Here is a 57,671-nt window from a genome sequence, read left to right as displayed (position 1 = left end):
CAGCAGGCTGTCGCGGCACATAAATTCAACGTGCTGGCAAGCCAGCCTGCCGACTTCGACCGTACTAAAGGTCTGAACGTGATGCAGAACCTGCTGACCGCGCATCCGGACGTGAAGGCTGTCTTCGCTCAGAACGACGAAATGGCGCTGGGCGCGCTGCGTGCGCTGCAAACCGCCGGTAAATCCGACGTCATGGTCGTAGGCTTCGACGGTACGCCGGATGGCGAAAAAGCGGTGAATGACGGCAAACTGGCGGCGACTATCGCCCAGTTGCCGGATCAGATCGGTGCAAAAGGCGTGGAAACCGCCGACAAAGTGCTGAAAGGCGAAAAGGTACAGGCAAAATATCCTGTTGACCTGAAGCTGGTAATTAAGCAGTAATAACGCGAATGCGATTCAGGCTCTCACAGCCTGAGGGACTACATCTATAAAAGAAAAGCAGGGCAAGCGCCACCGGGATACCGGTGGCGCATCTTACCGGACACTCTGAAAATGAAAACCGCAGGCAAACTCGTCGTCCTTGGCAGCATCAATGCCGATCACATTCTCAATCTTGAATCTTTCCCGACGCCAGGCGAAACCGTCACCGGTAGCCATTATCAGGTCGCATTTGGCGGCAAAGGCGCGAACCAGGCGGTTGCTGCCGGGCGCAGCGGCGCGGATATCGCGTTTATTGCCTGCACCGGCGATGACGATATCGGTGAGCGTATCCGTAAACAGTTGCAGGTTGACCGCATTGATATCGCGCCCGTGAGCGCTGTAGCCGGTGAGTCGACCGGCGTAGCGCTGATCTTCGTGAACGGCGAAGGCGAGAATGTGATTGGCATTCACGCGGGCGCTAACGCCGCACTATCTACTGGGCTGGTCGAGGCACAGCGTGAACGCATTGCCGAGGCAGATGCGCTGCTGATGCAGCTTGAATCCCCGCTGGATAGCGTATTGCTGGCGGCTCAGATTGCCCATCAGAATCAAACCACCGTGGTATTGAACCCGGCCCCCGCTCGCGAGCTGCCGGATATACTGCTGTCGCTGGTGGATATCATTACCCCAAATGAGACCGAAGCTGAGAAGCTGACCGGTGTTCGGGTGGAAAACGATGACGACGCCGCGAAAGCTGCACAGGTACTGCACGCGAAAGGCATCGACACGGTGATTATTACTCTTGGCAGTCGCGGCGTATGGGCCAGCGTTAAGGGCGAAGGGCGTCGCGTACCGGGTTTTAAAGTGCAGGCTATCGACACCATCGCCGCGGGCGATACCTTTAACGGCGCGCTGATGACTGCGTTGCTGGAGAATACGCCGTTGGCCGACGCGCTGCGCTTTGCGCACGCCGCCGCCGCTATTGCCGTGACACGCAAAGGCGCGCAGCCCTCTGTGCCCTGGCGTGAAGAGATCGACGAATTTTTACGTCAGCAGGGGTAATGCTTGGCCACGATGAAGGATGTTGCTCGCCTGGCGGGCGTTTCCACCTCCACGGTATCTCATGTCATCAACAAAGACCGGTTTGTCAGCGATGCAATAACCGAGAAGGTTGATGCGGCCATCAAAGCGCTGAACTACGCCCCGTCAGCGCTGGCGCGTAGTCTCAAGCTGAATCAGACTCACACCATCGGTATGCTGATTACCGCCAGTACCAACCCCTTTTATTCAGAGCTGGTGCGCGGCGTGGAGCGCAGCTGTTTCGAGCGTGGTTACAGTCTGGTGCTATGCAATACCGAAGGCGACGAACAGCGGATGAACCGCAACCTGGAAACGCTGATGCAGAAGCGTGTCGACGGGCTGCTGCTGCTGTGCACCGAAACGCACCAGCCGTCGCTGGAAATTATGCAGCGCTATCCGTCTATTCCCTCCGTGATGATGGACTGGGCGCCATTCGACGGCGACAGCGACCTGATTCAGGATAACTCGCTGTTGGGCGGCGATATGGCGACTCGCTATTTGATCGAGCGTGGCTATACGCGCATTGCCTGTATTTCCGGTCCGCTGGATAAAACCCCGGCGCGGCTGCGTCTCGAGGGCTATCGGGAAGCCATGCATAATGCGCAGTTGCCGATCCCGGACGGCTATGAAATTACCAGCAACTTTGAGTTTGGCGGCGGATTAGATGCCATGCAGAAATTGCTGGCGCATCCTGAACGTCCGGATGCCGTTTTCGTTGGTAACGATGCGATGGCGGTAGGGGTTTATCAGGCGTTGTATCAGGCCGGGCTACGTATTCCGCAGGATATGGCGGTGATTGGCTATGATGATATCGAACTGGCTCGCTATATGACGCCGCCGCTCACGACCATTCACCAACCAAAAGATGAACTGGGCGAGCTGGCGATTGATGTGTTGATTCACCGTATTGCGCAGCCCGGGCAAAAACAGCAGCGAATGCAGCTGACGCCCGAGCTGGTGGTGCGAGGGTCCGTCTAAGGTTAGTGCTTTTCTTTTATCAGATTGCGGCCATCTTTCGGCCGCAGCAGCATAAACATCAGCGCTGACACCGCCGTTATCACCCCCATGGTGATAAAGGTGTAGTGGAACTGCTCAATCGTCGAGCCGACAATACTTTGATATGAGCGCAGCACCGCGGCGCTGATCGCCACCCCCAGGCTAATCGACAATTGCTGTGTGACGGCTAGTAGGCTGTTGCCGCCGCTGGCGTTATCGTCGGAGAGATCGGCAAGCGTAATGGTGTTCATCGAAGTGAACTGCGTCGACATGGCCATCCCCAACACGAACAGCGGCAGAATCAGCATCCACACCGGCATTGACGGCGATTGTAATGAGAACTGCGCGATCATTAAGCCGATAAACAGCGTGACGCCGACCAGCGTTTTCCGATAGCCCAACCGGCGTAGCACTTGGGTGACGGTTGATTTTGCCACGATAGAGCCGATTGCCGTGGGCGCCATCATGATGCCCGCAATCAGCGCCGGATAGCCAAAGCCAACCTGCAGCATTAGCGGCATCAGGAACGGCACGCAGCCGGTGCCCAGGCGTGTCGCCAGGTTACCGGCAATACCGACTGAGAATGTCCGCGTTCTGAATAAGCCCAGAGAGATCAGCGGTGTTGGATGCTTGCGCGCGTGGCGGATATAGGCCAGCAGCAAAATAATACTGAACAGCACCACCATCAGAGCGACCCAACCTGACACAATCTGCTCGCCGAGCAGCTCCATGCCGATGGAGAACAGCACCAGGCTTAACCCAAACAGCAGGAATCCTGAGAGATCGAAGCGTCGCCGCGGCGTCGTGAAGTTCGGCATGTATTTTCGTGCGTACAGCATGCCAATAACGCCGATCGGTATGTTGATGAGGAAAATCCAGTGCCAGGTAGCCCAGGTGACAAAAACGCCACCCAGCACCGGGCCCAGAATAGGTCCTATCAGCCCCGGCATAGTGACAAAATTAAGCACCGGTAGCAGTTCGCTACGCGGGTAGGCGCGCAGCAGTGCCAGACGGGCGACGGGCATCATCATGGCGCCGCCAATCCCCTGAATAATACGGAAGATCACCAGTTCGCCGAGCGAAGTCGAAAGCGCGCACGCCAATGACCCAAGGGTAAACAGGCTGACCGCCAGCATAAAGATGCGTCGGGTACCGAAGCGGTCAGCAAGCCAGCCGCTTACCGGGATCAGCATAGCCACCGTAAGGGTGTAGCTGATAATGGCTGATTGCATCGCCAGCGGCGACCGGTTGAGGCTGTGCGCGATAGCGGGCAGCGCTGTATTCAGAATGGTGGCGTCTAGCGCCTGCATAAAGAAGGCCATCGCGGCTATCCACGGTAGCCCGGCCATACTCCGCGCTTTCTTCTCAGTCATTCGCTGTCCTTTATACTGCGGCCAGAATATGTGGCGCGTTTAATAAAGCCTGGCAGGCCTGGTATGCCCGTGGGCCATCGCCTTCTTGTATCGCATCAACAATCGCCTGGTGGCTCGCCAGTTCAATCACCTCATCTTCGGTAATCGAGGTGAAATAGATGTGGTACACCGAGTGGAACAGTTTGGCGAATGATGTCAGAAACGGGTTAGCACTCATTTCATAGATGTGTTCATGCCAGGAGGTGTCGATATCGATCCAACGCTCGCGGTCGAATGTTTTCTCCAGCGTCGCCATCTCTTCCATTAAGGTATTGAGCTGGGCTTTCTGCTCGGCGGTACCGAGCGTGGCGGCCAGCATGCAGGCCTGCGGTTCCAGACTGCGACGCAATACCAGGAAGTGTTTCATGACGGCCTGGAAGTTATCTGTCGTTAGCCACCAGGAGATCAGCTCGGTATCGAGGAAGTTCCAGTGGGCCTGAGGCATCACACGGGTACCAATACGCGGGCGAGGAAGCAGCATCCCTTTCGCTGACAGCGTTTTTACCGCTTCGCGAACGGCGGTTCGGCTCACACCGAAAATTTCACCCAGCTCCATTTCGCCGGGGAGGATGCTTTCCGGGGGATACTCACCGGTTAATATCTTCTGGGCTATTTTCTCAGCCAGGACCCAGGAGATGTTCTTTTGAGCGGCTAGTTGCTGTGCGCTTAGAGACATAAATGCCATTCCTATTATTTATCTTTCTTTAGTATGCCATTTGACGTGCTGAATCGGTGTTAAAAACAGCAGTTTGGGCATTTTACGGCGTATTCATAAGCAATTTGATGAAAAAAATAGCGAGCGATAAAATAATTCAAATTTCCCCTTGTCAGGCAGAATAAACTCCCTATAATGCGCTCCCACTGACACGGAACAACGGCAAACAAGCCGCCGGGTCAGCGAGGTTCTCCTGAGAACTTCGGCAGAGAAAAGCGAAATTAAACGCTTGACTCTGAAAGAGGAAAGCGTAATATACGCCACCTCGCGACAGAGCGCTAAAGCGCGTCGCAACTGCTCTTTAACAATTTATCAGACAATCTGTGTGGGCACTCGAAGATACGGATTCTTAACGTCGCAAGACGAAAAATGAATACCAAGTCTCTGAGTGAACACGTAATTCATTACGAAGTTTAATTCACGAGCATCAAACTTAAATTGAAGAGTTTGATCATGGCTCAGATTGAACGCTGGCGGCAGGCCTAACACATGCAAGTCGAACGGTAGCACAGAGAGCTTGCTCTTGGGTGACGAGTGGCGGACGGGTGAGTAATGTCTGGGAAACTGCCCGATGGAGGGGGATAACTACTGGAAACGGTAGCTAATACCGCATAACGTCGCAAGACCAAAGTGGGGGACCTTCGGGCCTCACACCATCGGATGTGCCCAGATGGGATTAGCTAGTAGGTGGGGTAACGGCTCACCTAGGCGACGATCCCTAGCTGGTCTGAGAGGATGACCAGCCACACTGGAACTGAGACACGGTCCAGACTCCTACGGGAGGCAGCAGTGGGGAATATTGCACAATGGGCGCAAGCCTGATGCAGCCATGCCGCGTGTATGAAGAAGGCCTTCGGGTTGTAAAGTACTTTCAGCGAGGAGGAAGGCGTTGTGGTTAATAACCGCAGCGATTGACGTTACTCGCAGAAGAAGCACCGGCTAACTCCGTGCCAGCAGCCGCGGTAATACGGAGGGTGCAAGCGTTAATCGGAATTACTGGGCGTAAAGCGCACGCAGGCGGTTTGTTAAGTCAGATGTGAAATCCCCGGGCTCAACCTGGGAACTGCATTTGAAACTGGCAAGCTTGAGTCTCGTAGAGGGGGGTAGAATTCCAGGTGTAGCGGTGAAATGCGTAGAGATCTGGAGGAATACCGGTGGCGAAGGCGGCCCCCTGGACGAAGACTGACGCTCAGGTGCGAAAGCGTGGGGAGCAAACAGGATTAGATACCCTGGTAGTCCACGCCGTAAACGATGTCTATTTGGAGGTTGTGCCCTTGAGGCGTGGCTTCCGGAGCTAACGCGTTAAATAGACCGCCTGGGGAGTACGGCCGCAAGGTTAAAACTCAAATGAATTGACGGGGGCCCGCACAAGCGGTGGAGCATGTGGTTTAATTCGATGCAACGCGAAGAACCTTACCTACTCTTGACATCCAGAGAACTTAGCAGAGATGCTTTGGTGCCTTCGGGAACTCTGAGACAGGTGCTGCATGGCTGTCGTCAGCTCGTGTTGTGAAATGTTGGGTTAAGTCCCGCAACGAGCGCAACCCTTATCCTTTGTTGCCAGCGGTTCGGCCGGGAACTCAAAGGAGACTGCCAGTGATAAACTGGAGGAAGGTGGGGATGACGTCAAGTCATCATGGCCCTTACGAGTAGGGCTACACACGTGCTACAATGGCATATACAAAGAGAAGCGACCTCGCGAGAGCAAGCGGACCTCATAAAGTATGTCGTAGTCCGGATTGGAGTCTGCAACTCGACTCCATGAAGTCGGAATCGCTAGTAATCGTAGATCAGAATGCTACGGTGAATACGTTCCCGGGCCTTGTACACACCGCCCGTCACACCATGGGAGTGGGTTGCAAAAGAAGTAGGTAGCTTAACCTTCGGGAGGGCGCTTACCACTTTGTGATTCATGACTGGGGTGAAGTCGTAACAAGGTAACCGTAGGGGAACCTGCGGTTGGATCACCTCCTTACCTTAAAGAAGCGTTCTTTGAAGTGCTCACACAAATTGTCTGGTAAATGATGAACTTCTGAATGTACTTTCGAGTGCATTAAGAAGTTTTGCTCTTTAAAAATCTGGATCAAGCTGAAAATTGAAACGACACACTGTGTCTGTTCTCCGTAATAAGAACAGATAAATGGTGTGTTCGAGTCTCTCAAATTTTCGCAAGTCGATGATGAATCGAAAGAAACATCTTCGGGTTGTGAGGTTAAGCGACTAAGCGTACACGGTGGATGCCCTGGCAGTCAGAGGCGATGAAGGACGTGCTAATCTGCGATAAGCGTCGGTAAGGTGATATGAACCGTTATAACCGGCGATTTCCGAATGGGGAAACCCAGTGTGATTCGTCACACTATCGTTAACTGAATACATAGGTTAACGAAGCGAACCGGGGGAACTGAAACATCTAAGTACCCCGAGGAAAAGAAATCAACCGAGATTCCCCCAGTAGCGGCGAGCGAACGGGGAGCAGCCCAGAGTCTGAATCAGCTTGTGTGTTAGTGGAACGGTCTGGAAAGTCCGACGGTACAGGGTGATAGTCCCGTACACCAAAATGCACAGGTTGTGAACTCGAAGAGTAGGGCGGGACACGTGGTATCCTGTCTGAATATGGGGGGACCATCCTCCAAGGCTAAATACTCCTGACTGACCGATAGTGAACCAGTACCGTGAGGGAAAGGCGAAAAGAACCCCGGCGAGGGGAGTGAAAAAGAACCTGAAACCGTGTACGTACAAGCAGTGGGAGCACCCTTTGGGGTGTGACTGCGTACCTTTTGTATAATGGGTCAGCGACTTATATTCTGTAGCAAGGTTAACCGTATAGGGGAGCCGAAGGGAAACCGAGTCTTAACTGGGCGTTAAGTTGCAGGGTATAGACCCGAAACCCGGTGATCTAGCCATGGGCAGGTTGAAGGTTGGGTAACACTAACTGGAGGACCGAACCGACTAATGTTGAAAAATTAGCGGATGACTTGTGGCTGGGGGTGAAAGGCCAATCAAACCGGGAGATAGCTGGTTCTCCCCGAAAGCTATTTAGGTAGCGCCTCGTGAACTCATCTTCGGGGGTAGAGCACTGTTTCGGCTAGGGGGTCATCCCGACTTACCAACCCGATGCAAACTGCGAATACCGAAGAATGTTATCACGGGAGACACACGGCGGGTGCTAACGTCCGTCGTGAAGAGGGAAACAACCCAGACCGCCAGCTAAGGTCCCAAAGTCACAGTTAAGTGGGAAACGATGTGGGAAGGCTCAGACAGCCAGGATGTTGGCTTAGAAGCAGCCATCATTTAAAGAAAGCGTAATAGCTCACTGGTCGAGTCGGCCTGCGCGGAAGATGTAACGGGGCTAAACTGTGCACCGAAGCTGCGGCAGCGACACTATGTGTTGTTGGGTAGGGGAGCGTTCTGTAAGCCTGCGAAGGTGTCTCGTGAGGGATGCTGGAGGTATCAGAAGTGCGAATGCTGACATAAGTAACGATAATGCGGGTGAAAAACCCGCACGCCGGAAGACCAAGGGTTCCTGTCCAACGTTAATCGGGGCAGGGTGAGTCGACCCCTAAGGCGAGGCCGAAAGGCGTAGTCGATGGGAAACAGGTTAATATTCCTGTACTTGGTGTTACTGCGAAGGGGGGACGGAGAAGGCTATGTTAGCCGGGCGACGGTTGTCCCGGTTTAAGCATGTAGGCGGAGCGTTTAGGTAAATCCGGACGCTTACTAACGCTGAGGTGTGATGACGAGGCACTACGGTGCTGAAGTAACAAATGCCCTGCTTCCAGGAAAAGCCTCTAAGCATCAGGTAACATCAAATCGTACCCCAAACCGACACAGGTGGTCAGGTAGAGAATACCAAGGCGCTTGAGAGAACTCGGGTGAAGGAACTAGGCAAAATGGTGCCGTAACTTCGGGAGAAGGCACGCTGATATGTAGGTGAAGTGGTTTACCCATGGAGCTGAAATCAGTCGAAGATACCAGCTGGCTGCAACTGTTTATTAAAAACACAGCACTGTGCAAACACGAAAGTGGACGTATACGGTGTGACGCCTGCCCGGTGCCGGAAGGTTAATTGATGGGGTTAGCGGCAACGCGAAGCTCTTGATCGAAGCCCCGGTAAACGGCGGCCGTAACTATAACGGTCCTAAGGTAGCGAAATTCCTTGTCGGGTAAGTTCCGACCTGCACGAATGGCGTAATGATGGCCAGGCTGTCTCCACCCGAGACTCAGTGAAATTGAACTCGCTGTGAAGATGCAGTGTACCCGCGGCAAGACGGAAAGACCCCGTGAACCTTTACTATAGCTTGACACTGAACACTGGTCCTTGATGTGTAGGATAGGTGGGAGGCTTTGAAGCGCGGACGCCAGTTCGTGTGGAGCCATCCTTGAAATACCACCCTTTAATGGCTGGTGTTCTAACGTAGACCCGTGATCCGGGTTGCGGACAGTGTCTGGTGGGTAGTTTGACTGGGGCGGTCTCCTCCTAAAGAGTAACGGAGGAGCACGAAGGTTAGCTAATCCTGGTCGGACATCAGGAGGTTAGTGCAAAGGCATAAGCTAGCTTGACTGCGAGAGTGACGGCTCGAGCAGGTGCGAAAGCAGGTCTTAGTGATCCGGTGGTTCTGAATGGAAGGGCCATCGCTCAACGGATAAAAGGTACTCCGGGGATAACAGGCTGATACCGCCCAAGAGTTCATATCGACGGCGGTGTTTGGCACCTCGATGTCGGCTCATCACATCCTGGGGCTGAAGTAGGTCCCAAGGGTATGGCTGTTCGCCATTTAAAGTGGTACGCGAGCTGGGTTTAGAACGTCGTGAGACAGTTCGGTCCCTATCTGCCGTGGGCGCTGGAGAATTGAGGGGGGCTGCTCCTAGTACGAGAGGACCGGAGTGGACGCATCACTGGTGTTCGGGTTGTCATGCCAATGGCATTGCCCGGTAGCTAAATGCGGAAAAGATAAGTGCTGAAAGCATCTAAGCACGAAACTTGCCCCGAGATGAGTTCTCCCTGACTCCTTGAGAGTCCTGAAGGAACGTTGAAGACGACGACGTTGATAGGCTGGGTGTGTAAGCGTAGCGATACGTTGAGCTAACCAGTACTAATGAACCGTGAGGCTTAACCTTACAACGCCGAAGATGTTTTGGCGAAGAGACAGATTTTCAGCCTGATACAGATAACATCAGAACGCACAAAGCGGTCTGAAAACAGAATTTGCCTGGCGGCTGTAGCGCGGTGGTCCCACCTGACCCCATGCCGAACTCAGAAGTGAAACGCCGTAGCGCCGATGGTAGTGTGGGGTCTCCCCATGCGAGAGTAGGGAACTGCCAGGCATCAAATAAGTGAAGAAGCCCATCCTGACGGATGGGCTTTTTTGCGTCTGTGCGAATGAAAATGCAGTGAAATCCCGGGCTACAGCTGCTCTGGTCGCCCGGATGAGGCGTGTTACGCCGACTCCGGGGAAGCGCATAACCTCATCCATGCCACAATAAACGCCACTATTCCGTCAGTATCGTTCAAATCCAGCACCGGAATGCTAATATCCAGCGCGATATCGCTGGCTACTGCGACCGTATGCTCATCAATAACCAACTCATTCACACTGTGCCCGGCGGCCTCGCGAAACAGCACGATCTTTGCCACGGCATCATGCTTAAAGCCTTCAACCAGCACCAGATCCAGTTTTGATGCATCCATCCGGCTCACCAGCCACGCCAGATCCAACTCATTTTCCTCCGGCGTCTCAGTCATCAATGCCCAACGTTGCTGGCTGGCGACCAGCGTCTGCGCTGCACCGGCTTTGCGCAGTTCATAGCTGTCCTTACCGGGTTTATCGACATCCATATCATGATGGGTGTGCTTTATCAGCCCGGGACGAATACCACGCTCGCAAAGCGCCGGGATCAACTTTTTCAGTAGCGTCGTTTTTCCCGTGCCGCTCCAGGCAGCAACAGCGAGTAATGGAATCATGGTTTATCCTCGTTACGCAGCAAATCTTCAGGCGTATTGATATTGCGAAATGCGCTAATCATGTCGCTAAAATCTACCGAATGACCGCCAGCCTGACGCATAAATACCATGACTCGTCTTTCACCTCTCGCGAGATAATCAGCAATGTGTGGTGCCAGGCTTCGGTGGGCCAGAGCAATAGCCGGGTGATCTCGATCGCCATCGTGAACCCAAACTACGGCGGCCTGCTGGCGTTCCGCCGCTAACCGTGCGACGAGATTGTCGGGAATAAACGGGGTATCGCATGGACAAAACAGAAACCATTCATCGTCTGTCTGCTGCATCACTGAAAGCATACCGGCCAGCGGCCCAGGAAAGTCTGATAATGTATCGGCCATGACCGGAAGCCCACTAGTCCGATAGATTTCCAGATTGCGATTCGCGCTGATAACGATGCGATTAACCTGCGGATACAGGCGATCGGCCACGTGTCGCCACAGCGGCTTACCACCAAGCCTCATTAATCCTTTATCCTGCCCACCCATTCTGGAGGCTTTACCGCCCGCCAGCACCACGCCGGTTACCTGGCTCTCTGCATTCACTGCTATCGCCTCTTTTATTGTGGGGTTTACCCTGCTAACGTGTCTCTATCAAGCGTAAGGAGCACGACCATGAAATGTAAACGTCTGAATGAAGTTATTGAACTCCTCCAGCCAGCCTGGCAGAAAGAGCCGGAGCTGAATTTAATGCAATTTTTGCAGAAACTGGCAAAAGAGTCAGGCTATGACGGTGAATTGGCCGATTTAACGGACGATATTCTGATCTACCATCTCAAAATGCGCGATTCCGCGAAAGACGCGGTTATTCCGGGCATTCAGAAAGATTATGAAGAGGACTTCAAAACCGCACTGCTGCGCGCGCGCGGCGTAATTAAAGAGTAAAAGGTTGTAAGCAGTACCGCTCAAGTCCTCGTGAAATGATATCCTGAATCATTCGTATCGTTATCGGATGTCAGGATGAACGACAAGGCTTTCACTTTCCAGACTCTCCACCCGGATACCATTATCGATGCCCTGTTTGCGCAGGGTATCCGGGTTGATTCTGGTCTCACCCCACTAAACAGCTACGAGAACCGGGTTTACCAGTTTCAGGACGAGGACCGTCGCCGCATGGTGGTGAAGTTTTATCGCCCGGAGCGCTGGTCGGCCGCGCAGATTCTTGAAGAGCACCAGTTCGCTCTGGAACTGGTCGAGGATGAGGTACCGGTTGCGGCTCCGATCATCTTTAATGACCAGACGCTACTGACCCATGACGGTTTTTACTTTGCCGTCTTCCCGAGCATGGGAGGCCGCCAGTTTGAATCAGATAACCTGGATCAAATGGAGTGGGTAGGACGCTATCTGGGGCGACTGCATCAAACCGGGCGCAAATCTCGCTTTACCGCGCGCCCATCGATTGGCGTCAAAGAGTATCTGATTGAACCTCGTGAGGTATTTGAGCACTCGGCGCTGATCCCGGCGGGTTTAAAAGCCCAATTCCTGAAGGCTACCGATGACCTGATTGACGCGGTGATGGGCCTGTGGCACGGGCGTTTTGATGCTCTACGCCTGCATGGCGATTGCCACGCCGGGAATATCCTCTGGCGCGATGGTCCGCTATTTGTCGATCTCGATGATGCGCGTAACGGCCCCGCGGTTCAGGACCTCTGGATGCTGCTTAACGGTTCCCTCGCCGAAAGACGTATGCAGCTGGAAACCATCGTAGAGGCCTATGAAGAGTTCAGCAGCTTTAATTCAGACGAATTGCCGCTGATCGAGCCTTTACGTGCAATGCGGTTGGTTTATTATCTTGCCTGGATAATCAGGCGCTGGGATGATCCCGCATTTCCGAAAAATTTTCCCTGGTTAACCGGGGAAGATTTCTGGCATCGGCAGATCGCAACTTTTGTGGAGCAGGTAAAGGTTCTTCAGGAACCACCGCTTCAGTTAACGCCCATGTATTAATTCGACACAGTCAGGAGAGAGTGAGTTATGAAAAAGGTTTGGCTTGCGCTGGCAGGTATGATTCTGGCATTCAGCGCATCTGCTGCTCAGATTACCGACGGCAAACAGTACGTTACCATCGATAAGCCGGTTGCAGGTGAGCCGCAGGTGCTGGAGTTCTTCTCCTTCTACTGCCCGCATTGCTACCAGTTTGAGGAAGTTCTGCACGTTTCTGACAACGTGAAGAAAAAGCTGCCGGAAGGCACCAAAATGACCAAATACCACGTTGAGTTCCTGGGCCCATTGGGCAAAGACCTGACGCAAGCGTGGGCGGTGGCGATGGCGCTGGGCGTTGAAGATCAGATCACCGCGCCGATGTTTGAAGCCGTACAGAAAAACCAGACAGTGCAGACCGTTGCGGATATCCGTAAAGTCTTCACCGACGCGGGCGTGAAGGGCGAAGATTATGATGCCGCCTGGAACAGCTTCGTCGTGAAATCACTGGTTGCACAGCAGGAAAAAGCCGCATCCGATCTGCAGCTGCAGGGCGTACCGGCGATGTTTGTTAACGGGAAATATCAGCTGAACCCGCAGGGTATGGACACCAGCAATATGGATGTCTTCGTTGCCCAGTATGCTGACACCGTGAAGCAGCTGGTTGAGAAGAAATAAAAATAAAAACGCCGGTCACTGACCGGCGTTTTTGTATTCTGCTTTCGTTGCGTCAATCTGCTTATCTTTCTCTTCCCATAGCGCATTCAGCCACAGCTGGAAACGACGCTTAAAGTTCTTATCGCCCACGTAGTCGCCGTGCAGCTCAGGGTCAATCGGCCGGAGATTCACACGCACCACAATTCGCGTCAGCTTGCCGCTCAGCATATCGTAGAACGGCGTCTCGTCGTTTTCCGGATAGCACAACGTCACATCCAGCAGCTTATCGAATTGAGAACCTAAAACGTTCAGCGCCATCGCGATACCTGCCGCTTTAGGCGGTAGCAGATTGTTATACGGTGATCGTGTTTGTCGACGTTTTTCCTGCGTGAAGCGTGACCCCTCAACAAAGTTCACGATGGTCGTTGGGTGCGCGCGGAATTTCTCGCAGGAACGGCGGGTAGTTTCAACATCTCTGCCGCGGCGTTCCGGGTGACGAATCAGGTAGCTGCGGGAGTAACGGCGCATAAACGGCATATCCAGAGCCCAGCAGGCCAGGCCCATAAAGGGAACCCAGGCCAGCTGCTGCTTGAGGAAATACTTGTTCATCGGGATATGCTTGCGGAAAATGACGCACAGCACCACGATATCGGCCCAGCTGTGGTGGTTGCAGATAAGCAGGTACCAGTTCTTTTTGCTGAGTGTCTCCAGCCCCTGAATATCCCACTTGAGTCGCGGATTGAGATGCAACAGCGCGGCCAGCCCTTCGCACCAGCAGTACATCATAAAGTTGCAGAATACTGAGACTGAACGCCAGATGAACGGGATAGGCAAAATGAGCTTAATAAGTCCGGCGAGAATAATCGGCACGGAACATAAAATCGTTACTAAAATGGTGAGTACGATGCTTACAGGCAGCGTTATTGCAGCGAGAAATCTCGACATAGTGTTTTTATTCAGATAGTTAGTTATTTAACGCGCACATATAAACGAGCACAAGGCACTGATTTTACCAGAAAACGCGCCAAATGATGGGTCTTACCAGATTAGAAAAATAGTCAATATGTCTATCCACACAGTGTGAATTATCACCAGATCGACTATTCTGGCTGCGATCGTGTTTTAATTGATTGAAAAATATAGATTATTTTATATTTAACCGAGGGTTACATATCCTTTGTTATAAGTAAAATAAAATTATTCACAAAGTTATCCACAATTTATTTTGCGTGCGATCGTGAAGATCGAGAAATCTTTTCGCCTTATTTGGGGGAAAAATTCATGTTTTCATGCCGTCTGTGGCATCCTTTACCCATAATCTGATAAACAGGCACGGAAATTATGGTTCAGATCCCAGAAAACCCTCTTATCCTCGTTGATGGATCCTCTTATCTCTACCGGGCATATCACGCATTCCCGCCGCTGACAAACCGCGCGGGCGAGCCGACCGGCGCTATGTATGGCGTGCTGAACATGCTGCGCAGCCTGATTCTGCAGTATCAACCCACCCATGCCGCAGTGGTTTTTGATGCGAAGGGGAAAACCTTCCGTGATGAACTGTTTGAAGACTACAAATCGCACCGTCCGCCAATGCCGGACGATCTGCGTGCGCAGATTGAGCCACTGCACGCGATGGTAAAAGCGATGGGGCTGCCGCTGCTGGCCGTTTCCGGCGTGGAAGCGGACGACGTGATTGGCACCCTGGCGCGCGAAGCGGAAAAAGCGGGGCGTCCGGTGCTGATCAGCACTGGTGATAAAGATATGGCGCAGCTGGTAACGCCGGGCATTACGCTCATCAACACCATGACCAACACAATTCTTGGTCCGGACGAAGTGGTCACGAAATATGGCGTGCCGCCAGAACTGATTATCGATTTTCTGGCGCTGATGGGCGACTCTTCAGATAACATTCCAGGCGTCCCTGGCGTGGGCGAGAAAACGGCGCAGGCATTGCTGCAGGGTCTTGGCGGCCTGGATGCGTTGTATGGCGAGCCGGAAAAAATCGCCGGGTTAACCTTCCGTGGCGCGAAAACGATGGCAGCCAAGCTGGAGCAGAATAAAGAGCTGGCCTACCTCTCCTACAAACTGGCGACCATTAAAACAGACGTTGAGCTGGAGCTCGGCTGTGAACAGCTGACCGTGGCCGCACCGGCGGCGGACGAACTGCTAACGCTGTTTAAGAAATACGAATTCAAACGTTGGATCACCGACGTTGAGTCCGGTACCTGGATGCAGGCCAAAGGCTCGAAGCCAGCGGCGAAACCAGCGGGCAAAGCGATAGTGGCTGAAGTAGAGGTAGAGGTTGAAGAAACGGCAGCCACCCTCTCGTCAGAAAACTACGTCACCATTCTCGATGAAGCCACTCTGGTGAGCTGGATCGAAAAGCTGAAGAAAGCGCCGCTGTTTGCTTTCGATACGGAAACCGACAGTCTCGATAATATCTCCGCCAACATGGTAGGCCTGTCGTTCGCCATTGAACCGGGCGTGGCCGCTTATGTGCCGGTCGCCCACGACTATCTGGACGCGCCAGATCAGATCGCCCGCGAACGTGTGCTTGAACTGCTTAAGCCGCTGCTGGAAGATGACGCGCTGCTGAAGGTGGGACAAAACCTGAAGTACGACCGCGGAATTCTGGCCAACTACGGCATTGAACTGCGCGGGATTGCCTACGACACCATGCTCGAGTCCTACACGCTGGACAGCGTTGCCGGGCGTCACGATATGGACAGCCTCTCCGACCGCTGGCTGAAGCACAAAACCATTACCTTTGAAGAAATTGCAGGCAAGGGTAAAAACCAGCTCACCTTCAACCAGATTGCGCTGGAAGAAGCCGGGCGCTACGCGGCAGAAGACGCCGACGTGACGCTACAACTGCACCTGAAAATGTGGCCAAAGCTGCAAAAAAATGAAGGTCCGCTGCGCATTTTCAACGAAATTGAAATGCCGCTGGTACCGGTGCTGTCGCGCGTTGAGCGTAATGGCGTGAAGATTGACCCTGCCGTACTGCACGCGCATTCGCAGGAGATCGCCAAGCGTCTGGTCGAGCTGGAGCAGAAAGCTTACGACATTGCCGGGGAAGAGTTTAACCTCTCCTCACCAAAACAACTGCAAACCATCCTGTTTGAAAAGCAAGGCATCAAGCCGCTGAAGAAAACGCCGGGTGGCGCGCCGTCCACTTCTGAAGAAGTACTGGAAGAACTGGCGCTGGACTACCCGCTGCCGAAGGTGATTCTTGAGTATCGCGGTCTGGCGAAACTGAAGTCAACCTACACCGACAAGCTGCCGTTGATGATCAACCCGAAAACCGGTCGCGTGCATACCTCCTATCACCAGGCGGTTACCGCCACCGGTCGCCTGTCATCAACCGACCCGAACCTGCAAAACATCCCGGTACGTAACGATGAAGGGCGTCGTATTCGCCAGGCGTTTATTGCGCCGGAAGATTACGTCATCGTCTCTGCCGACTACTCGCAGATTGAGCTGCGCATCATGGCACACCTGTCGCGTGACGCAGGCCTGTTGAAGGCGTTTGCTGAAGGGAAGGATATTCACCGCGCCACCGCGGCGGAAGTCTTCGGGCTGCCGCTGGAAAGCGTCACCGGCGAGCAGCGCCGCAGCGCCAAGGCAATCAACTTCGGCCTGATTTACGGCATGAGCGCCTTTGGCCTCGCGCGCCAGCTGAACATTCCACGTAAAGAAGCGCAGAAGTATATGGATCTCTACTTCGAGCGTTACCCTGGCGTGCTGGATTACATGGAACGCACCCGCGCGCAGGCGAAGGAACAGGGCTATGTTGAGACGCTGGATGGCCGCCGTCTGTACTTGCCGGACATCAAAGCCAGCAACGCCGCGCGTCGCGCTGGCGCTGAACGCGCGGCGATTAACGCCCCGATGCAGGGGACCGCGGCTGACATCATCAAACGGGCCATGATTGCCGTTGATGGCTGGTTAGAAACTGAGAAGCCGCGCGTGCGCATGATCATGCAGGTTCACGATGAACTGGTCTTTGAAGTGCACAAAGACGACGTCGATGCCGTGGCGAAGAAAGTACACGAACTGATGGAAAACAGCACCACGCTGGACGTGCCGTTGCTGGTGGAAGTCGGGAGTGGCGAAAATTGGGATCAAGCTCATTAAGTGTTCGATGAACAATGGGGTTTTATGTAAGTAAGCAACATAACTTATCTAATTTTGTGATGAACATTAGAATTCGTTATGTAACAAGTGAAAAAAAACTACAAAAAATGCTTTCTGTCAGCATTAAAAAAGAGTAGAGTTACTCTCGTAGGGTACAGAGGTAAGATGTTCTATCTTTCAGACCTTTTACTTCACGTAATCGGATTTGGCTGAATATTTTAGCCGCCCCAGTCAGTAATGACTGGGGCGTTTTTTATTGGGCGAAAGAAAAGTTTTGCCGCAGTCGATTGGCCGTGAAAAAGGGAGTCTGGTTGGGAAGTACCCGGGACAGGGCGCCAGGCGCCGCTATCCGGGACGTAGAGAGGGGTTACTCTGCAGCAGCCTCAGGATCTTCCTGTGGAGGAATATCGTTAAACCAGCTGTCCAGCTTCTGACGCAGCTTGTCCACACCCTGCTTTTTCAGGGAAGAAAAGGCTTCAACCTGCACGTCACCGTTAAAGGCGAGCGCCGCTTCACGCACCAGGTTCAGCTGTGCTTTACGCGCACCGCTGGCCAGCTTGTCAGCTTTGGTTAACAGTACCAAAACCGGGATTTCGCTGGCGACGGCCCACTCGATCATCTGCTGGTCGAGGTCCTTCAGCGGATGGCGAATATCCATCAGTACCACTAATCCTTTCAGGCACAGACGTTTTTCCAGGTATTCACCCAGCGCACGCTGCCACTTGATTTTCATCTCTTCCGGCACCTGTGCGTAGCCGTAGCCCGGCAAGTCAACCAGACGTTTGCCGTCAGCCACTTCAAACAGGTTAATCAGCTGCGTACGACCCGGCGTTTTTGATGTACGCGCCAGGCTTTTCTGGTTGGTCAGCGTATTCAGGGCGCTGGATTTCCCCGCGTTGGAGCGGCCGGCAAAAGCCACTTCGATTCCGGTATCGGAAGGTAAGTGGCGGATATCTGGCGCGCTGGTGACAAAGTGCGTCAGTTGATAGTTCCAGTTAGTCAAAACGGTCGTCTCCGTTAAATCAGGCATTGGGGGCGATTATACCCGATCGGCAAAAAAAGGCTGGAATTACTCCAGCATCGTCAACTGTAAGCCGATGCCCTTCCGTTTGTAAGACATTTGCCATATCCGCTATGGGAAATTGAGGAAAGAATATCGGCGAGATTATATGCAAATTATTTAAAATCATAATATTACACACGGGCAATAATCTTATTTATCCAATTTTCGCCATCTCATTGCTTGTTAGTTTAACGCAACAAGGTAAAGTAGCACCCATCGGCAAGGGCGCCAGAAGGATTTAGACTCAGGATGAGGGGTCAGGAACGCCAGGAGGCGAAGACCTACGGAATCTGTCAGGATGACCAACGTCTGGAGACGTTACGCAGGGAAAGGGAACAATAACAGGGACTGTTATAGAGCTAACGGATAGACAGGGCGCGTTGTAAGCAAACATGGAATGTAGAACCCGTTAAGGGTGTGAGTCAGGAAAAAAGGCGACAGATTACTCTGTCGCCTTTTTTCTTTGTTTGCTTTCTGCTAGATTCCGGCTCAATTCTATACTGAATAAAACGGCTTAAAAGATCTGACATCATGAAAAAACCAACCTCTACACCGCGTAGCAAAGCGCCAGGCAAACAGCGTCGTAAAACGCGCGAAGAGCTGAACCAGGAAGCGCGTGACCGTAAACGCGACAAGAAGCACCGTGGCCACGCGCCGGGCAGCCGCGCCAGCGGCAGTGAGGGTGCATCTGGCTCCAACAAACAGAAGCAGCAAAAAGACCCCCGTATTGGTAGTAAAAAACCGATCGCGCTGGGCGTGACTGAGGCGCCGGTCGTCAAGCAGCACAAACCGAAGAGCGAGAAACCTATGCTTTCACCGCAGGCTGAGCTGGACATGCTGGAGACTGATGAGCGCCTGGATGCGCTGCTGGAACGTCTGGAAGAGGGCGAAACCCTGACTGCTGAAGAGCAAGCCTGGGTCGATGCCAAACTGGATCGCATTGATGCACTGATGCAGCAACTCGGCCTCTCTTACGATGATGACGAAGAAGAAGAAGAGGAAGAAGAGGGCAAGGAAGACGTCATGCGTCTGCTGAGAGGCGGAAACTAACGTTTGCACCCGATTGGCCTGCCAGTCCTGCTTATAACCCTTTTGGTTGTATGTTATCTGGGGTGGTTATTCGTTAAACTACGACGGTTGTCGCGGCGTCAAAATTGGCTGCGCAACCGGCTGGCGCTGCGTAATGCGGCCAGGCCGGCAAGCCGTCGTCGTTTTCGACATCATCGCAAGGAGTGAGCATGTCTGTGCAGTTAATCGACTGGGATCTGGCCCTGATCCAGAAATATAACTATTCCGGGCCACGGTATACCTCGTATCCCACGGCGCTGGAATTCTCCGACGCGTTCGGCGAAGCGGAGTTTCTGAGCGCCGTTGCGCGCTATCCTGAGCGGCCCCTGTCGCTGTACATTCATATCCCGTTCTGCCATAAGCTCTGCTATTTCTGCGGTTGCAATAAGATCGTTACCCGCCAGCAGCACAAAGCTGACCAATATCTTGACGTGCTGGAGCAGGAAATCCGCCAGCGCGCGCCGCTGTTTACCGGCCGCCATGTTAGCCAACTGCACTGGGGCGGCGGTACGCCAACCTATCTGAATAAGGCGCAAATCAGCCGCCTGATGACGCTGCTGCGCGAGAATTTTCACTTCGATGCGGACGCAGAGATCTCTATTGAAGTTGACCCGCGTGAAATTGAGCTGGATGTTATCGACCATCTGCGCGCCGAAGGCTTCAACCGCCTGAGCATGGGCGTGCAGGACTTCAATAAAGAGGTACAGCGCCTGGTGAACCGTGAGCAGGATGAAGAATTTATCTTCGCGCTGCTCAACCACGCCCGTGAGATTGGTTTTACGTCGACCAATATTGATCTGATCTACGGTCTGCCGAAGCAAACGCCGGAGAGCTTTGCTTTTACCCTCCAGCGCGTGGCAGAGCTGAATCCGGATCGCCTGAGCGTATTTAACTACGCGCACCTGCCGACGCTCTTCGCCGCTCAGCGCAAAATCAAAGATGCCGACCTGCCTTCGGCGCAGCAGAAGCTGGATATCCTGCAAGAGACCATTAACTCGCTGACGCAAGCGGGCTATCAGTTTATCGGCATGGACCACTTTGCGCGTCCGGATAACGAACTGGCCGTGGCTCAGCGTGAAGGTGTGCTGCACCGCAACTTCCAGGGCTATACCACTCAGGGCGACACCGATCTGCTGGGCATGGGCGTTTCCGCCATCAGCATGATTGGCGATTGCTACGCCCAGAACCAAAAAGAGCTGAAGCTGTACTATCAGCAGGTGGCCGAGCAGGGCAACGCGCTGTGGCGCGGTATTGCGTTAACTCGCGATGATTGCATTCGTCGTGACGTGATTAAGGCGCTGATCTGCAACTTCAGCCTCGATTTCCCGGCAGTGGAAAAACAGTGGGATCTGAACTTCAGCGACTACTTTGCCGAGGACCTCGCGCTGTTGGCTCCGCTGGCAAAAGATGGGCTGGTGGATGTGGATGAGAAGGGCATTCAGGTGACCGCCAAAGGCCGTTTGTTGATTCGCAACATCTGTATGTGCTTCGACGCCTATCTGCGTCAGAAAGCGCGTATGCAGCAGTTCTCACGGGTTATTTAAAGACGACACGATGGCGCTACGCTTACCGGGCCTACAAATCGACGGTAGGCCGGATAAGCGCAAGCGCCATCCGGCTTAGCTGAACAGCCCGACCAGCGCCGCACACAGCACTGCGGCCATCGCTGTTTGCGGCGAGTGGCTGGCAGCACCGCTCGACGCCAGATTAATTAATGATTCAAGCATGTTTCTTCCCCCCAGGTAGTCGCGGGCAGAATGATACTTAACTCATCGGAACAGTAAAGTATAAAATTGCAGCAACTTGCGCGAATCGAGCAATTTTTACACTTTACTCCGACCTTACTCCATTCCGAGTTCTTTCAGTTTGCGTGTCAGGGTATTACGACCCCAACCCAGCAGGCGCGCAGCTTCCTGTTTATGCCCTTGCGTATGGCGTAGGGCGGTCGTCAGCAGCGTACGCTCCATCTCCGGCTGGGCTTCGGAAAGCAGATTTTGATGACCGGAACGCAGCGCGCGATCGGCCCACTGCGCCAGCAGCGTCGCCCAACTATCCGGTAGCGACGCCGCCGCGGTGCTGTCCGGCTGGCTGGCTTCAAACAGTTCGCCCGGCAGATCCTGAATCAGCACCTCTTGCCCGGCGGCCATCACCGTCAGCCAGCGGCAGGTGTTCTCCAGCTGACGCACGTTACCCGGCCAGGCCAGACGCGTTAAAGCGGCTTCGGTTTCCGGGTGCAGCAACTTGGCTTCAACGCCCAGCTCGCGGGCCGCGACCTGCAGGAAATGATGCGCCAGACGCGGAATATCTTCCCGACGCTCACGTAATGGCGGGAGGTGGACGCGAATCACGTTCAGGCGGTGGAACAGATCCTCACGGAACTTACCTTCCTGTACGCGCTGTTCCAGATTCTGGTGGGTGGCCGCGATGATACGTACGTCAACCTTCACCGGCGCATAACCGCCGACGCGGTAGAACTGGCCGTCGGCCAGTACACGCAGCAGACGAGTCTGGACATCCATCGGCATATCACCAATTTCATCGAGGAACAGCGTGCCGCCGTCGGCCTGCTCAAAACGCCCCTGACGGACGGTATTGGCGCCGGTAAAGGCCCCTTTCTCGTGACCAAACAGTTCGGACTCAATCAGGTCCTTGGGGATCGCCGCCATATTCAGTGCGATAAACGGCGCTTTGACGCGCGGGCTGTGGCGGTGCAGGGCGTGAGCGACCAGCTCTTTACCGGTACCGGATTCGCCGTTAATCAGCACGCTGATGGAAGAGCGGGAGAGACGGCCGATAATGCGGAACACGTCCTGCATGGCCGGCGCTTCGCCGATGATATCGGTGGTTGGCCCATCAACCTGCACATTGCGCGGCTGCTGCTGTTCCTGGTAGTGGCTGATAGCGCGTTCAACCAGCGCTACCGCTTCGTCAATATCAAACGGTTTTGGCAGGTAATCGAACGCCCCTTGTTGATAGGCGCTTACTGCGGCATCCAGATCGGAATGTGCCGTCATTATGATGACCGGAAGCATTGGATGGCGTTGCTTGATTTGCGTTAACAAAGCCAGACCGTCCATTCCGGGCATGCGAATATCGGACATCAGCACGTCAGGGGTTTTGGTAGCCAGCGCATCCAGCACCTCTTTCCCGCCCTCAAACGTTGTGCAAGTCAGCCCTGCGCCGGTGAGTGCGCGTTCAAGCACCCAACGGATGGAGCTATCGTCATCAACGACCCAGACTATCCCTCGTTGCATAAACACACCTTATTTTTTAATTGGCAGGAAAACCGAAAACTCGGTATGGCCTGGCCAACTGGTAAATTCAATTTTGCCGGAGTGCTGATCGATCAGGCTGCGCGCGATCGACAGACCCAGCCCGGTGCCACCTTCGCGGCCGCTGACCATCGGATAAAACAGCGTATCCTGCAAATGTGATGGAATGCCGGGGCCGTTATCTTCGACATCAATTCTGGCGGCCAGGCGGTAGCGAACGCCGTGTAGCGTTAACTGAAACGCGGTGCGGGTACGCAGGACGATTTCGCCCCCTTCAGACCCCAGAGCCTGAAGCGCATTACGCACGATATTAAGAAGAACTTGCTCAATCTGGTCGGGATCATGCGGTAATTCTGGCAAACTTGGGTCGTAGTCGCGAACCAGCGTGACGTTTTCCGGCAGCTCCATCGAAACCAGTTTCACCACGCGCTCGGCCACCTTATGGATGCTCTCGGTGACATGCGTACCGGGATGCTGCGGGCCAAGCAGGCGATCGACCAGATTACGCAGACGGTCGGCCTGTTCAATAATGACATTGGTATATTCGGTTAGCGCGGGGTCGGGCAGCGCTTTACTCAGCAGCTGTGCCGCACCGCGTAGGCCACCCAGCGGGTTTTTAATCTCATGGGCAAGGCCACGCACCAGATCGCGCGCGGCAATCTGTTGAGCGTGCTGAAGCTGCTCCTGGCTGAGGCGACGCTGATTATCCATTGGCGCCATCTCCAGCAGGATAAAGCCGTCAGGCAGCCGCTGTGCGGTGAGCGAAAGAATATGCGAGCGACCGTCGATAACCAGCGTCACTTCGTTATCGGTGAACCCCTGGCCGGTTTGCAGGCTTTCCTGCATTAAGCCGACGTTGAGCGAGAAATAGCTCAGAAGCTCGGGAAGCGGCGTGCCGAAAAGTTTACGCGCGCTCTGCGCCAACAGCTGCTGTGCCGCAGGGTTTGCGTAGTGAACGGCCAGATCGTCATCGACCAGTAAAATGCTGTTGATTAACGAGTTAAGGATCTGCCCAGCATCGGGCAGCGCGCCTGTTGCCATTTAGCAGTCTCCTGAAAAGGCTTGCACTGTTTTAGTGCAGTATAGCTTTTTACGGATAAAAAGCGCGGGAAATCAGGTTGTTGGTGGAGAAAAAAGCCCATCCTGAGATGGGCTGAAAGTTTCCACGGCAACTCAATTCCCGATTATCGCGCCAGCACCCATCGGCAATGACGCGACATCATCGGGAAAGTACAACTCAAAACGTATTAGACGCTGTAGTACAGCTCGAACTCTACCGGGTGCGGAGTCATGCGTACGCGGTCGTTCTCTTCGGTGCGCAGCGCGATGTAAGCATCGATAGCTTCATCAGTGAATACGCCACCTGCAGTCAGGAACTCGCGGTCTGCATCCAGTGCGTTCAGTGCTTCTTCCAGAGAGCCAGCAACCTGTGGGATCTCTTTCGCTTCTTCCGGCGGCAGGTCGTACAGGTTTTTGTCCATCGCTTCGCCCGGGTGGATCTTGTTCTTGATACCGTCAAGACCAGCCATCAGCAGTGCAGCGAAGCACAGGTACGGGTTAGCTGCCGGGTCCGGGAAGCGAACTTCGATACGACGCGCTTTCGGAGAAGCAACAACCGGAATACGGATGGAGGCAGAACGGTTACGGGCAGAGTAAGCCAGCATAACCGGCGCTTCGTAACCCGGGACCAGACGCTTGTAGGAGTTGGTGGTCGGGTTAGCCAGGGCGTTGATCGCTTTAGCGTGTTTGATAACGCCGCCGATGTAGTACAGCGCCTGCTCAGACAGACCCGCATATTTGTCACCGGAGAACAGGTTTACGCCGTTCTTGGACAGGGACATGTGGCAGTGCATACCGGAACCGTTATCGCCAAACATCGGTTTTGGCATAAAGGTCGCGGTTTTACCGAAGCGGTGAGCAACGTTGTGCACCACATATTTGTAGATCTGAATTTCGTCCGCTTTTTTGGTCATGGTGTTGAAGCGGGTTGCAATTTCGTTCTGGCCAGCGGTTGCCACTTCGTGGTGGTGCGCTTCAACGACCAGACCCATTTCTTCCATGATCAGACACATGGTAGAACGGATGTCCTGAGAAGAATCTACCGGAGGAACCGGGAAGTAACCGCCTTTCACGCCAGGACGGTGACCTTTGTTACCACCTTCGTATTTGGTGGAAGAGTTCCATGCGCCTTCGATGTCATCGATAGCGACGTGGGAACCGGAGATGGACGCGCCGAAACGGATGTCGTCAAACAGGAAGAATTCTGGCTCTGGCCCGAACAGAACGGTGTCTGCGATGCCGGTCGCGCGCAGGTACTCTTCAGCGCGTTTAGCGATGGAGCGCGGGTCACGGTCGTAGCCCTGCAGGGTGCCTGGTTCCAGGATGTCACAACGAATAATCAGGGTAGACTCTTCAAAGAACGGGTCGATGAGAGCGGTAGATGCGTCCGGCATCAGAACCATGTCAGATTCGTTAATGCCTTTCCAGCCGCCGATAGAGGAGCCGTCAAACATTTTGCCTTCTTCGAAGAATTCGGCATTCACCTGATGGGCAGGAATCGTGACGTGCTGTTCTTTACCTTTAGTATCGGTGAAGCGCAGATCGACAAACTTCACTTCATGTTCATTCAGCATCGTCAAAACGTGTTCAGCGGACATACTTTACATCTCCCGGATTTGTCATTGTCGTCGTCGTGGTAACGAGGTCTTCTATCACTGCTTAAAAATGGCGTTGTTGCCGTGAAAAATATAAAGCGAAATCTGTGCCAACTTTTAAATCACCCCCAAAAGGCGCTATCATGCGCACCATAGTGCAAAAGGGCTGCACCATGATAGCCGTTTTGCACCATTATAGTGCTTACACGCGAGCGTTGAGCACCATATTGGTGCAAATTGTGATTAGGTGCCCTTTTTATGCTCCGTGAAAGCGATCACAAAGAAACTCTGCGATACTTGTTTGCGGAGGATCTCTGTGATCCTGTTTTGTAGTGCGATTAATCCGTGTACAATAACGCGCTATTTCTAATGCCCGAGGCAAAGTTGTGATCGAAAATTTGCGTAACATCGCCATCATTGCTCACGTTGACCATGGTAAAACTACCCTGGTTGATAAGCTGCTGCAGCAATCCGGTACGTTCGACGAGCGTGCTGAAACTCAAGAGCGTGTGATGGACTCCAACGATTTGGAGAAAGAGCGTGGGATTACCATCCTCGCAAAAAACACCGCTATCAAATGGAATGACTACCGTATCAACATCGTTGATACCCCGGGGCACGCCGACTTCGGTGGTGAAGTTGAGCGCGTTATGTCCATGGTTGACTCCGTGCTGCTGGTAGTTGATGCCTTTGATGGCCCGATGCCGCAAACGCGCTTCGTGACCAAAAAAGCATTTGCTCACGGCCTGAAGCCAATTGTTGTCATCAACAAGGTTGACCGTCCGGGCGCGCGTCCTGATTGGGTTGTTGACCAGGTCTTCGACCTGTTCGTTAACCTCGACGCGACCGACGAGCAGCTGGACTTCCCGATCATCTACGCTTCGGCGCTGAACGGTATCGCGGGTCTGGATCACGAAGACATGGCTGAAGACATGACCCCGCTGTATCAGGCGATTGTTGACCATGTACCGGCGCCGGACGTAGACCTTGATGGTCCGCTGCAGATGCAGATCTCCCAGCTGGACTACAACAACTACGTTGGCGTTATCGGTATCGGCCGCATCAAACGCGGTAAAGTGAAACCGAACCAGCAGATCACTATCATCGATAGCGAAGGCAAAACCCGTAACGGTAAAGTCGGTAAAGTGCTGACTCACCTGGGTCTGGAACGTATCGACAGCACCCTCGCGGAAGCGGGCGACATCATCGCCATCACCGGTCTGGGCGAGCTGAACATCTCCGACACCATCTGCGATCCACAGAACGTCGAAGCGCTGCCGGCACTGTCCGTCGATGAACCGACCGTTTCTATGTTCTTCTGCGTTAACACCTCTCCGTTCTGTGGCAAAGAAGGTAAATTCGTTACCTCTCGTCAGATCCTTGACCGCCTGAACAAAGAGCTGGTGCACAACGTAGCGCTGCGCGTTGAAGAAACCGCTGACGCCGATGCGTTCCGCGTTTCTGGCCGTGGTGAACTGCACCTGTCCGTTCTGATTGAAAACATGCGTCGTGAAGGTTTCGAACTGGCGGTATCCCGTCCGAAAGTTATCTTCCGCGAAATCGATGGCCGCAAACAAGAGCCATACGAGAACGTAACGCTGGACGTCGAAGAGCAGCACCAGGGTTCTGTCATGCAGGCACTGGGCGAGCGTAAAGGCGACCTGAAAAACATGAATCCAGACGGTAAAGGCCGCGTACGTCTCGACTACGTGATCCCAAGCCGTGGTCTGATCGGCTTCCGTTCAGAATTCATGACCATGACTTCCGGTACCGGTCTGCTGTACTCCACCTTCAGCCACTATGACGATATCCGTCAGGGCGAAGTGGGCCAGCGTCAGAACGGCGTACTGATCTCCAACGGCCAGGGTAAAGCAGTTGCGTTCGCACTGTTCAGCCTGCAGGATCGCGGTAAGCTGTTCCTGGGCCACGGCGCAGAAGTTTACGAAGGCCAGATCATCGGTATTCACAGCCGTTCTAACGACCTGACCGTAAACTGCCTGACCGGTAAGAAACTGACCAACATGCGTGCATCCGGTACGGATGAAGCGGTTGTTCTGGTTCCGCCTATCCGCATGACTCTGGAGCAAGCTCTGGAATTCATCGATGATGACGAACTGGTCGAAGTGACTCCGCAGTCTATTCGTATCCGTAAACGTCACCTGACGGAAAACGACCGTCGTCGCGCAATGCGCGGTGCGAAAGAAGAGTAATCTTCTTTTTTCCGTGACCAAAACCCTGCCTTATGGCGGGGTTTTTCTTTTTCTGATAGCGCGCTTTTGTTCATGGTCAAACCCCGCCTTTCCCGCTACAGTAAAAATTCCACGGCGTGAACGGAGGCAAAAATGCTCTATATCTTTGATTTAGGTAATGTGATTGTCGACATTGATTTCAACCGTGTTCTGGGAACGTGGAGCGACCTTGCCCGTGTGCCGCTGGCGCAGTTGAAGCAGCGCTTTACTATGGGGGAGGCATTTCACCAGCACGAACGCGGTGAAATATCGGATGAAGCATTTGCGAAAGCGATGTGTCACGACCTGGAACTTCCGCTGAGTTACGAGCAGTTTGCCCACGGCTGGCAGGCGGTGTTTGTCGCACTGCGTCCCGAAGTTATCGATATCATGAAGACGCTACGCGAGCAGGGACACCGGGTGGTAGTACTCTCGAATACCAACGCGCTGCACACGACTTTCTGGCCGGATGAATATCCGCAAATTTATGCTGCCGCTGACCATGTTTACCTCTCGCAGGAGATGGGCATGCGTAAACCAGAGGCCCGTATTTACCAGCGCGTACTTGAACTGGAAGGTTTTTCCGCCGCCGATGCGGTCTTTTTTGACGATAACGCCGATAATATAGAGGGTGCTAGCCAGTTGGGGATAACCAGCGTGCTGGTGACAGGGCGTGAAACCCTACCCGATTATTTTACGAAGACGTTATGCTAAAAACCGGTCATCAAAAATATACCCGGCCGCTGGTGGCGTGGTTCAAAATACTCTGGCGGCGCATTGATGAAGACAATATGACGACGCTGGCGGGCAACCTGGCCTACGTGTCGCTGCTTTCACTTGTGCCGCTGGTGGCGGTGATTTTCGCTCTGTTTGCGGCCTTCCCTATGTTCTCGGAAGTGAGTTTGCAAATTCGCCACTTCGTTTTTGCCAACTTCCTGCCCGCGACCGGCGACGTTATTCAGCGCTATATCGAGCAGTTCGTCGCCAACTCCAACAAAATGACCGCGTTTGGCGCCTGTGGCCTGATCATTACCGCGCTGCTGTTGATGTACTCCATCGACAGCGCCCTGAACACGATCTGGCGTAGCAAGCGTGTGCGCCCGCATCTTTACTCGTTTGCGGTCTACTGGATGATTCTCACCCTCGGCCCGCTGCTGGCGGGGGTGAGCCTGGCAATTAGCTCATATCTGCTTTCGCTGCGCTGGGCCAGCGAGCTTCACGGCGTGATTGATAACCTGCTGCGGTTGTTCCCGCTGCTGCTCTCCTGGCTTTCCTTCTGGCTGCTCTACAGCATCGTTCCGACAACTCAGGTGCCGAATCGCGATGCGATTGTCGGGGCGCTGGTCGCCGCGCTGCTGCACGAACTTGGTAAGAAAGCCTTCTCGCTCTATATCACCGCATTTCCCTCTTACCAGCTGATTTACGGCGTGCTGGCGGTGATCCCCATTTTGTTTGTCTGGGTCTACTGGACGTGGTGTATCGTCTTGCTTGGCGCAGAAATAACTGTCACTCTCGGTGAATACCGAAAACTGAAATCAGAACAACAAGAAGCAGAAGAACCATGATTGCATTAATTCAGCGCGTCACCCGCGCCAGCGTAAGCGTGGCGGACGAGGTGACGGGGGAGATTGGCCCAGGACTCCTGGTGCTACTGGGCGTAGAGAAAGACGACGACGAACAGAAAGCGAATCGCCTGTGCGAGCGCGTGCTCGGCTACCGTATTTTTAGCGATGCCGACGGAAAAATGAACCTGAACGTGCAGCAGGCCGGCGGCAGCGTGCTGGTGGTGTCACAGTTTACGCTGGCGGCCGATACCGAGCGCGGGATGCGTCCGAGTTTCTCCAAAGGTGCGGCACCGGATCGTGCAGAAGAACTCTATGAGTACTTTGTGCAGCGCTGCCGCCAGCAGGAGATCAACACGCAAACGGGACGATTCGCTGCAGATATGCAGGTGTCACTGGTCAATGATGGCCCCGTGACATTCTGGTTACAGGTATGAACCCACTTCCCGGTAGAACGCGGGGGGCAAAAGAGAGCGCGATTATGTACCATCTCCGAGTACCGCAAACGGCAGAAGAGTTAGAGGAATACTACCAGTTTCGCTGGGAAATGCTGCGTAAGCCGTTGCATCAGCCAAAAGGGTCCGAGCGAGACGCCTGGGACGCGATGGCGCACCATCAGATGGTGGTGGATGAACAGGGAAAGCTGGTCGCTGTCGGGCGACTGTACATCAACGCCGATAACGAAGCGTCGATTCGTTTTATGGCTGTCCATCCAGAAGTGCAGGACAAAGGCCTGGGCACGCTGATCGCCATGACGCTGGAATCTGTCGCCCGTCAGGAAGGCGTGAAGCGTGTAACCTGTAGCGCACGTGAAGATGCCGTGCCGTTTTTCGCCAAGCTGGGCTTTGTGAACCAGGGGGAGATCACCACCCCGCAAACCACGCCGGTGCGCCACTTTCTGATGATTAAACCGGTGGCGTCGTTGGACGATATTCTGCATCGTGGTGACTGGTGCGCGCAGTTGCAGCAGGCCTGGTACGATCATATCCCGCTCAGCGAAAAGATGGGCGTGCGCATTCAGCAGTACACCGGGCAGAAATTTATCACCACCATGCCGGAAACCGGTAACCAGAATCCACACCACACGCTGTTCGCGGGTAGCTTGTTCTCGCTGGCGACACTGACCGGCTGGGGCCTTATCTGGCTGATGCTGCGTGAGCGCCATCTGGGCGGCACGATTATCTTAGCCGATGCTCATATCCGCTATAGCAGGCCGATTGCCGGCAGACCAACGGCGATCGCCGACCTGGGCTCGCTGAGCGGCGACCTGGACCGACTGGCCCGTGGCCGCAAAGCGCGTGTTCAGCTACAGGTTGAGCTGTTCGGTGATGAGAAAGCGGGCGTGGTATTTGAAGGCACTTATATCGTGCTTCCCGCTAAGCCTTTTGGCGCCTTCGAAGAAGGCGGCAACGAAGAGGAGTAGCTTAGAGCCCACGCTCCTGATGCTATTTATTCACGAGTGGCCGCGCGCCAGGCCACGTCGCGTATTGCGTCCCGCGCCGTCTTGCTCACGCCGCCCAATTGGAAAAATCCGTGGATAACGCCGAGATAGCGCTGGCAAGTACACGCCACGCCCTGGTCGTTCAGGCGGTGATATAGCGCTTCCCCTTCATCACGCAGTGGATCGAACTCTGCGGTGAGAATATGCACCGGCGGTAAACCGGCAAAATCTTCACGCCATATCGGACTGGCTTCCGGGTGGCGGAGGTCGGTATCCTGGAGATACATTTCAAAACCCGATAGCAGCGTATCGCGGGTGATGATGTAGTCTTGCCCGTTGCTGGCATAGCTGGGGAAACTGGCGGTAGCGTCAAGCATCGGGTAGATCAGCAGCAGCTTCGCTGGAGACCATTGGGCGGTTGATTTCAGGCGTAGCGCGCTGACCAATGCCAGGTGCCCGCCTGCGCTGTCGCCAGCAAGCGTGATACGTTCACGATCGATGCCTAACTGCTCCGCGTATTGATGGACGATATTGGCCCCACGTTCAGCGTCGTCATGAGCCGCAGGGAAGGTGTGCTCTGGCGCAAGACGATACTGAATGGCAATCACTCTACAGCCGCTTTTCCAGGCCAGTTGCCGTAGCTGGAGGTCATGAGTCAGAAAGCCGCCGCTAACAAAACAGCCGCCGTGATAGTAGAGGATACAGGGTAGCGAACCGGATGCGTTTAGCGGCGAAACGACGCGAAATGTCATCCCTTCCAGCACGATATCTTCCGATTTTACGCGAATCTCTTTCTCGCCCGCCAGCGACGTGCTGGCAATATAGCCCGCCCTCCGATCATCAATATTCTGCTCTCGTGAAGAGGGGCGGCCCGCAGCGATAAACCCGGCAACCAGTTCGGCAATTCCTTTTTCCAGTGGCATATAAGGCTCCTTAGACTGTATGTATGTACAGTTTATAACCTGGTTTAATGAGAAGAGAAACGGGTAAATAAAGTTGCAGCATTATTCTGGATAGCCGCTCGCAAAAACGATTATTTCTACAAAATGAGAGTGCCACGTTTAGCGAACTGCGTGTATTTTGTTCGCTTATTGAGCATGGATGATATACTGGAGGTATATATGAGTATGATGGCGGAAAGGGATATGGGCAGAATACTTCTCGATCTATCAGATGAGGTGATCAGGCGTCTCGATGAGCTCAAGCAGCAGCGGAATATGCCACGTGCGGAGCTGCTACGTGAAGCGGTAGAAATGTATCTGGAGAAACAAAATCAGGCTGAACAGGCTATCGCCGGCGCGCTTGGCATTTGGCAAGAGTGTGAAGACGATGGTGTTGAATTCGAAAGAAAACTCCGCGAGGAGTGGACGCGATGAACGGTCCCGTCATCTTTGATACTAATATTTTAATCGATCTGTTTAGTGGCCGGGTTGAAGCTAAAAATACGTTGGATTTGTATCCACCGCAGCATGCTATTAGCTTGATTACCTGGATGGAGGTGATGGTGGGCGCAAAGCGATTTCATCAGGAGCGGCGCACAAGAATGGCCCTGAATGCTTTTGAGGTCATAGAGATATCGCCAGAGATTGCCGAAAAGAGTGTCAACCTGAGGCAGGAATATGGCATGAAGCTGCCGGATGCCATCATTCTGGCCACTGCGCATATACACCGAAGAGAATTGGTCACGCGTAATACAAAGGATTTTTCCGGGCTACCCGGCGTGGTAGTGCCTTACGCATTGTAAACCGGGCAGGGATGACCGCCCGGTTTTACCAGAGAACTTACTCCCCTTCCCCCGGGAACAGGAACGGGTTGATAGAGCTACGGGCGAACCCTTCCTGCTCCATCCGCGCGTCCAACACCAGTGAGGCGAGGTCGTCAGCCACGGCTTCCACTTTCGGGTCCTTTTCCTGATACAGAATTTTCAGGTAGGTGCCGCAGTCGCCACAGCTTTCGGCTTTAATCGCAGCCTGCTCATTATCCAGAGACCAGTAGTGCAGGTCGCGACTTTGTTCGCAGTTACTGCACTTCACGCGCACGACATGCCACTCGGTTTCACACAGGTTGCAGTGCAGATAGCGCAGCCCCTGAGTGGTGCCAATTTGCACCATGCTGGAAACCGGCATTGAGCCACACACCGGGCAGTACTGACGCTGTTCGCCGTATTCTGCATGGGCTTTACCTGGAATCAGGCTCGCCATCTGCGCCCAGTAGAGTGACAAGGCGGCCCAGATGAACGGCGCTTTATCGCTGCTGACAGATGAGAAATCCGATTCAAACAGCGCGCTGGCCATTTGCTCCAGCTCCTGTTCGGAGGCTTTCTCCAGATTCTCGATAACCGCCAGCGCTGGGCCGCTCATTTCCGGCTTCAGTTCAGCAATCATGGAGTGCAGCAGCGTGTGCCAGTGTTTATCGCGCGGCAGAACGTGGATATCCAGCGGCGGCTTGCCCTGGTCGTTTGCCTCTTTAAGACGCGCGCTCAGATCCATCCGCAGCGGATGGTCGTAAAGAACCACTTCCTGTGCGTGGGCAATCAGCGCCGCAAAGCGCAGGTAGTCGCCCAGCGGATTGTTCTCTGCCAGCTCGCGCAGACGCTCGGCGCGACGATTGTAGAGGTTCTTGAGTCTGGGGAACAACAACGGCGGAATGACTTCCGCCGTACGTTTCTCGCTCGAACCCAGCTCATCTTGCGGGATTATGCGAATACTCATTCAGATGACTTTTCCTGTTTCTGGCGGACTTCACGGTACCAGCGCGGGTGATGTTTCTTCGCCCACGATTTGGTAACCCATCCTTCCACCATCGCGGTAATGGTGCCTTTCACCCAAAGGGCGGCGTAGATATGCACCATGATAACCACAATTAACGCCACTGCAGCAAATGAATGCAGCATTAGCGCAAATCGGATCACCGGGATTGAGAAAGCAGGCGCAAAGTACGGACGCCAGATAATCACACCGCTCACCAGCAGCAGTACCAGGAAGATAATCGCCGCCCAGAATACGCATTTCTGGCCGAAGTTATAACGCCCGGTGTCACCTACTTCCTCGTTGACGACGATCTTACGAATATTCTTCGCCCAAAAGATATCATCCCGATTGATTAGATTATGGTGCCAGTAACGGAAAAACATGATGATAAACGACGCAAACATGATAACGCCGACAAACGGGTGCAGAATGCGCGCCAGCTGCGGAGTGCCCATGATTTGCATCAACCAGTTGAAGGACGGGAAGAAAAAGCCCAGCCCGCTCACCGCCGCCAGAATGAAGCAGAAGGCGGTGACCCAGTGGTTGATGCGTTCCGGCGCCGTGTAGCGCACGATGGTGTCACGTCTTTTCATTTGCGCACCTCGTCTTTCTCTTCATCAAGATTATCCTCTTCCTCTTCCGCACGGTTCGGACCGACCCCGACGTAGTGGAAGACGCTCGCAGCGAACGTGGCGGCAAAGCCGATAGCGGCTAACGGTTTCCAGACGCCTTTCCAGAACTTCACGGTAGCGCTGATTTCCGGGTTTTCCGGCAGGCCGTGGTACAGATTCGGCTTGTCGGCATGGTGCAGCACGTACATCACGTGCGTACCGCCAACGCCGGCCGGATCGTACAGCCCTGCATTATCATAACCACGGGTTTTCAGCTCGGCCACGCGCTCGCCCGCCAGCGTTTTCATATCCTCTTTAGAACCAAAGTGGATAGCGCCGGTTGGGCAGGTTTTCACGCACGCCGGTTCCTGCCCGACGTTAACGCGGTCGACGCACAGCGTACATTTGTAGACGCGGTTGTCTTCCGGGTTAAGACGCGGGACGTTGAACGGGCAACCAGCGATGCAGTAGCCGCAGCCAATGCACTGCTCGGACTGGAAGTCGACGATACCGTTGGCATACTGAATGATAGCCCCTTCCGCCGGGCACGCCTTCAGGCAGCCTGGGTCGGCGCAGTGCATGCAGCCATCCTTACGGATCAGCCATTCCAGTTTGTCGTTCTGCTCCACTTCCGAGAAGCGCATGACCGTCCAGGATTTAGCGGTCAGATCGGCGGGGTTATCGTACACCCCGACGTTGCTGCCGATTTCATCACGGATGTCGTTCCACTCCGAGCACGCCACCTGACAAGCCTTACAGCCGATGCAGGTGGTGACGTCGATAAGCTTTGCCACCTCTTCCTGGTGATCCCGCGCGCGGGGCGCGGGAGTGAAACCGTTAGTGGCGGAACGACGAATAATATCTTGCGATTGATAAGCCATAGGTCGTCTCCGTTACACCTTTTCCACGTTCACGAGGAAGGACTTAAATTCCGGCGTCTGCGTGTTCGCATCGCCGACGAATGGCGTCAACGTATTGGCAATAAAGCCTTTTTTCGCTACGCCTTCGTAGCCCCAGTGGATTGGAATACCGATAGTATCGATATCCTTACCGTCCACTTTCAGCGTGCGGATACGCTTGGTCACCACCGCCTTAGCTTTAATATAGCCACGGTTGGAGGAGACTTTGACGGTATCGCCGTGAGCGATGCCGAGCTTATCTGCCAGCTTTTCACCGATCTCTACAAACTGTTCCGGCTGCGCAATGGCGTTAAGCAGCGCATGCTTGGTCCAGTAGTGGAAGTGTTCGGTCAGACGATAGGTGGTACCGACGTACGGGAATTTATCCGCTTTCCCCAACGCTTCCTTGTCGCCTTTAAAGATACGGGCGGCAGGGTTGGAAATGACGTTCGGGTGCAGCGGGTTAGTCCCCAGCGGCGTTTCAAACGGCTCATAGTGTTCCGGGAACGGACCTTCTGCCATCTTGTCGAGGGCAAACAGGCGACCCATCCCTTCCGGCTGCATGATGAACGGCCCGACGTTACTGCCCGGCGCCGCAGCGCTGTAGTCCGGAATATCCACGCCGCCCCACTTCGCGCCGTCCCATTTCAGGAGCTGGCGTTTTGGATCCCACGGGTTGCCCTGCGGGTCAGCGGAAGCGCGGTTATACAGAATACGGCGGTTGAGCGGCCACGCCCAGGCCCAGCCCAGCGTGTTGCCAAGGCCGGATGGGTCGGCGTTATCACGGCGCGCCATCTGGTTGCCTTCAGGCGTCCAGCTACCGGCGAAGATCCAGCAGCCGCTGGCGGTTGTCCCGTCGTCACGCAGTTGGGCAAACGAGCTGAGCTGTTGGCCTTTCTTCACGATAACCGCACCGGTCGCCGGGTCGATAATATCGGCCAGCGCCTTACCGTTGCTCTCCATCGCCACTTCCTCGGAAGCCGGTTCATTTGGCGTTGAGTAGTTCCAGGTCATGTTCAGCACGGGTTCTGGTGCCGGGCCGCCTTCTTCGGCGTACATCTTACGCAGACGCATGAAGATACCGGCGAGGATTTCACCGTCGGTGACCGCATCCCCCGGGGCATCCGCACCTTTCCAGTGCCACTGCAGCCAGCGTCCGGAGTTAACGATAGAACCGTTCTCCTCGGCAAAGCAGGTGGACGGCAGGCGGAACACTTCGGTCTGGATTTTCGACGGATCAACATCGTTCGACTCGCCATGGTTCTGCCAGAAGGTCGAGGTTTCGGTGTTGAGCGGATCGATAGTCACCAGGTACTTCAGTTTCGACAGCGAGGCGACAATCTTGTTTTTGTTCGGGAATGAGGCAACCGGGTTGAAGCCCTGGCAGATATAGCCATTGACCAGGCCCTGATTCATCATCTCGAAGTATTGAAGAACGTCGTAGCCTTTGTCCCATTTTGGCAGCCAGTCAAAGCCCCAGCTGTTTTCCGCCGTGGCCTTATCCCCGTAGAAAGACTTCATCATTGAGACGAAGAATTTCGGATAGTTGCCCCAATAGTTAACCTGGCCATCCAGCAGCGGTTTTGGCGTGTTGGCGGTCAGATAGGTTTGCAGGTCAGCCTGTTTTTCGCTCGGCAGCGTCATATAGCCCGGCAGGCTCTGTGACAGTAAGCCTAAGTCGGTCAGCCCCTGAATGTTCGAGTGTCCGCGCAGGGCGTTTACGCCGCCGCCAGCCATCCCCATATTGCCCAGCAGCAGCTGAATCATCGCCATGGTACGGATGTTTTGCGCGCCGATGGAGTGCTGCGTCCAACCCAGTGCATAAAGGAACGAGGCGGTTTTGTCGTGGGCGCTGGTTTCGGCGATGTATTCGCAGACTTTCAGGAAGTCAGCTTTTGGCGTACCGCAGATCTTCTCAACCATTTCCGGCGTGTAGCGGGAAATATGCTGTTTCAGCAGATTCCAGACGCAACGCGGATGGGTGAGGGTGGTATCCCGTTTCGCGTGACCGTTTTCATCCAGCTCGTAGTTCCAGGATGTCTTATCGTACTTGCGTGCTTCCGGGTCGTAACCGCTAAACAGACCGTCGTCGAAGCTAAAGTCTTCGCGCACGATAAGGCTGGCGTTGGTATACGCCTCGGTATACTCACGGTTGAATTTTTCATTGTTCAACAGGTACAGCATCACGCCCGACAGGAAGGTAATGTCGGTACCGGAACGAATTGGGGCATAGAAATCCGCCACCGACGCGGTACGCGTAAAGCGGGGATCGATAACAATCAGCTTAGCGCCGTTGTGAATTTTGGCTTCCATCGCCCAGCGGAACCCGACCGGGTGAGCTTCAGCGGCATTACCGCCCATCACCACAATGAGGTTGGCGTTCTTGATGTCGACCCAGTGGTTGGTCATCGCACCGCGACCAAATGTTGGAGCAAGACTTGCTACCGTTGGTCCGTGTCAGACACGCGCCTGGTTGTCGACCGCGAGCATACCGAGTGCACGCGTAAATTTCTGGGTTAAATAGCCGGTTTCGTTGCTGGACGCCGAGGCACACAGCATACCGGTCGTGAGCCAGCGGTTAACGGTGGTGCCGGCATCGTTTTTCTCGACGAAGTTGGCATCGCGGTCAGCCTTCATCAGCTTAGCGATACGGTCGAACGCTTCTTCCCAGCTGATTTGCTGCCATTTATCAGAACCAGGTGCGCGATATTCAGGATATTTAAGACGGCTTTCGGAGTGGATAAAGTCCACCAGACCTGCGCCTTTCGGACACAATGCACCACGGTTTACCGGGTGATCTGGATCCCCTTCGATGTGGAAAATCGAGGCTTTCGCATTTTTTGCGCCGTCGCCGAGGCTATACATTAAAAGCCCACAGCCGACAGAGCAGTAAGTGCAGGTGTTACGGGTCTCACGGGTACGCAGCAATTTATACTGCCGTGTTTCCGCGAGTGCGATGCTCGGGGCAAAGCCCAGTGCTGCTGCCGTGGTTCCTGCCATACCGCCAGCGCAGATCTTAAAGAACTGCCTTCTGCTGACCTGCATGGTTCACTCCTTGTTTCGACATTGTCATTGCTTGTAGTTGTTCTTCGCCAGATGGCGGCAAAGATGCTGAATAATACGATGCCCTCAGTTCCAGGAGGGCTTTGATCCAGAATACCACATTATCGGTAGGCTTGTTCTAACGCGGTTAATGGCAGGTGAATTGATTTTGTATGCATTAACATTGAACTGTGATATCGATCGCAATTTAGCCGAAATCAAATCTCGCCTGGGCGCGTGCTCAATGACTTTAACCATAAGGGATTAATCGGCCGGTCTGGCGCAATGTGCGGCGAAATAAATCAAGATTGTGCGTTATTGCACCACAAACTTGATCCATAATAAGCCTCAATTCCCTGATGTTGTGATGGAATAGACGCCCCTTATTTTTACGCCGTTCAGAGTATTTGCCGTGTTTAATGTTAAAGATGAAGTCGAGCCCTCGTTACAGCTGGTTGGCGCAGCCGAGCGTACCGTCTTCAGAAGGCCACAAATTATGCAACCCACACAGGATATTCTTGCCGAAGAAGTTCCCGTTGCGCTGGTCTACAACGGCATCTCTCACGTCGTGATGATGGCGACGCCAAAAGATCTTGAAGCCTTTGCGATCGGCTTTTCGCTGTCGGAAGGCATCATTGAACATCCCCGGGAAATCTTCGGTATGGATGTTGTCCCTGCCTGTAATGGCATGGAAGTTCGCATCGAGCTTTCCAGCCGCCGCTTTATGGGGCTGAAAGAGCGTCGTCGGGCGTTGGCTGGTCGTACGGGCTGCGGCGTGTGCGGCGTTGAGCAACTCAACGATATTGGCAGGCCGATAAAACCGCTGCCCTTTAGCCAGACGTTCGATCTGGCTCATCTCGATTACGCGCTCAGGCATTTAGATGACGTCCAGCCCGTTGGCCGTGAAACGGGCTGTACGCACGCGGCGGCATGGATTATGCCCTCCGGCGAGCTGGTGGGCGGCCATGAAGATGTCGGTCGTCACGTGGCGCTGGATAAACTGCTGGGGCGCCGCGCGAAAGAAGGCGCGCTGTGGCAGCAGGGAGCCGCGCTGGTTTCCAGCCGTGCCAGCTATGAAATGGTGCAAAAGTCTGCGATGTGCGGCGTCGAAATTCTGTTCGCCGTCTCTGCCGCCACAACGCTGGCGGTCGAAGTGGCTGAACGCTGCAATCTGACGCTGGTAGGCTTCTGTAAGCCGGGAAGAGCGACGATTTACACCCATCCTGAACGTCTGGTTGCGGAGTAATGCCGCCAGGCCGCCAGCAGAATACTGCCTGAAAACGCGAGTTCCATGACCGCAGCGACCGGCGATCCCGCCATTATGTTGTTCAGTAGCCAACAAACGCTGCCGCACAGCGTGTATCCGCGTAGCCTGGAACTCTGACCTTGAAACGCGGCAAAGGTCATCAGCAGGCTACCCATCAGCGGCAAAAGGCTTGCTGTTCCCTGCCAGAAGTAGGCGCTACAGGCCATCGACACCACCATAAATCCCCACATCACCCACAGACGAAGCGTAACGACAGCGATCGCAAAGCGGCAGGCCGCAATCGCCATCAACACGGCAGCAACGGGCTGTTGTAGAAGATAAAAGTGCCATGCCAGCAGACCGGTGGAGCAGGCAAGTACCGTCAGCGTTTTCGCCCGACGATGAAAATGAAAAGCAGTAATATCAAGCGCAAAGCTGACGCTTGCAAGTATCTGGGAAAACAGGAAAGTGGTCATCACGGCAGCCATTTCGCAAATCAATGGCTTCACCATAATGGGCTTAAGCCGGCCTCGCGTTAACTTTTGTTAAGACGCTGGCGAATACGTGAAAGGCTCACGGGGGTGATACCGATATAGCTAGCGAGATCCCGTTGCGTTAGCTGTGATTCCCAGTGTGGGAACTGAGTCTGGACGTAGCGGTAGCGTTGTTCTGGCGTGTTGAGCAACAGCATCTGTTCCTTCTTTTCTTTGTAGATCAACTGCTGAATGAGGAGTTGCATCTTGAACTCCTGGTTTTCAGCAGCCTCGAAAAAGGAGAGCGGAATGTCACTGGTTTCGCCCGCGGTGACCATCTGCAGACTATAATCCGCCGGCGTTGCCGTCAGCCAGTTAAGGTATAAAAAGCAGCATTCCCCTGGGAAATAGAACTCTTTTACGCGCTCCACGCCCCGATCGGAGTGATAAACCGCCCGCACAACACCCTGATGTAAATAGTAAAAATGGCTTTGCACCTCGCCCTGATGCAGCAGCCAGGCGCCCGCGCTCTGCGACTTTTTACGACTCGTCAGTAACTGCTGATTCAGCTGCATATCGTTATCTCAAAAAATTTGAAAAACAAATGCAAATCATTCCGCTTTTAGTTGATCGAGATGTGACCTAATATTTATCACATCAAGGCAGCACGCCTTATCCAAACAACTAAATTAAAGGGTTTATATCATGAAAAGCATCAAAACTTTTGTCGCAGTTATGACTCTGGCCGCTTCTTTTGGTTCTTTCGCAGCGCAAACAGTGACCGCAACCGCCTCAACCATTGACGGTGCGGAAGCGAAAATTGCCGCTCAGGCTGAACAAGCGGGCGCCAGCTCTTACAAAATTACCCAGGCTTACACCGGTAACCGCGTGCATATGACCGCAGAACTGACCAAATAAGCTATCTGCTACTGTCGAAAGAGCGCCCTTGGGGCGCTTTTTTCGTTACTGGGTCGCGAGCGCCTCGCGAATAGCTGGAATAAGCTGCGGTCCAGCATAAAAACTATTAAAACCTGTTTTGTGTGCCACCGACAGATTCACTTTTGCCAATATTACGCCATAGCTATTATTGGTCTTATCAATCCAGGGATAGCTGCCCGCCCAACCTGGGCTACTGATGAGTAGCGGACGGCCCTGGTTGTCGACCTGTTCCCGCCATTCGCCAAGTCCATAGATATCATTCCGGGCTTGTCCCCGAACATCCTGCACATAGCGATTGACCGCGCCAGGCAATAATTTAGCGCCCTGGATCTGATCGCTCTGCATCATGGTAATCGCAGCTGTGCTCAGAATTCGCCGGCCTTCAAATTGCCCATTATGGGCAACCATCTGGAGAAATCGTCGATAGTCTGCAAGCGTTGTTCTTGCCCCGCCGGCGAGCATTGGGCTAAATCCTTGCTCCTCACTCACTGGGGTGAATCCGGTGTGGGTCATACCGAGTGGTTGGGCAATATGTTCCTGAAACAGAGATTCCCACGATTTTCCGCTGGCGACTTCGGCCATGCGCCCGGCAACCTGCATCGCGAGTCCACCATAATTGAATGTCGTGCCTGGTGGGTTAACGGATGGCAGGGGTAAAATATGAGCAACGGATTCTGTTAGTGTTTGATAGTGATCTTCTGGTTTATTGGCAGGTTGATAGTCTGGGTAGCCTGAGGTATGTGAAAAGAGTTGGCGCAGGGTGGCATCACCTTTTGAGTCGGTAAAAGCAGGTAACCACTTTCTGACCGGATCGCCCCAGGAAAGGACTCCGTCATCAACGAGAGAGGCGATAGTTGCGGCAGCCAGCCATTTCCCTGCCGAAGCAATATGAACCTCAGTCTGTGATGTGTAGCCGCCGTAATATTTCTCAAAAATGGGCTTATCATCTTTAACGATAATAATCGCCGCGCCTGAGTAGTTGTGTTGGGCGACCCAGGACGCGATTTGATGATCGATTACTGCCATTTTGTCTTGCTTTGCCATGCTGCTCAGGCTTGTGAGAGCCAACGCTAACGCACAACAGGTGAGCGCTTTCTTCATTGGATATCCTGTTGTTAACAGGCCCCCAATAATGGGGGCCGCGGTTAAATAATCCCAACGCCTGCGGCGGCAAAGCCAAAGACGATTAGCATAATCAGCACCTTGTTTGGGCTCACCTTTTTATTCAACAGCTTCAGGCATCCCAACACCAGCAGCAGTGGAATGAGCCCGACGCAGATTTTGTCGAGGATCTCCTGCAATACGAAAGGCTGTCCGGCGATGGTGGTTTTAAAGGTGGTGGTAAATTTCACCATGCTGGCGCTCATCGCGCCTACCATCATCAGACCCATCATGGCTGAGGCTTTGGTGATACACGAGAGCAAGCCGGACTGCGTGGCTTCGGCGATATACTTCGAACCTAGCCGGTAGCCCATTACCCCGCCGTAGTAGCGCAGCAGGTAGCTCGGGATGTTGTAAATCAGCAGGAACAGCAGTGGCCCTAGCGGGTTTCCCTGTGAGGCCAGGCCGATAGCAATCCCCGTGGCGATGATGCGTAGCACGCCATAGAAGAATGAATCGCCGACGCCCGCGAACGGCCCCATTAAAGCCACTTTGATGCCGTTAATACTGGAAGTATCAAAATTAGGGTTCGCGGCGTTCTCTTTTTCCATCGATAGCGTCAGGCCCATAATGAATGGCGCCAGATGCTGGTTGGTATTGAAGAACTGGCTGTTACGTTTTAGCGACTCCACGTAACCGTGCGGGTTGCCGGTGTAGATTTTCTTGAGCAGCGGCGCCAGAATCCAGCCGTAGCTCAACCCCTCCATTCGGGTGAAGTTCATGGAGCCCAGCAGTTGGAACTGGCGGAAGAACAGCTGGCGGAACATCTTTTTTTCGTTCTTGCTGTCGTCGCCTGCGCTTACTGCGCTGTTGTGGATATCAGTCATTGAAGAACCCGTCCTTATCATCAACCGACGCGCTTGCGGCAGTGGTGGCGTGTTTATTGGCTTTCAACTGGTTGAATTCGTTGAAGCAGAGATAAACGGCAACGGAAGCGGCGATAATCGCGATGCCCATAATCGGCAGTTGCAGATAAGCCGCCATGGCGAAGCCGATAAAGAAGAATGCGGCAATATTTCGGTTCCACAGCGCCTTTAACAAGATGGCGAAGCCCAGCGCAGGCAGAATACCGCCCACCGCCGTCATCCCGCGCATCACGGTATCCGGAATGCTTTCGACCAGGCTGCGGATCACGTCGGTGCCGAACAGAATGCCGAAGAAGGCCAGCACCGCGAACGGCACGCCGTAGAACATGGTCATCCCGAGCGTGATGCCGAGCGCGGCGCGGTCGCGCCCCTCTTCAAGCAAGGCGTCATATTTCTCGACCAGCGCGGTATAAACCAGCTTCAGAACCTGGTAAACGAAGACCGCCAGCAGGCTGATGGGCAGTGCAAGCGCGACGGCGACGGCAGGTTCCGCTTTCGTCAAAATGGTAAAGGCGGTTGCCAGAACCGAGCCGACAGCCAGATCGGCCGGTACCGAGCCGCCAATGGTGATGGTGCCGAGAAAAATCAGTTCCAGCGTCGCGCCGATGATGATCCCCTGCTGAAAATCACCCAGCACAAAGCCGACCATCGCGCCGCAGATTAGCGGCCGTTCAATCAGCGGCTGGCCTAACGTGTGGTCAGCGAACTTGGCGATATACATCACCAGCGCGACAAGCAGTGCAGACGTTAACATAGCGACCTCGCTTAGCTAGCAGCGTTATCCAGCATCTCAATCAGGTTTTTCACCGGATGAGATGGCAGAACCTGGTATTCCACCTTCACGCCGCGTGCGGCGATGGCATGAAAATCGGCGACATCTTCCGGTGTAACGTACACGGTGTCGCTAATGCGTTTTTTCGCCGCCAGATTGTCCGTAATGCGCCCAAAGTTGGCGACGTTCAGGGTTTTTATCCCCTCAACCTGCTCGACCAGTCGACGCGCGTCGGCGGCATTGTTAACGATCACCATAATTTTCATGGCCTCGGAGCGCGGGTCATTGAGGATATCGCCTGCGTCTTTGACCGCCATAATGGCGCACTTGGCGGTATCAGGGGCCGCCATGCGCAGCGACATCTTCTGCACTTCGTTATTCACTATCTGATCGTTGGCGACCAGGATGCGGTTTACGCCGAGGTGCTTGGTCCAGACCACGGCAACCTGGCCGTGAATCAAGCGATCGTCAATTCGTACTAAAGAAATCATGTGTAGCTCCAGTTAGCAAAAGTAGGGTGTCCAGACGCGGGAAAGGCGAACCAGGGCTTCGAAATAGAAGTAATCGCCCCAGAGGTTAGGTTCGTTAATGCCCATGTTGCGGCCAAAGTTATAAACGCCTTCACGCAGCAGGCCGTCCTGCGTGTGGGCAAAATAGCGCTCGCGTAAATTGCGCATCATCAGTTCGATGGCGTTGTTATAGGCGGAGCGTAGTGGATCGGTTAGCGGCAGCAGCGTCAGCAACTCCGCCAGACCGCAGGCGGCGACTGCGGCGGCAGACGTATCGCGCGGAGCGTTGTCCTGCGGGGTGAAGATCAGGTCCCAGTAGCAGACAAAATCTTCCGGCAGACGGTTGAGAAAATAGTGCGCCAGCTTCCGCGCCAGCTCTGGCTGAGTGGTATCGCCGGTATGACGGAATCCCAGCGCAAAGCCGTAAATCCCCCAGGCCTGGCCGCGTGCCCAGCAGGAGCTATCGCTAAACCCTTGATGAGTATCGCCACGCAGCGGCTGGCCACTGTGCACGTCCATGTAGAAGGTGTGGAAGCTGGAAGCATCCTCACGAACCAGATAACGAGCGGCCTGCGCCAGATGACGCGTAGCGGCTTCGCGCCACGCGGCATTGCCCGTTTCGTTGGCGGCCCAGAACAGTAACGGCACGTTGAGATTGCAGTCGATAATCATGCGACCCTGACGCGCCGGGTCGTTGAGATCGCCCCAGGCCTGAATCACGCCTGCCGTTTCATTAAAGCGACGGTACAGTAGCTCTGCGGCGCGTAGCGCCAGGCTGCGAGCGCGGAGGTTGCCGGTGAGCTTCCAGGCGTTAACGCAAGAGAGCAAATAGAGAAAACCCAGGTCGTGGGTATCGACTTTAATTTGCTTATCAAGGCGCTCTTCAAAACTGTCGAGCAGACCCTCCGCCACCGTGCGGTATTTATCATCGCCGGTCACTTCCCAGGCCAGCCACAGCATGCCGGTCCAGAATCCTTCGGTCCAGTCGACCTTCTCTACTGCCGGGTAGTGACCATCAGTCGCGCTGGCTGCGGGAAAAGTCATGGTAAAACGCGGCATCATCTCGTCAACTTTGGCAAGCACTTCGCGGAGTGCTTCGCTCAGCCAGCGAGAGTCTAAACACGGCTGTGGTGCAAGATAGCGGCTGTCGAGCGTTTCCAGCGCAACGGTCATGGTTGTGTCTCCGCGGCAAAAAAGTCGTCGATATCATCGTCAACGGCTGGCTGTATGGTCTGGCGAGCGGCGATAATTTCTGGCTGCACGTTCATGTACTGCATCGCGCCGCTGGCGGCGGTGATGGCGTCCTGCAGGCGTGATGGAGTATCGGTATGTTCAGAGAGACAGAACTCCATCAGCATAATCAGATTGGCGCCGCTAATAACATGAACATGCGGGTATTTGACCAGCATCTGTACGGCGGTGTTGTTGACGCTCCCGCCGGGCATATCGGTAAACAGCACCAGCTCTTTTCCCCGGCTGGCCGCCTGTTGGGCGATGGCCTCAAAGCGCACCGCCAATTCGGCTGTGGAGCCAATTTCGCCGCAGTAGGCGCAGATGGGTGTTACGCCGTGATCGTCGCCAACCAGCAGGTTCAGCGCCGAGATTATCCCTTCCGCATAGCGTCCGTGGGTTGCGATGTACATCTCTCGCATTGCGTATTCCTTCGTTTTTTTGGTATCTGTTGAGAATATTGCAACCGCCGTGCCATGTTTTTATCTTTATGATTTTATTAGTAAATAATGTAGTGTCTGCACGTTGTAATCGTGTCGAAAACGGCTGTAAGGGGAGTGTCGAAGCGTCTGCCAGCCTGCGCTGGCAGCGCATTTAGCTGAGGGAGTCGGCCGCAATCCACGGTTCCATGATTTCATAAATCATCAGCACCTCGGTGAGCGGCAGCGTGATGTTGTACTTACGGTTTAGCGCCTGGAAGAAGGTGTCATGCACGGCGACAAAAGCTTGTTGTTCAAGCGTCAACTGCGCCTCTTCGCGATGACGAACGCCGTTGTTGACCATCACGCGTTCAATCATCAGCGCGATGTGCATAAATAAGTTAATGCGTAGATAGCTTTCAAAATGAATTTTGTAGAACGCTTCATACTGTTTAATCACAGCTTCTACTTCATCAATAATCACCACCGGGTTGAGGAAATTCAGGCGGCTGGCGACGCCCTCAACGGTAAACAACTTCACCACTTCCTCGACCATGGGTTCCAGCCCGCCGTCCATCAGCAAGCCGTTGAAGTAGTCGCGTTTTAGCACCTGGGTTTTTTCTTTAATCAGCTGTTCAACGCTAATCAGCGGGATATAACCCGCTTCAAGATCGGTGGTTGTAATGATCAGCCGCGTGCCGTTCAATGCCGGGTCGGCGCGGGCGATTTTCCATTTCAGATCGTCATATTCCATCGTGAGGATATCGATCTCATCCTGTACCAGGTAGCGCTGGACAATATCTTTCAGCTTGCGCGAAATGCCTTCGCCAGATATGCAGGAGATAATGATTTTATTGCCTGGGAGCATTCCAGCGTAGTAGCGCGTTTCCACGTCATACGCACCCTTTGCCCCCTCGATAATCGCCTCCATAGACAGCTTATCCTGAATCTTAGCTGCGATATCCAGCGCCATGGCGGTACTGACGTTGTTAATCACCAGCAGTTCGCCGTGCAGATGCAATTTAATTTCTTCGTAGATCTCCTTGAGCGACCCCATATCGACGAGGATTATCAGGCCGTCGCCCTGCCTGAGGCGCGACAGGTGAGCGATCAACAGGTCAATAATTTCACGGGTAGAGGTGGCGTTGGGCATATCAAAGGCTTTGAAGTAGTAACCACCGGTTAACTGGTTGGCGATACCGGCAATACTGGAGGCGGTGGAGCGCCCATGAGAGACGATAATGCCCTGGATTGGCGAATCCTCACCTGCCAGAGAATGGAAGATGCAGCTAAGTAAAGGCAGCAACAGCGGCAAAGGCGTGTTGACCACATGTTTCGCCAGCAGACTGATACACTCTTCCGCCAGCAGTCGCGCCTTCCCGGAGACATAGTCGGCAATGGTCTGGAGTTCATCGACCTGCTCAGTGTGTATAGGGGTGTGTAACGCATAGGTCAGGCATAGCCAGATAGCTTTGCGGATATCCTGTCCACAGGGAACACCGGTCAGATTTTCCAGCTCATTGATGGCGTGCATGGTGTTCTGCCAGACGTAACCGCTATACAGCGCCTCCTGAGAGACAACGCCGTTTACCGTGGTCAGCAGGTTTTCAATTTTGCGGTTCAACAGCATGACGTTGCCACTGTGGCAAAACTCGCGAAAAATGATGTCATCGTGCATTGCTTTGGGTAGCAGCGTGTTGATATCCGGCTCGATTGCCTGTTTGCCGGCGGAGATGACCAGCATTTCTCCGCTAGGGTGCGCACTGTGTAGTGCGATGACGTCCGCATCGCGATTATCGCTCCAGGCGCTGGCGCACATCACTTTGACCTGATTTTTCAGCTCGCCAATATTGCCGCGCACCGGCGACGTGACAAGCCGGTGCATGAGTTGATTATCCAGATGAATATCCCTGCGCAGGCTGATCGCTTCCTGGCGCAGGAACAGATTCACCTGGGCAATCCGCTCGGTCAGGGGACGTGAAATAAAATTGGGGAGCGTCACCCGCACCGGTATGCGGCGGCGGAAGGTGTTGAGCAGTACCGTATCGATATTTTCGGTGGTGGCAAAGATAAAACGCAGCGAAGCCGGGTGACGGGTACGGTTATCGCCCAGCCGGTAGAAATAGCCTTTATCCATAAACAGGAACAGCTTCTCCTGATTCTCCGCAGACAGGCGATGTACTTCATCCAGGAACAGGAAACCCCCGTCGGCGTCGTCAAACGCGCCGCGTTTATCGCGATCTGCGCCGGTGAACGCGCCGCGGGTATAGCCGAACAGCGTGGCGGAAAGCAGCTCGGGGTTATTGGCATAATCGGCGCAGTTCAGTTCGACGAAGGGTTTATCGGCGGCGATGACACCGCGTTCCAGAGCGTACTGGTAGATAAGTGAGGCGAGGTGGCTTTTCCCTACGCCGCTCTCCCCCGAGAGTAAAATCGGTAAGCCATCGCCTGGGTAGTCTACCGCTGAGCGGCACAGCGCAATGGCTTCAGCCAGGCTGCCTTGCGCACCGATCAACGGCATAAAGGCATCGGTCTTTTTCGACACTAATCGGGACGACGAGGATGTGGGTGCCCCGTTACGCTGGACAAAGAATCGTACCGGCCGGGTATTCTCCTTACTTAAGCGACCGTCATCGCAGAGCCTGTTCAGATAATGGCTAATTACGCTACGGTTCACCTGCATAAAGTCGGCGCAGTCCTGAGCCGTGAATCCTGAAGGGCTTTCCGCATAGTGGGTCAGTATTTTATGGAACAGTTTTTCTTTTGCTGACAGCGCCATTTATTCAATGTCCTGCATAGAGTAGAAAATAGCGTCGAAATAAATTAGACGCTAGACACTAACATTGTTATTAGACACTTAATACTTTCCTCGTTTATTCAGGAAAGTAAAACCTTGTTTTAATCGGAATGTGATCGTGATCGACCGTTGTTTTTATTATGGAAATCATTGCGGGGAGGAGCGGTAACAGGCGATAAATATCGTGTCAAAAATTTTGAACAATAACGACAAATTACTCCGCTTTTAGTTGATAGAGATGTGACCTAATATTTATCTCATCAAGGCAACACGCCTTATCCAAACAACTAAATTAAAGGGTTTATATCATGAAAAGCATCAAAACTTTTGTCGCAGTTATGACTCTGGCCGCTTCTTTTGGTTCTTTCGCTGCGCAAACAGTGACCGCAACCGCCTCAACCATCGACGGCGCGGAAGCGAAAATTGCCGCTCAGGCCGAACAAGCAGGCGCCAGCTCCTACAAAATTACCCAGGCTTACACCGGTAACCGCGTTCATATGACCGCAGAACTGACCAAATAAGCCATTAGCTACTGTCGAAAGAGCGCCCTTGGGGCGCTTTTTTCGTTTCTGCCTGCCAGGCGACGTGACTTGCCACCTGTCCGCCGGGTGCGGATCGTCTCTTCCATCCCCATTCGCCGGGTTCGATTGAACATATATCGTGACCCAGGGCTGCGTGCTGGTGGTAGAGCAAAACTGAGTGTACAGCGATGAAGGTATATATAATTCTTTATCTACCACTATAAACTATATTATTTAAATAATGTTTAATTTCTATTTGTTTGTCTTTTCTATTGGTTGTTTATTATAAATAATATCCGGCACTCCTCTTTTATTCTCTTTCAGTGTTATCTCGCTCACGATCTTTCAAAGACCCTTATTTACGCGCTAAAGAATATTAGCTAGTGTTTTTCCGCCTATTAAGAAATGTGTCTTTTTTTTAAAGGTTGATGTCCTTTATTGAGTGGATGATAAAACATTCATCACCGTTATACAAATGCGCGTGAAATCTCTTTTGGGATTTCCAGGTAGTTATTTATTTCAAGGAAAGTAAATAATGAAGAAATCGACACTAGCTATTGCTATTGGATTATTATTAGTGGCCAATACCGGTTTCGCTAAAACAACGAAGATGACGTTGGAACAGCGACTGGAACAGTTAGAATCTCGTCTGGAAGCCGCAGAAAGCCGCGCCGATCGGGCTGAACAAAAAGTTCAGGACCTGCAGGTGCAGCAGGCAGCAGAGATTAAAGAAATTAAGACAGCGCAGGGCAATACGCCGGTAAACGGCCAGACCCCTGTGGAAGAGACGAAGAAAAACGCCACGATGCCCAATCTTCAGCTGACCGGGTATGGCGACCTGAAAATCTACGGCGATGTGGAATTCAACATGGATGGCGAGAGCCGCCGCGGCACGCTGACCAAGCTCAATGAAGATAAATCTATCGGGACGTGGGATATGGATGGCCGTATCCTGATCGGTTTTGACGGCATGCGGAAGCTGGATAACGGCCAATTCGCTGGCTTCTCCATCCAGCCGCTGGCTGATATGTACGGCAGCATGAACCTCGATGATTCATACTTCCACTTCGGTGAAGAAAACGACTGGAAAATTAAGGTTGGTCGTTTTGAAGCCGCCGATATGTTCCCGCTCAACCAGGATACCTTCGTCGAGCATTCTGGTAATACCGCCAACGACCTGTACACCGACGGTCAGGGCTATATCTATATGATGAAAGAAGGCCGCGGTCGTTCCGATGCGGGCGGCAACTTCCTGATGAGCAAGCAGGTTGATAACTGGTACTTCGAACTGAACTCGTTGATTGAAGACGGTACTACCCTGTTTGCCGACGGTGATAACGTCCAGACGGATGGCCGCACCTATCATGGTCGTAAGATGGAAAACGATAAAAACGTGGTCTATCTGCGCCCGGTCGTGAACTGGAAACCGACGTCCGAGCTCTCGTTCTCTGCGGCGATGGAATCGAACGTGGTCAACAATGCTTACGGTTATACCAACAGCAAAGGCGAGTTTGTCGATCAGTCTGATCGTACCGGTTATGGTTTAACCATGACCTGGGATAATACCAAAACTGATCCCGATAATGGCGTTATCTTTAACCTGAATACCGCCTATTTAGATGCGAATAATGAAGACGATTTTACTGCGGCCACTAATATCTGGTGGAAGAACTTTGAAGTCGGTTATATTTATGCGCATAACAAGATTAGCGACTTTAATGGCGTAGTCTGCGATAACGACTGCATTATTCAGGAAGAAGGTACCTACGATATTCATACCGTTCATGCTTCCTACTGGATTAAAAACGTAATGAATATGCAGAACTTTAATATTTATCTGGGTACCTATTACTCTAAAATCCAGAGTGATGAGAAGATTTCCTCAGACGACGATCGTTACGGCGCGCGCGTTCGCTTCAAATACTACTTCTAAAACAACAAAGGCCTCTGGAAACAGGGGCCTTTCTCTTTTATACGGCATAATTTATTGTAGAACGGATAAGCACAGCGCCTTATCCGTCCTACGGGTAGGTCATCGAATTATGCCAGGTAAAACACTTCCTTCAGCTCTGCACTTACTGGGCTATTATCCGGATTAGACGGCATCACTTCGGTCATGTATTTCCACCAGCGCTGGCATACGTCGGTGTTGGCCACTGCATTCCAGCGTTCTTCAGACTCAATCTCCACGGTGGCGAACAACAGGTTGCGTGCTTGATCGAGATAAATCGCATAGTGGTGCGCGCCATGCGCTTTCAGCACGGCTTCCAGCTCCGGCCAGATAGGATTGTGGCGGCGCTGGTACTCTTCGTGTGCGTTGGCGTTCACCTGCATCACAAAGGCTTTACGGATCATAATGCCTCCAGGTACAGCTCGCGAACTTCATCGCGGCTGGCGGTACGCGGGTTGCAAGGCGCGCAAGGGTCAGCCAGCGCTTTATCCAGCCACCCTTCGATGTCTTCTTTGGTGACACCCAGTTTACTGAAACCTTCAGGAATGCCAACACGCGCGCTCAGCTGACGAATGGCGTTAATGGCTTCCATGCTGGCGGCTTCGTCGCTCATATTGCGGGTGTCGACCCCCATCGCTTGCGCGACGCGGGCAAAGCGCGCCACCGCGTTCGGACGGTTAAAGTTTTCGATGATCGGCAGCAGGATGGCGTTGCACACGCCGTGCGGTAGATTGTGGGTTGCGCCCGGCTGATGCGCCAGCGCATGTACCAGGCCCAGACCGGCACTGTTGAATGCCATCCCCGCCAGATACTGACCAAAGGCCATCTGCTCGCGCGCTTCCAGGTTATGACCGTCGTCGACGGCTTTCGGTAGCCACAGGGTGATCAGACGGATCGCTTCCAGCGCGTTGGCGTCGGTCAGCGGGTGCGCACCAACGGAAACATACGCTTCAACCGCGTGGGTCAGGGCATCCATACCGGTTGCTGCGGTGACCGAAGCCGGAATATCGAGCATCACGCTGGCATCGTCCACGGCGATGTCCGGAATAATATTCGAGTCGATAATAACTTCTTTCACCTGGCGGGCGGTGTCGATGATGACCGCGTTGCTGGTCATCTCGGCGGCGGTGCCGGCGGTAGTGTTGATTGCCACCAGGTGTACACCCGCGTTCAGCACCTTACCCACGCCTGAGTAGGCGGTAGATGGGCCTGGGTTAGCGGTCAGGATCTTAATCGCTTTCGCGGTGTCGATTGGGCTGCCGCCGCCGAAAGCGATGATGTAATCACAGGATTCCGCCTGGTACGCGGCATAACCTTTTTGCACCAGTTCTTCGGTCGGGTTGGGGAAAACCTCATCGAAAAGGTGGTAAGACATTTTATGCGTATCCAGCGCGGTAAACAGGCTGTCCAGCAGGCCCAGTTTCACCAGCTGCCCGTCGGTAACGATCAGCGCTTTGCCCCACTGTTTCCCGGCAACCAGGTTAACCATATCGGCAATTGCGCCCGCACCGTGCAGGCTGATTTTTGGCAGTGCTAACATAAAACTCATGGTGTTCTCCTTGATACCTATCTTGTTTAATTCCGTATTCCCTTCGGGGAGTAGCATGGTCTTTCAGGAAGGGAAGGTATGAGAGTGGCGCCACAATGGGCTAAAAACCTATCCCATTAGCTCTGCGTGAGACGGTTCTAAAGGGATAGGTTCTGATGCCTGACCTCGAGCGGCGAGGTCAGGCTATAGGCTTACTTGTACAGATTTAATGCGCTGGCCATCGGCGTTACGCCAAAGCGCTGGCCGAGGGCAATCAGTTCTTGCTGTGTGATGGTCTGCTTCATGCCACCCATTGAGTACACCTTCACCAGCACTTCTGCGGATTTTTCGGCGGTATCAATCAGACCAAAAGTTTCATCGAGCGTTGGGCCGCTGCCAAAGACGCCGTGGAACGGCCACAGCACCAGAGAATGCTGACGCATTTCAACGGCGGTCGCCTGACCAATTTCATCGGTGCCCGGCACCATCCACGGCAGAATGCCAACGCCGTCCGGGAAGACCACCAGACACTCGGTGCTGCCTTCCCACAGTTTGCGGGTGATCAGCGCGCTGTCGTTTTCCAGTACGTAGGTCAGGGCGATCAGGTTGGTCGCATGGCAGTGCATGATGACGCGATCTTTGCCGTCAGTTAGTTTGATACGTTCGCAGTGCGACAGGAAATGCGCGGGCAGTTCGGAGGTGGGCACCGCTTCGTGAGTTAGCCCCCACAAAATGTGGTAACCCGCACCGTCGCTATCCACTTTTACTACGCCGAGGTTAGCGGAGGGGTCGAGCTGCACGTTACGGAAGAATTTACCGGAACCGGTGACGATAAACGGCGTGTTCGCCAGCATTGGCATCGGTTGGCTCAGAGCGATATAGCGCGGCTCAGCGTGGAAATCAGCGGTGAATGGCGCGATATCCGCTTCGTCCAGACGCAGCGTCAGGTTGCCGCCGTTACGCTCGTCCCAGCCTTTTAACCAGGCGTCAGAGGTGGCTTTGATCATGCCCTGGACGAACCAGGAGTCGGTAATGTTCTGCATAGTCTTGTGGTTCCTGTTGTATCGGTGAGGTGTTTCCCCTCACCCTAGCCCTCTCCCCGCAGGGGAGAGGGGACTGTTCGGTGTTATCTGGAGAGGGTTAATTACCCACGCTTGCTCAGGATCTCTTTCTCATACTGACGCACGTTCTCCAGCCACTGGCTGCCCGCTGGCGTATCGTTACGCTGGCAGTACATTTCCCACACCGCCTGCCACGGCAGGCACTTCTGCTCTTCCAGCAGCGCCAGACGTGCGGTGTAGTCGCCTTCAGCTTCCAGCTTGCGCAGCTCGGCGGTTGGCTCCAGCAGCGCGCGCAGCAGGGCTTTCTTCATGTTGCGAGTCCCGATAACCCACGCCGCGATACGGTTGATGGAGGCATCGAAGAAATCGAGACCGATATGCACGCGATCAAACAGGTTGTGACGGATGATTTCGCTGGCAATGGCCTGGGTTTCGTCATCCAGCAGCACAACGTGGTCGCTATCCCAACGCACCGGGCGGCTGACGTGCAGCAGCAGGCGGGGTACATACAACATGGCGGCGGAGATTTTGTCGGAGATCACTTCAGTCGGGTGGAAGTGGCCGGCATCCAGACACAGCGCGGTCTGGCGGCTGGTGGCATAGCCCATATAGAACTCGTTGGAGCCCACGGTGTAGCTCTCTGCGCCGATACCGAACAGTTTGCTTTCCACGGCGTCAATGTGGTGCGCCGGGTCCAGTTTCTCGCTGATCACTTCATCCAGCGCGGCGGCCAGACGCTGGCGCGGCGCCAGACGGTCAACGGTGACATCTTTCATACCGTCCGGGATCCAGATGTTCATCACCGACGGTGTGCCCAACTGTTCGCCGAAATAAGCGGAAACGCGGCGGCTGGCCTTGCAGTGGTCAATCCAGAACTGGCGGATTTTCGGATCGGCGTGGGACAGGGTAAAGCCATCTGCGCTCAGCGGGTGTGAGAAGCAGGATGGGTTGAAGTCGAGACCCAGCTTGTGTTTTTTCGCCCACTCAACCCAGTTTTTGAAGTGCTCGGGTTTGATTTCATCACGCGCGACCGGCGTATCCGACTCGAGATAGATCGCGTGCAGGTTCAGACGTTTTGGCCCCGGAATCAGGCTTAACGCCTGCTCCAGATCGGCACGCAGTTCGCTGGCGTTACGCGCTTTGCCCGGATAGTTGCCGGTTGCCTGGATCCCACCCGTTAAGTTGCCCTCTGGGTTTTCAAAACCCGCGACGTCATCGCCCTGCCAGCAGTGCATGGATACCGGCAGGCGATCCAGCTGGCGCAACGCCTCTTCGACGTCGATACCGACGGCGGCATAGCGCTGTTTCGCGAGTTCCCAGGCTTGGTCAAGTTGAGTGGTCATGCGCAAAGCTCCTTTGTCTGTCGTTGTTGCTGAAACTGCGCAACGTAGCGGGCAATTTCATGGTCAGGATGAGGGGTGAAGGTGGTGAGACCGTAGTTATGGGTCACGACCTTGCGGAAATCATCGACGTTGGAAAGTTCGTCCAGCGCCATTAATTGGATGCCGATATTACCCAGCGTTGAGGCTTCGATTGGCCCCGCCACCACGGTGATGCCGCAGGCATCGGCGCACAGTTGGTTCAGCAGATGGTTCTGGCAGCCGCCGCCCACGATATGCAGTTGGCTAAATGGCTTGCCGCGTAGCTGCGCCAGCTCGTTAAGCACGTTGGCGTACAGCAGCGCGAGGCTGTCGAAAATGCAGCGCGCCAGCTCGGCGGCGTTGGCAGGCACCGGTTGTGCCGTTTCGCGGCAGGCAGCCTGAATTTCGGCGCTCATGTTGTGTGGGTTAATAAAGCGGTCGTCGTTGGGGTTGATCAGCCAGCGGCAGGCGGGCAGCTTCGCGGTATCCGCGATGAGCGTCGGCAGGTCACTCACGTTCTGCTCTTTCAGCACACGCTGTAGCAACCACAAACCCATAATGTTTTTCAGCACCCGATAGCGGCCTTCGGCACCGCCCTCGTTAGTGATATTCGCGCGCTGCGCTTGCTCGCTGGTGTAAGGCGTTTTGCTCTCAAAGCCCATTAGCGACCAGGTGCCGGAAGAGAGGTAGGCGGCATCATGGCTTGCCAGCGGCGATGCAATCACCGCGCTGGCGGTGTCATGGCTGGCGACGGCAATGACCGGAATATTGTTACCCTGTGGGCAAACCCAATGACCAATCACGTTACCTGGATGCGTCGGCGTGCCAAACCAGGAGGCCGGTGCGCCGGTCCAGTTGAGCAGGTCTTCGTCCCAGCTATCGCTGTTGATATTCACCAACTGCGTGGTTGTGGCGTTGGTGTACTCCCAGTTCATCTTGCCGGTCAGACGGTAACTGAAATAGTCCGGGATCAGCAGCGCGTGAGTCGCCTGAGCGACCAGTTCCGGCTGTTGTTCAACCAGCGCGCGCAGTTGATATAGCGTATTGAACGGCAGGAACTGAATGCCGCTGCGGCGGTAAATATTGCTTTTACCTAACTGTTCCATCGCCATGGCCATCACGCCGTCGGTGCGGCTGTCGCGATAGGCGACCGGCAGACCGACACGCTGGCCATTTTTATCCAGCAGCACGTAGTCAACGCCCCAGGTGTCAATACCGATGCTGTCGATACGGATGCCTTCATCGCACACCTTGTTAAGACCGGTGCGGATTTCTGCTTCCAGGCTGTCGATGTTCCAGGTATCAAAACCATCCTGCTGATGCAGGCTGTTCGTGAAACGGTGGATTTCGCGCAGTGAAAGCAAACGCGACCGGGCATCGTAGCGCGCCAGCATTACGCGTCCGCTTGAAGCGCCTAAATCGACGGCCACACAATGGCGAAAAGTCATGGCAAAAGTCCTTCTGAGAGTCATTACCGCTCAGTCTAAAAAAAGGACACCGCCACTACCTTCTCGTTACTGACAGACGCTATTGGGCGCTGGCAAGAAAGCAAAGATGAACGTGAGAGAGTTCACAAATTCCTGCGATCATGCCGCTTTCAGGGGGTGTGATACTGACCGCATTTCCCGAACTTTCCGGCTGTTTCTTGAAAAAACGACCGGGTTTGCGCGCTTTGCTGTCAAAACGTCAAGGTGAGAATCCTCAGCGGATATTACTATCCTGATAACATTTCTCATCTGGTGGGCGTTGTTATGACCGTATTACACAGCGTGGATTTCTTCTCTTCCGGTAAGTTGCCTGTTGCGATCGAACCTCGACTTCCTCAGGCGGCTTTTCCTGAGCATCATCATGATTTTAATGAGATTGTTATTGTTGAGCACGGCACGGGTATTCATGTGTTCAATGGTCAGCCGCATACCATTTGTGGTGGCACCGTTTGCTTCGTACGCGACGTCGATCGCCATCTGTATGAACATACCGACAATCTCTGTCTGACCAACGTGTTATATCGTGCCCCGGATGCTTTCCAGTTCTTGTCAGGTCTGAACAAACTGCTGCCGCAGGAACTCGATGGCCACTATCCTTCCCACTGGCGTGTTAACCAGAGTACGTTACAGCAGGTGCGAGCGATTGTGGGTCAGATGGAAGAAGCCAATGACAGTACAGATATGATGTCGCTGGCCAACCGAGAAATTCTGTTTATGCAACTGCTGGTCTTGTTACGTAAAGGCAGTCAGGTGCAAGGCGCTATCGATAACGATGCCCGACTAAACCAGTTGATGGCGTGGCTGGAAGATCACTTTGCTGAGGACGTATGTTGGGAAGGGTTGGCCGAGCAGTTCTCGCTATCGCTACGTACGCTGCACCGCCAGTTGAAGCACTGTACCGGCCTGACGCCGCAGCGTTATCTGAACCGTCTGCGGCTGATTAAAGCGCGGCACCTGCTGCGCCACAGCGATGAAAGCGTGACCGATATTGCTTACCACTGCGGGTTTGGTGACAGTAACCACTTCTCCACGCTGTTCCGTCGCGAATTTAACTGGTCGCCGCGCGATATCCGCCAGGGCCGGGATACGCTGCTTCAGTAACGCGAAGGCAATCACCGTTTTTTACCGCAAAACGGCTAATAATAGTGAGTTGTTAGTCGTTGAGGTATCAGCGTGTCAGGCCAGTTAATCCTTCGAAAAGACGAGTTTTTCGCCAGTTCCGCGCAGGCCGTCGCGGTGGCGGATCGTTATCCGCAAAACGTTTTTGCTGAGCATACCCACGAATTTTGCGAGCTGGTGCTGGTCTGGCGCGGCAACGGCCTGCATATCCTCAATGACCGTCCCTACCGTATTACCCGTGGCGATCTGTTCTATATTCGTGCCGAAGATAAACACTCCTACGCTTCGGTTAACGATTTGGTTTTGCAGAATATTATCTATTGCCCCGAACGCCTGAAGCTTAATCTTGACTGGGTCAGCCATATTC

51 protein-coding genes and 3 rRNA genes (2 of these 54 only partly in view) are annotated in these 57,671 nt (G+C 54.0%); 25 read left to right on the top strand and 29 right to left on the bottom strand.

The annotated features are described in order from the left end of the window. The 3 genes from rbsB to rbsR all read left to right on the top strand — a co-directional run. A protein-coding gene (gene rbsB / locus K7B04_RS05060; RefSeq protein WP_106930081.1) for a ribose ABC transporter substrate-binding protein RbsB crosses the window boundary here: on the top strand, positions 1-381 show its 3' end. 510 nt of this gene lie to the left of the window's left edge; only the last 381 of its 891 coding nucleotides appear in the window; the start codon falls outside the window, past its left edge; it ends in the stop codon at positions 379-381. A gap of 111 nt (positions 382-492) precedes the next feature. Beyond that, positions 493-1,422 (top strand): ribokinase, encoded by a 930-nt coding sequence (rbsK, locus tag K7B04_RS05055; protein ID WP_223803607.1) that lies wholly within the window; start codon positions 493-495, stop codon positions 1,420-1,422. Positions 1,423-1,425: 3 nt separating this feature from the next. Continuing rightward, positions 1,426-2,418 (top strand): ribose operon transcriptional repressor RbsR, encoded by a 993-nt coding sequence (rbsR, locus tag K7B04_RS05050; protein ID WP_163449491.1) that lies wholly within the window; start codon positions 1,426-1,428, stop codon positions 2,416-2,418. A 2-nt stretch (positions 2,419-2,420) separates the two neighbouring features. Here rbsR and mdtD read toward each other — a convergent pair whose 3' ends face one another. Both mdtD and K7B04_RS05040 read right to left on the bottom strand, forming a co-directional pair. Further along, positions 2,421-3,809, bottom strand: a complete 1,389-nt coding sequence (gene mdtD / locus K7B04_RS05045; RefSeq protein ID WP_064540545.1) for a multidrug transporter subunit MdtD — start codon at positions 3,807-3,809, stop codon at positions 2,421-2,423. 10 nt (positions 3,810-3,819) lie between these two features. Next, the gene (locus K7B04_RS05040) at positions 3,820-4,524 is read right to left on the bottom strand and encodes a FadR/GntR family transcriptional regulator (RefSeq protein WP_167574673.1); all 705 of its coding nucleotides are present in this window, start codon (positions 4,522-4,524) and stop codon (positions 3,820-3,822) included. Between the two features lie 474 nt (positions 4,525-4,998). Between K7B04_RS05040 and K7B04_RS05035 the strand changes: the two genes are divergently transcribed. From K7B04_RS05035 to rrf, 3 genes are all read left to right on the top strand, one after another. Then, positions 4,999-6,538, top strand: a 16S ribosomal RNA gene (locus K7B04_RS05035). 235 nt (positions 6,539-6,773) lie between these two features. Next, a 23S ribosomal RNA gene (locus K7B04_RS05030) occupies positions 6,774-9,681 on the top strand. 91 nt (positions 9,682-9,772) lie between these two features. Next, positions 9,773-9,888, top strand: a 5S ribosomal RNA gene (gene rrf / locus K7B04_RS05025). Together the 16S, 23S and 5S rRNA genes form the textbook arrangement of a ribosomal RNA operon. A gap of 112 nt (positions 9,889-10,000) precedes the next feature. Here the strand turns inward: rrf and mobB are convergent. Both mobB and mobA read right to left on the bottom strand, forming a co-directional pair. After that, positions 10,001-10,525, bottom strand: a complete 525-nt coding sequence (gene mobB / locus K7B04_RS05020) for a molybdopterin-guanine dinucleotide biosynthesis protein MobB (RefSeq protein WP_223803606.1) — start codon at positions 10,523-10,525, stop codon at positions 10,001-10,003. Beyond that, on the bottom strand, positions 10,522-11,106 hold the full coding sequence (mobA, locus tag K7B04_RS05015; protein WP_223803605.1) for a molybdenum cofactor guanylyltransferase MobA: 585 nt from the start codon (positions 11,104-11,106) through the stop codon (positions 10,522-10,524). Before mobA ends, mobB begins: the two co-directional genes overlap by 4 nt. 69 nt (positions 11,107-11,175) lie before the next feature. Between mobA and K7B04_RS05010 the strand changes: the two genes are divergently transcribed. The 3 genes from K7B04_RS05010 to dsbA all read left to right on the top strand — a co-directional run bounded on the left by K7B04_RS05010 (position 11,176) and on the right by dsbA (position 13,158). Further along, entirely contained in the window at positions 11,176-11,445 is a 270-nt protein-coding gene (locus K7B04_RS05010) for a YihD family protein (RefSeq protein WP_052284157.1), read from the top strand. Between the two features lie 75 nt (positions 11,446-11,520). Beyond that, on the top strand, positions 11,521-12,507 hold the full coding sequence (locus K7B04_RS05005; RefSeq protein WP_163448717.1) for a serine/threonine protein kinase: 987 nt from the start codon (positions 11,521-11,523) through the stop codon (positions 12,505-12,507). A gap of 27 nt (positions 12,508-12,534) precedes the next feature. Further along, positions 12,535-13,158, top strand: coding sequence for a thiol:disulfide interchange protein DsbA (dsbA, locus tag K7B04_RS05000; RefSeq protein ID WP_163448716.1), 624 nt, complete (start codon positions 12,535-12,537; stop codon positions 13,156-13,158). 15 nt (positions 13,159-13,173) lie between these two features. Here dsbA and K7B04_RS04995 read toward each other — a convergent pair whose 3' ends face one another. Beyond that, positions 13,174-14,082, bottom strand: a complete 909-nt coding sequence (locus K7B04_RS04995) for an acyltransferase (protein ID WP_223803604.1) — start codon at positions 14,080-14,082, stop codon at positions 13,174-13,176. A 396-nt stretch (positions 14,083-14,478) separates the two neighbouring features. On the opposite strand from K7B04_RS04995, the gene polA reads away from it, so the two are divergent. Next, positions 14,479-17,274, top strand: a complete 2,796-nt coding sequence (gene polA / locus K7B04_RS04990) for a DNA polymerase I (RefSeq protein ID WP_223803603.1) — start codon at positions 14,479-14,481, stop codon at positions 17,272-17,274. A gap of 367 nt (positions 17,275-17,641) precedes the next feature. Here the strand turns inward: polA and yihA are convergent, their stop codons facing one another. Continuing rightward, positions 17,642-18,277 carry a ribosome biogenesis GTP-binding protein YihA/YsxC gene (yihA, locus tag K7B04_RS04985; RefSeq protein ID WP_223803602.1) on the bottom strand — a complete coding sequence of 212 codons (636 nt, stop codon included), beginning with the start codon at positions 18,275-18,277 and terminating at the stop codon, positions 17,642-17,644. 591 nt (positions 18,278-18,868) lie between these two features. On the opposite strand from yihA, the gene yihI reads away from it, so the two are divergent. Beyond that, a complete protein-coding gene (gene yihI / locus K7B04_RS04980) occupies positions 18,869-19,387 on the top strand; it encodes a Der GTPase-activating protein YihI (protein ID WP_223803601.1) in 519 nt (172 codons plus the stop codon). Between the two features lie 188 nt (positions 19,388-19,575). Next, positions 19,576-20,949, top strand: a complete 1,374-nt coding sequence (hemN, locus tag K7B04_RS04975) for an oxygen-independent coproporphyrinogen III oxidase (RefSeq protein ID WP_167577216.1) — start codon at positions 19,576-19,578, stop codon at positions 20,947-20,949. A 75-nt stretch (positions 20,950-21,024) separates the two neighbouring features. Here hemN and K7B04_RS04970 read toward each other — a convergent pair whose 3' ends face one another. From K7B04_RS04970 to glnA, 4 genes are all read right to left on the bottom strand, one after another. After that, on the bottom strand, positions 21,025-21,132 hold the full coding sequence (locus K7B04_RS04970; protein WP_157093498.1) for a YshB family small membrane protein: 108 nt from the start codon (positions 21,130-21,132) through the stop codon (positions 21,025-21,027). A 114-nt stretch (positions 21,133-21,246) separates the two neighbouring features. Next, positions 21,247-22,659 carry a nitrogen regulation protein NR(I) gene (gene glnG / locus K7B04_RS04965; protein WP_064540495.1) on the bottom strand — a complete coding sequence of 471 codons (1,413 nt, stop codon included), beginning with the start codon at positions 22,657-22,659 and terminating at the stop codon, positions 21,247-21,249. A gap of 9 nt (positions 22,660-22,668) precedes the next feature. Continuing rightward, the gene (gene glnL, locus K7B04_RS04960; RefSeq protein ID WP_163448712.1) at positions 22,669-23,718 is read right to left on the bottom strand and encodes a nitrogen regulation protein NR(II); all 1,050 of its coding nucleotides are present in this window, start codon (positions 23,716-23,718) and stop codon (positions 22,669-22,671) included. 206 nt (positions 23,719-23,924) lie between these two features. Next, complete coding sequence (glnA, locus tag K7B04_RS04955) at positions 23,925-25,334, bottom strand: glutamate--ammonia ligase (RefSeq protein WP_163448711.1); 1,410 nt, start codon at positions 25,332-25,334, stop codon at positions 23,925-23,927. A 383-nt stretch (positions 25,335-25,717) separates the two neighbouring features. On the opposite strand from glnA, the gene typA reads away from it, so the two are divergent. The 5 genes from typA to fabY all read left to right on the top strand — a co-directional run bounded on the left by typA (position 25,718) and on the right by fabY (position 30,544). Continuing rightward, the gene (typA, locus tag K7B04_RS04950; protein ID WP_064540486.1) at positions 25,718-27,541 is read left to right on the top strand and encodes a ribosome-dependent GTPase TypA; all 1,824 of its coding nucleotides are present in this window, start codon (positions 25,718-25,720) and stop codon (positions 27,539-27,541) included. A 132-nt stretch (positions 27,542-27,673) separates the two neighbouring features. Further along, positions 27,674-28,273, top strand: a complete 600-nt coding sequence (gene yihX / locus K7B04_RS04945; RefSeq protein ID WP_223803600.1) for a glucose-1-phosphatase — start codon at positions 27,674-27,676, stop codon at positions 28,271-28,273. Beyond that, complete coding sequence (locus tag K7B04_RS04940) at positions 28,267-29,124, top strand: virulence factor BrkB family protein (RefSeq protein ID WP_163448709.1); 858 nt, start codon at positions 28,267-28,269, stop codon at positions 29,122-29,124. Before yihX ends, K7B04_RS04940 begins: the two co-directional genes overlap by 7 nt. Beyond that, complete coding sequence (dtd, locus tag K7B04_RS04935) at positions 29,121-29,558, top strand: D-aminoacyl-tRNA deacylase (protein WP_064540478.1); 438 nt, start codon at positions 29,121-29,123, stop codon at positions 29,556-29,558. Before K7B04_RS04940 ends, dtd begins: the two co-directional genes overlap by 4 nt. A gap of 44 nt (positions 29,559-29,602) precedes the next feature. Then, positions 29,603-30,544: a fatty acid biosynthesis protein FabY gene (fabY, locus tag K7B04_RS04930; RefSeq protein WP_163448707.1), complete on the top strand. Its 942-nt coding sequence runs from the start codon at positions 29,603-29,605 to the stop codon at positions 30,542-30,544. A gap of 26 nt (positions 30,545-30,570) precedes the next feature. Here fabY and K7B04_RS04925 read toward each other — a convergent pair whose 3' ends face one another. Next, on the bottom strand, positions 30,571-31,485 hold the full coding sequence (locus K7B04_RS04925) for an alpha/beta hydrolase (protein ID WP_163448706.1): 915 nt from the start codon (positions 31,483-31,485) through the stop codon (positions 30,571-30,573). A 198-nt stretch (positions 31,486-31,683) separates the two neighbouring features. On the opposite strand from K7B04_RS04925, the gene K7B04_RS04920 reads away from it, so the two are divergent. Continuing rightward, positions 31,684-31,938 carry a CopG family transcriptional regulator gene (locus K7B04_RS04920; RefSeq protein ID WP_163448705.1) on the top strand — a complete coding sequence of 85 codons (255 nt, stop codon included), beginning with the start codon at positions 31,684-31,686 and terminating at the stop codon, positions 31,936-31,938. Beyond that, complete coding sequence (locus K7B04_RS04915; RefSeq protein WP_223803599.1) at positions 31,935-32,306, top strand: type II toxin-antitoxin system VapC family toxin; 372 nt, start codon at positions 31,935-31,937, stop codon at positions 32,304-32,306. The genes K7B04_RS04920 and K7B04_RS04915 overlap by 4 nt, the downstream gene beginning before the upstream one ends. A gap of 37 nt (positions 32,307-32,343) precedes the next feature. On the opposite strand, the gene fdhE is transcribed toward K7B04_RS04915, so the two are convergent. From fdhE to fdnG, 4 genes are read right to left on the bottom strand one after another with little or no spacing between them, the layout of a single operon-like run. Then, entirely contained in the window at positions 32,344-33,273 is a 930-nt protein-coding gene (fdhE, locus tag K7B04_RS04910) for a formate dehydrogenase accessory protein FdhE (protein WP_163448703.1), read from the bottom strand. Beyond that, a complete protein-coding gene (gene fdoI / locus K7B04_RS04905) occupies positions 33,270-33,905 on the bottom strand; it encodes a formate dehydrogenase cytochrome b556 subunit (protein ID WP_064540466.1) in 636 nt (211 codons plus the stop codon). Before fdoI ends, fdhE begins: the two co-directional genes overlap by 4 nt. Beyond that, positions 33,902-34,804, bottom strand: a complete 903-nt coding sequence (fdxH, locus tag K7B04_RS04900; protein ID WP_065357314.1) for a formate dehydrogenase subunit beta — start codon at positions 34,802-34,804, stop codon at positions 33,902-33,904. The genes fdoI and fdxH overlap by 4 nt, the downstream gene beginning before the upstream one ends. Positions 34,805-34,816: 12 nt before the next feature. Further along, positions 34,817-37,867: a formate dehydrogenase-N subunit alpha gene (gene fdnG / locus K7B04_RS04895; RefSeq protein WP_167577211.1), complete on the bottom strand. Its 3,051-nt coding sequence runs from the start codon at positions 37,865-37,867 to the stop codon at positions 34,817-34,819. A gap of 409 nt (positions 37,868-38,276) precedes the next feature. On the opposite strand from fdnG, the gene fdhD reads away from it, so the two are divergent. Beyond that, on the top strand, positions 38,277-39,110 hold the full coding sequence (gene fdhD / locus K7B04_RS04890; RefSeq protein ID WP_163448700.1) for a formate dehydrogenase accessory sulfurtransferase FdhD: 834 nt from the start codon (positions 38,277-38,279) through the stop codon (positions 39,108-39,110). Here fdhD and K7B04_RS04885 read toward each other — a convergent pair. After that, positions 39,077-39,622, bottom strand: coding sequence for a YgjV family protein (locus K7B04_RS04885; protein WP_223803598.1), 546 nt, complete (start codon positions 39,620-39,622; stop codon positions 39,077-39,079). The genes fdhD and K7B04_RS04885 overlap by 34 nt on opposite strands. 23 nt (positions 39,623-39,645) lie before the next feature. Next, entirely contained in the window at positions 39,646-40,158 is a 513-nt protein-coding gene (locus K7B04_RS04880) for a Crp/Fnr family transcriptional regulator (RefSeq protein ID WP_163448698.1), read from the bottom strand. A gap of 130 nt (positions 40,159-40,288) precedes the next feature. Between K7B04_RS04880 and K7B04_RS04875 the strand changes: the two genes are divergently transcribed. Then, positions 40,289-40,501 (top strand): DUF1471 domain-containing protein, encoded by a 213-nt coding sequence (locus K7B04_RS04875; protein ID WP_163448697.1) that lies wholly within the window; start codon positions 40,289-40,291, stop codon positions 40,499-40,501. A gap of 45 nt (positions 40,502-40,546) precedes the next feature. Here the strand turns inward: K7B04_RS04875 and K7B04_RS04870 are convergent, their stop codons facing one another. From K7B04_RS04870 to K7B04_RS04840, 7 genes are all read right to left on the bottom strand, one after another. Further along, the gene (locus K7B04_RS04870) at positions 40,547-41,623 is read right to left on the bottom strand and encodes a serine hydrolase domain-containing protein (RefSeq protein ID WP_223803597.1); all 1,077 of its coding nucleotides are present in this window, start codon (positions 41,621-41,623) and stop codon (positions 40,547-40,549) included. Between the two features lie 44 nt (positions 41,624-41,667). Next, a complete protein-coding gene (locus tag K7B04_RS04865; protein ID WP_167577209.1) occupies positions 41,668-42,510 on the bottom strand; it encodes a PTS system mannose/fructose/sorbose family transporter subunit IID in 843 nt (280 codons plus the stop codon). Further along, positions 42,503-43,303, bottom strand: a complete 801-nt coding sequence (locus K7B04_RS04860; protein WP_135370586.1) for a PTS sugar transporter subunit IIC — start codon at positions 43,301-43,303, stop codon at positions 42,503-42,505. The genes K7B04_RS04865 and K7B04_RS04860 overlap by 8 nt, the downstream gene beginning before the upstream one ends. A gap of 11 nt (positions 43,304-43,314) precedes the next feature. Further along, a complete protein-coding gene (locus K7B04_RS04855; protein WP_223803596.1) occupies positions 43,315-43,812 on the bottom strand; it encodes a PTS sugar transporter subunit IIB in 498 nt (165 codons plus the stop codon). 12 nt (positions 43,813-43,824) lie between these two features. Continuing rightward, a complete protein-coding gene (locus tag K7B04_RS04850) occupies positions 43,825-45,003 on the bottom strand; it encodes a glycoside hydrolase family 88 protein (RefSeq protein ID WP_223803595.1) in 1,179 nt (392 codons plus the stop codon). After that, positions 45,000-45,482, bottom strand: coding sequence for a PTS fructose transporter subunit IIA (locus tag K7B04_RS04845; protein WP_223803594.1), 483 nt, complete (start codon positions 45,480-45,482; stop codon positions 45,000-45,002). The genes K7B04_RS04850 and K7B04_RS04845 overlap by 4 nt, the downstream gene beginning before the upstream one ends. A 172-nt stretch (positions 45,483-45,654) precedes the next feature. Beyond that, positions 45,655-48,258 carry a sigma 54-interacting transcriptional regulator gene (locus K7B04_RS04840; protein WP_223803593.1) on the bottom strand — a complete coding sequence of 868 codons (2,604 nt, stop codon included), beginning with the start codon at positions 48,256-48,258 and terminating at the stop codon, positions 45,655-45,657. 326 nt (positions 48,259-48,584) lie between these two features. On the opposite strand from K7B04_RS04840, the gene K7B04_RS04835 reads away from it, so the two are divergent. Then, entirely contained in the window at positions 48,585-48,797 is a 213-nt protein-coding gene (locus K7B04_RS04835; RefSeq protein WP_163448697.1) for a DUF1471 domain-containing protein, read from the top strand. 535 nt (positions 48,798-49,332) lie between these two features. Then, positions 49,333-50,730, top strand: a complete 1,398-nt coding sequence (locus K7B04_RS04830; protein ID WP_167577204.1) for a carbohydrate porin — start codon at positions 49,333-49,335, stop codon at positions 50,728-50,730. Between the two features lie 107 nt (positions 50,731-50,837). Here K7B04_RS04830 and rhaM read toward each other — a convergent pair whose 3' ends face one another. From rhaM to rhaB, 5 genes are all read right to left on the bottom strand, one after another. Beyond that, positions 50,838-51,152 (bottom strand): L-rhamnose mutarotase, encoded by a 315-nt coding sequence (gene rhaM, locus K7B04_RS04825; protein WP_163447335.1) that lies wholly within the window; start codon positions 51,150-51,152, stop codon positions 50,838-50,840. Beyond that, complete coding sequence (gene fucO, locus K7B04_RS04820; RefSeq protein ID WP_167577203.1) at positions 51,149-52,297, bottom strand: lactaldehyde reductase; 1,149 nt, start codon at positions 52,295-52,297, stop codon at positions 51,149-51,151. The genes rhaM and fucO overlap by 4 nt, the downstream gene beginning before the upstream one ends. 191 nt (positions 52,298-52,488) lie before the next feature. Continuing rightward, complete coding sequence (rhaD, locus tag K7B04_RS04815) at positions 52,489-53,319, bottom strand: rhamnulose-1-phosphate aldolase (protein WP_064540441.1); 831 nt, start codon at positions 53,317-53,319, stop codon at positions 52,489-52,491. A 101-nt stretch (positions 53,320-53,420) separates the two neighbouring features. After that, positions 53,421-54,680 carry an L-rhamnose isomerase gene (gene rhaA, locus K7B04_RS04810; RefSeq protein ID WP_167577202.1) on the bottom strand — a complete coding sequence of 420 codons (1,260 nt, stop codon included), beginning with the start codon at positions 54,678-54,680 and terminating at the stop codon, positions 53,421-53,423. Next, the gene (gene rhaB, locus K7B04_RS04805; protein WP_223803592.1) at positions 54,677-56,146 is read right to left on the bottom strand and encodes a rhamnulokinase; all 1,470 of its coding nucleotides are present in this window, start codon (positions 56,144-56,146) and stop codon (positions 54,677-54,679) included. The genes rhaA and rhaB overlap by 4 nt, the downstream gene beginning before the upstream one ends. A 303-nt stretch (positions 56,147-56,449) precedes the next feature. Here rhaB and rhaS point away from each other — a divergent pair, with 303 nt between their 5' ends. Then, positions 56,450-57,286 carry an HTH-type transcriptional activator RhaS gene (gene rhaS, locus K7B04_RS04800; protein ID WP_163447331.1) on the top strand — a complete coding sequence of 279 codons (837 nt, stop codon included), beginning with the start codon at positions 56,450-56,452 and terminating at the stop codon, positions 57,284-57,286. A gap of 72 nt (positions 57,287-57,358) precedes the next feature. Then, positions 57,359-57,671 carry the 5' portion of an HTH-type transcriptional activator RhaR gene (gene rhaR / locus K7B04_RS04795; RefSeq protein ID WP_163447330.1) on the top strand. It continues 539 nt past the right edge of the window, so 313 of the gene's 852 nt are visible here — the first part of the coding sequence; the start codon lies at positions 57,359-57,361; the stop codon falls past the right edge of the window.

The organism is Kluyvera sp. CRP, from assembly GCF_019930565.1.
Classification (GTDB): Bacteria; Pseudomonadota; Gammaproteobacteria; order Enterobacterales; family Enterobacteriaceae; genus Kluyvera; species Kluyvera georgiana_A.
This window is presented reverse-complemented; position numbering and strand designations above follow the sequence as displayed.

Excerpts from the sequence above, each read along its gene's own strand:
- rbsK (WP_223803607.1), top strand. The coding sequence starts at position 493 with ATGAAAACCGCAGGCAAACTCGTCGTCCTTGGCAGCATCAATGCCGAT.
- mdtD (WP_064540545.1), bottom strand. The coding sequence starts at position 3,809 with ATGACTGAGAAGAAAGCGCGGAGTATGGCCGGGCTACCGTGGATAGCC.
- K7B04_RS05040 (WP_167574673.1), bottom strand. The coding sequence starts at position 4,524 with ATGTCTCTAAGCGCACAGCAACTAGCCGCTCAAAAGAACATCTCCTGG.
- mobB (WP_223803606.1), bottom strand. The coding sequence starts at position 10,525 with ATGATTCCATTACTCGCTGTTGCTGCCTGGAGCGGCACGGGAAAAACG.
- K7B04_RS05010 (WP_052284157.1), top strand. The coding sequence starts at position 11,176 with ATGAAATGTAAACGTCTGAATGAAGTTATTGAACTCCTCCAGCCAGCC.
- K7B04_RS05005 (WP_163448717.1), top strand. The coding sequence starts at position 11,521 with ATGAACGACAAGGCTTTCACTTTCCAGACTCTCCACCCGGATACCATT.
- dsbA (WP_163448716.1), top strand. The coding sequence starts at position 12,535 with ATGAAAAAGGTTTGGCTTGCGCTGGCAGGTATGATTCTGGCATTCAGC.
- K7B04_RS04995 (WP_223803604.1), bottom strand. The coding sequence starts at position 14,082 with ATGTCGAGATTTCTCGCTGCAATAACGCTGCCTGTAAGCATCGTACTC.
- polA (WP_223803603.1), top strand. The coding sequence starts at position 14,479 with ATGGTTCAGATCCCAGAAAACCCTCTTATCCTCGTTGATGGATCCTCT.
- yihI (WP_223803601.1), top strand. The coding sequence starts at position 18,869 with ATGAAAAAACCAACCTCTACACCGCGTAGCAAAGCGCCAGGCAAACAG.
- hemN (WP_167577216.1), top strand. The coding sequence starts at position 19,576 with ATGTCTGTGCAGTTAATCGACTGGGATCTGGCCCTGATCCAGAAATAT.
- K7B04_RS04970 (WP_157093498.1), bottom strand. The coding sequence starts at position 21,132 with ATGCTTGAATCATTAATTAATCTGGCGTCGAGCGGTGCTGCCAGCCAC.
- glnG (WP_064540495.1), bottom strand. The coding sequence starts at position 22,659 with ATGCAACGAGGGATAGTCTGGGTCGTTGATGACGATAGCTCCATCCGT.
- glnL (WP_163448712.1), bottom strand. The coding sequence starts at position 23,718 with ATGGCAACAGGCGCGCTGCCCGATGCTGGGCAGATCCTTAACTCGTTA.
- glnA (WP_163448711.1), bottom strand. The coding sequence starts at position 25,334 with ATGTCCGCTGAACACGTTTTGACGATGCTGAATGAACATGAAGTGAAG.
- yihX (WP_223803600.1), top strand. The coding sequence starts at position 27,674 with ATGCTCTATATCTTTGATTTAGGTAATGTGATTGTCGACATTGATTTC.
- K7B04_RS04940 (WP_163448709.1), top strand. The coding sequence starts at position 28,267 with ATGCTAAAAACCGGTCATCAAAAATATACCCGGCCGCTGGTGGCGTGG.
- dtd (WP_064540478.1), top strand. The coding sequence starts at position 29,121 with ATGATTGCATTAATTCAGCGCGTCACCCGCGCCAGCGTAAGCGTGGCG.
- fabY (WP_163448707.1), top strand. The coding sequence starts at position 29,603 with ATGTACCATCTCCGAGTACCGCAAACGGCAGAAGAGTTAGAGGAATAC.
- K7B04_RS04925 (WP_163448706.1), bottom strand. The coding sequence starts at position 31,485 with ATGCCACTGGAAAAAGGAATTGCCGAACTGGTTGCCGGGTTTATCGCT.
- K7B04_RS04920 (WP_163448705.1), top strand. The coding sequence starts at position 31,684 with ATGAGTATGATGGCGGAAAGGGATATGGGCAGAATACTTCTCGATCTA.
- K7B04_RS04915 (WP_223803599.1), top strand. The coding sequence starts at position 31,935 with ATGAACGGTCCCGTCATCTTTGATACTAATATTTTAATCGATCTGTTT.
- fdhE (WP_163448703.1), bottom strand. The coding sequence starts at position 33,273 with ATGAGTATTCGCATAATCCCGCAAGATGAGCTGGGTTCGAGCGAGAAA.
- fdoI (WP_064540466.1), bottom strand. The coding sequence starts at position 33,905 with ATGAAAAGACGTGACACCATCGTGCGCTACACGGCGCCGGAACGCATC.
- fdxH (WP_065357314.1), bottom strand. The coding sequence starts at position 34,804 with ATGGCTTATCAATCGCAAGATATTATTCGTCGTTCCGCCACTAACGGT.
- K7B04_RS04885 (WP_223803598.1), bottom strand. The coding sequence starts at position 39,622 with ATGGTGAAGCCATTGATTTGCGAAATGGCTGCCGTGATGACCACTTTC.
- K7B04_RS04880 (WP_163448698.1), bottom strand. The coding sequence starts at position 40,158 with ATGCAGCTGAATCAGCAGTTACTGACGAGTCGTAAAAAGTCGCAGAGC.
- K7B04_RS04875 (WP_163448697.1), top strand. The coding sequence starts at position 40,289 with ATGAAAAGCATCAAAACTTTTGTCGCAGTTATGACTCTGGCCGCTTCT.
- K7B04_RS04870 (WP_223803597.1), bottom strand. The coding sequence starts at position 41,623 with ATGAAGAAAGCGCTCACCTGTTGTGCGTTAGCGTTGGCTCTCACAAGC.
- K7B04_RS04865 (WP_167577209.1), bottom strand. The coding sequence starts at position 42,510 with ATGACTGATATCCACAACAGCGCAGTAAGCGCAGGCGACGACAGCAAG.
- K7B04_RS04860 (WP_135370586.1), bottom strand. The coding sequence starts at position 43,303 with ATGTTAACGTCTGCACTGCTTGTCGCGCTGGTGATGTATATCGCCAAG.
- K7B04_RS04855 (WP_223803596.1), bottom strand. The coding sequence starts at position 43,812 with ATGATTTCTTTAGTACGAATTGACGATCGCTTGATTCACGGCCAGGTT.
- K7B04_RS04850 (WP_223803595.1), bottom strand. The coding sequence starts at position 45,003 with ATGACCGTTGCGCTGGAAACGCTCGACAGCCGCTATCTTGCACCACAG.
- K7B04_RS04845 (WP_223803594.1), bottom strand. The coding sequence starts at position 45,482 with ATGCGAGAGATGTACATCGCAACCCACGGACGCTATGCGGAAGGGATA.
- K7B04_RS04840 (WP_223803593.1), bottom strand. The coding sequence starts at position 48,258 with ATGGCGCTGTCAGCAAAAGAAAAACTGTTCCATAAAATACTGACCCAC.
- K7B04_RS04835 (WP_163448697.1), top strand. The coding sequence starts at position 48,585 with ATGAAAAGCATCAAAACTTTTGTCGCAGTTATGACTCTGGCCGCTTCT.
- K7B04_RS04830 (WP_167577204.1), top strand. The coding sequence starts at position 49,333 with ATGAAGAAATCGACACTAGCTATTGCTATTGGATTATTATTAGTGGCC.
- rhaM (WP_163447335.1), bottom strand. The coding sequence starts at position 51,152 with ATGATCCGTAAAGCCTTTGTGATGCAGGTGAACGCCAACGCACACGAA.
- fucO (WP_167577203.1), bottom strand. The coding sequence starts at position 52,297 with ATGAGTTTTATGTTAGCACTGCCAAAAATCAGCCTGCACGGTGCGGGC.
- rhaD (WP_064540441.1), bottom strand. The coding sequence starts at position 53,319 with ATGCAGAACATTACCGACTCCTGGTTCGTCCAGGGCATGATCAAAGCC.
- rhaA (WP_167577202.1), bottom strand. The coding sequence starts at position 54,680 with ATGACCACTCAACTTGACCAAGCCTGGGAACTCGCGAAACAGCGCTAT.
- rhaB (WP_223803592.1), bottom strand. The coding sequence starts at position 56,146 with ATGACTTTTCGCCATTGTGTGGCCGTCGATTTAGGCGCTTCAAGCGGA.
- rhaS (WP_163447331.1), top strand. The coding sequence starts at position 56,450 with ATGACCGTATTACACAGCGTGGATTTCTTCTCTTCCGGTAAGTTGCCT.